This is a genomic window from Mesorhizobium jarvisii (genome assembly GCF_003601985.1).
GTDB lineage: Bacteria > Pseudomonadota > Alphaproteobacteria > Rhizobiales > Rhizobiaceae > Mesorhizobium > Mesorhizobium jarvisii.
The window spans coordinates 1-57,671 of the sequence record NZ_QZXA01000010.1 but is presented as its reverse complement, the minus strand read 5'-3'; the positions used below and the strand labels follow the sequence as shown (position 1 = coordinate 57,671).

49 protein-coding genes and 1 pseudogene (1 of these 50 running past the window's edge) are annotated in these 57,671 nt (G+C 63.3%); 20 read left to right on the top strand and 30 right to left on the bottom strand.

What is annotated here, in order from left to right; genetic code table 11:
• On the top strand, window positions 1-16 hold the final stretch of the coding sequence (locus D3242_RS24310) for a flagellar biosynthetic protein FliO (protein ID WP_064985664.1). It extends 725 nt beyond the left edge of the window; only the last 16 of its 741 coding nucleotides appear in the window; its start codon lies off the left edge, out of view; its stop codon occupies window positions 14-16.
• A 151-nt stretch (window positions 17-167) separates the two neighbouring features.
• Here the strand turns inward: D3242_RS24310 and dksA are convergent, their stop codons facing one another.
• Complete coding sequence (gene dksA, locus D3242_RS24305; RefSeq protein ID WP_010909647.1) at window positions 168-584, bottom strand: RNA polymerase-binding protein DksA; 417 nt, start codon at window positions 582-584, stop codon at window positions 168-170.
• A 245-nt stretch (window positions 585-829) separates the two neighbouring features.
• Here dksA and D3242_RS24300 point away from each other — a divergent pair, with 245 nt between their 5' ends.
• From D3242_RS24300 to D3242_RS24285, 4 genes are all read left to right on the top strand, one after another.
• Complete coding sequence (locus D3242_RS24300) at window positions 830-1,333, top strand: SixA phosphatase family protein (RefSeq protein ID WP_064985666.1); 504 nt, start codon at window positions 830-832, stop codon at window positions 1,331-1,333.
• Between the two features lie 163 nt (window positions 1,334-1,496).
• The gene (locus D3242_RS24295; RefSeq protein WP_064985668.1) at window positions 1,497-2,972 is read left to right on the top strand and encodes a YcjX family GTP-binding protein; all 1,476 of its coding nucleotides are present in this window, start codon (window positions 1,497-1,499) and stop codon (window positions 2,970-2,972) included.
• Complete coding sequence (locus D3242_RS24290; protein WP_019858325.1) at window positions 2,969-4,054, top strand: YcjF family protein; 1,086 nt, start codon at window positions 2,969-2,971, stop codon at window positions 4,052-4,054. The genes D3242_RS24295 and D3242_RS24290 overlap by 4 nt, the downstream gene beginning before the upstream one ends.
• Window positions 4,055-4,177: 123 nt before the next feature.
• Entirely contained in the window at window positions 4,178-4,729 is a 552-nt protein-coding gene (locus D3242_RS24285; protein ID WP_038646972.1) for a hypothetical protein, read from the top strand.
• A 90-nt stretch (window positions 4,730-4,819) separates the two neighbouring features.
• On the opposite strand, the gene D3242_RS24280 is transcribed toward D3242_RS24285, so the two are convergent.
• The 3 genes from D3242_RS24280 to D3242_RS24270 form a co-directional block, all read right to left on the bottom strand.
• Window positions 4,820-5,086, bottom strand: coding sequence for a hypothetical protein (locus D3242_RS24280; protein ID WP_019858327.1), 267 nt, complete (start codon window positions 5,084-5,086; stop codon window positions 4,820-4,822).
• Window positions 5,087-5,265: 179 nt separating this feature from the next.
• Complete coding sequence (locus tag D3242_RS24275) at window positions 5,266-6,474, bottom strand: MFS transporter (RefSeq protein WP_064985670.1); 1,209 nt, start codon at window positions 6,472-6,474, stop codon at window positions 5,266-5,268.
• A 59-nt stretch (window positions 6,475-6,533) separates the two neighbouring features.
• A complete protein-coding gene (locus D3242_RS24270) occupies window positions 6,534-7,520 on the bottom strand; it encodes an AraC family transcriptional regulator (protein WP_038646976.1) in 987 nt (328 codons plus the stop codon).
• Window positions 7,521-7,691: 171 nt separating this feature from the next.
• Here D3242_RS24270 and D3242_RS24265 point away from each other — a divergent pair, with 171 nt between their 5' ends.
• Entirely contained in the window at window positions 7,692-9,527 is a 1,836-nt protein-coding gene (locus D3242_RS24265; RefSeq protein WP_064985672.1) for a monovalent cation:proton antiporter-2 (CPA2) family protein, read from the top strand.
• A 15-nt stretch (window positions 9,528-9,542) separates the two neighbouring features.
• Window positions 9,543-10,088, top strand: a complete 546-nt coding sequence (locus D3242_RS24260) for a DUF924 family protein (protein WP_064985674.1) — start codon at window positions 9,543-9,545, stop codon at window positions 10,086-10,088.
• A gap of 3 nt (window positions 10,089-10,091) precedes the next feature.
• Here the strand turns inward: D3242_RS24260 and folK are convergent, their stop codons facing one another.
• From folK to folP, 3 genes are read right to left on the bottom strand one after another with little or no spacing between them, the layout of a single operon-like run.
• Window positions 10,092-10,604: a 2-amino-4-hydroxy-6-hydroxymethyldihydropteridine diphosphokinase gene (folK, locus tag D3242_RS24255; protein WP_064985675.1), complete on the bottom strand. Its 513-nt coding sequence runs from the start codon at window positions 10,602-10,604 to the stop codon at window positions 10,092-10,094.
• Entirely contained in the window at window positions 10,588-10,947 is a 360-nt protein-coding gene (folB, locus tag D3242_RS24250; RefSeq protein ID WP_027044656.1) for a dihydroneopterin aldolase, read from the bottom strand. The genes folK and folB overlap by 17 nt, the downstream gene beginning before the upstream one ends.
• A 3-nt stretch (window positions 10,948-10,950) precedes the next feature.
• The gene (gene folP, locus D3242_RS24245; protein ID WP_064985677.1) at window positions 10,951-11,802 is read right to left on the bottom strand and encodes a dihydropteroate synthase; all 852 of its coding nucleotides are present in this window, start codon (window positions 11,800-11,802) and stop codon (window positions 10,951-10,953) included.
• 99 nt (window positions 11,803-11,901) lie between these two features.
• On the opposite strand from folP, the gene D3242_RS24240 reads away from it, so the two are divergent.
• Together D3242_RS24240 and D3242_RS24235 are read left to right on the top strand one after the other, a co-directional pair.
• Window positions 11,902-12,525, top strand: coding sequence for a DUF922 domain-containing Zn-dependent protease (locus D3242_RS24240; RefSeq protein WP_038646984.1), 624 nt, complete (start codon window positions 11,902-11,904; stop codon window positions 12,523-12,525).
• 230 nt (window positions 12,526-12,755) lie between these two features.
• The gene (locus D3242_RS24235; protein WP_027046872.1) at window positions 12,756-14,237 is read left to right on the top strand and encodes an MDR family MFS transporter; all 1,482 of its coding nucleotides are present in this window, start codon (window positions 12,756-12,758) and stop codon (window positions 14,235-14,237) included.
• Between the two features lie 9 nt (window positions 14,238-14,246).
• Here the strand turns inward: D3242_RS24235 and D3242_RS24230 are convergent, their stop codons facing one another.
• From D3242_RS24230 to D3242_RS24220, 3 genes are all read right to left on the bottom strand, one after another.
• Complete coding sequence (locus tag D3242_RS24230; RefSeq protein WP_019858339.1) at window positions 14,247-15,278, bottom strand: NAD(P)/FAD-dependent oxidoreductase; 1,032 nt, start codon at window positions 15,276-15,278, stop codon at window positions 14,247-14,249.
• A gap of 81 nt (window positions 15,279-15,359) precedes the next feature.
• Window positions 15,360-15,680, bottom strand: coding sequence for a 2Fe-2S iron-sulfur cluster-binding protein (locus D3242_RS24225; RefSeq protein WP_064985679.1), 321 nt, complete (start codon window positions 15,678-15,680; stop codon window positions 15,360-15,362).
• Between the two features lie 99 nt (window positions 15,681-15,779).
• A complete protein-coding gene (locus D3242_RS24220) occupies window positions 15,780-16,148 on the bottom strand; it encodes an Hpt domain-containing protein (protein ID WP_027046873.1) in 369 nt (122 codons plus the stop codon).
• 274 nt (window positions 16,149-16,422) lie between these two features.
• Here D3242_RS24220 and D3242_RS24215 point away from each other — a divergent pair, with 274 nt between their 5' ends.
• Window positions 16,423-22,836 (top strand): kinesin, encoded by a 6,414-nt coding sequence (locus tag D3242_RS24215; RefSeq protein ID WP_064985681.1) that lies wholly within the window; start codon window positions 16,423-16,425, stop codon window positions 22,834-22,836.
• A gap of 101 nt (window positions 22,837-22,937) precedes the next feature.
• Window positions 22,938-23,553 (top strand): annotated as a pseudogene (locus D3242_RS24210) (3'-5' exonuclease family protein).
• Window positions 23,554-23,578: 25 nt separating this feature from the next.
• On the opposite strand, the gene D3242_RS24205 reads toward D3242_RS24210, so the two are convergent.
• From D3242_RS24205 to D3242_RS24190, 4 genes are read right to left on the bottom strand one after another with little or no spacing between them, the layout of a single operon-like run.
• Window positions 23,579-24,229 carry an ABC-type transport auxiliary lipoprotein family protein gene (locus D3242_RS24205; RefSeq protein ID WP_051112898.1) on the bottom strand — a complete coding sequence of 217 codons (651 nt, stop codon included), beginning with the start codon at window positions 24,227-24,229 and terminating at the stop codon, window positions 23,579-23,581.
• A gap of 37 nt (window positions 24,230-24,266) precedes the next feature.
• Entirely contained in the window at window positions 24,267-25,640 is a 1,374-nt protein-coding gene (locus D3242_RS24200) for an MlaD family protein (protein ID WP_064985683.1), read from the bottom strand.
• A 14-nt stretch (window positions 25,641-25,654) separates the two neighbouring features.
• Window positions 25,655-26,464: an ABC transporter ATP-binding protein gene (locus D3242_RS24195; protein ID WP_019858346.1), complete on the bottom strand. Its 810-nt coding sequence runs from the start codon at window positions 26,462-26,464 to the stop codon at window positions 25,655-25,657.
• 4 nt (window positions 26,465-26,468) lie between these two features.
• Window positions 26,469-27,656 carry an ABC transporter permease gene (locus tag D3242_RS24190; protein ID WP_064985684.1) on the bottom strand — a complete coding sequence of 396 codons (1,188 nt, stop codon included), beginning with the start codon at window positions 27,654-27,656 and terminating at the stop codon, window positions 26,469-26,471.
• Between the two features lie 77 nt (window positions 27,657-27,733).
• On the opposite strand from D3242_RS24190, the gene dgcA reads away from it, so the two are divergent.
• Window positions 27,734-28,717: an N-acetyl-D-Glu racemase DgcA gene (gene dgcA, locus D3242_RS24185; protein WP_064985686.1), complete on the top strand. Its 984-nt coding sequence runs from the start codon at window positions 27,734-27,736 to the stop codon at window positions 28,715-28,717.
• Here dgcA and D3242_RS24180 read toward each other — a convergent pair.
• Together D3242_RS24180 and D3242_RS24175 are read right to left on the bottom strand one after the other, a co-directional pair.
• On the bottom strand, window positions 28,637-29,902 hold the full coding sequence (locus D3242_RS24180; protein WP_064985688.1) for an MFS transporter: 1,266 nt from the start codon (window positions 29,900-29,902) through the stop codon (window positions 28,637-28,639). The genes dgcA and D3242_RS24180 overlap by 81 nt on opposite strands.
• Before the next feature lie 125 nt (window positions 29,903-30,027).
• The gene (locus D3242_RS24175; protein ID WP_064985689.1) at window positions 30,028-30,810 is read right to left on the bottom strand and encodes a UDP-2,3-diacylglucosamine diphosphatase; all 783 of its coding nucleotides are present in this window, start codon (window positions 30,808-30,810) and stop codon (window positions 30,028-30,030) included.
• A 152-nt stretch (window positions 30,811-30,962) separates the two neighbouring features.
• Between D3242_RS24175 and D3242_RS24170 the strand changes: the two genes are divergently transcribed.
• The 4 genes from D3242_RS24170 (at window position 30,963) to D3242_RS24155 (ending at window position 36,393) form a co-directional block, all read left to right on the top strand.
• Window positions 30,963-31,742, top strand: coding sequence for an SDR family oxidoreductase (locus tag D3242_RS24170; RefSeq protein ID WP_064985692.1), 780 nt, complete (start codon window positions 30,963-30,965; stop codon window positions 31,740-31,742).
• Window positions 31,743-31,918: 176 nt separating this feature from the next.
• Window positions 31,919-34,243 (top strand): NADP-dependent malic enzyme, encoded by a 2,325-nt coding sequence (locus tag D3242_RS24165; protein ID WP_038646993.1) that lies wholly within the window; start codon window positions 31,919-31,921, stop codon window positions 34,241-34,243.
• A gap of 194 nt (window positions 34,244-34,437) precedes the next feature.
• Entirely contained in the window at window positions 34,438-35,118 is a 681-nt protein-coding gene (locus D3242_RS24160) for an outer membrane protein (RefSeq protein WP_019858353.1), read from the top strand.
• A 72-nt stretch (window positions 35,119-35,190) separates the two neighbouring features.
• Window positions 35,191-36,393 carry a DUF2865 domain-containing protein gene (locus D3242_RS24155; RefSeq protein WP_064985693.1) on the top strand — a complete coding sequence of 401 codons (1,203 nt, stop codon included), beginning with the start codon at window positions 35,191-35,193 and terminating at the stop codon, window positions 36,391-36,393.
• Here D3242_RS24155 and D3242_RS24150 read toward each other — a convergent pair.
• From D3242_RS24150 to D3242_RS24125, 6 genes are all read right to left on the bottom strand, one after another.
• Window positions 36,311-37,684 carry a glutamate--tRNA ligase gene (locus D3242_RS24150; protein ID WP_064985695.1) on the bottom strand — a complete coding sequence of 458 codons (1,374 nt, stop codon included), beginning with the start codon at window positions 37,682-37,684 and terminating at the stop codon, window positions 36,311-36,313. The two genes, D3242_RS24155 and D3242_RS24150, sit on opposite strands and share 83 nt — an antisense overlap.
• 146 nt (window positions 37,685-37,830) lie before the next feature.
• The gene (locus D3242_RS24145; protein ID WP_027046876.1) at window positions 37,831-39,012 is read right to left on the bottom strand and encodes a hypothetical protein; all 1,182 of its coding nucleotides are present in this window, start codon (window positions 39,010-39,012) and stop codon (window positions 37,831-37,833) included.
• Between the two features lie 234 nt (window positions 39,013-39,246).
• Window positions 39,247-41,052 carry an ABC transporter ATP-binding protein gene (locus tag D3242_RS24140; RefSeq protein ID WP_064985751.1) on the bottom strand — a complete coding sequence of 602 codons (1,806 nt, stop codon included), beginning with the start codon at window positions 41,050-41,052 and terminating at the stop codon, window positions 39,247-39,249.
• Between the two features lie 393 nt (window positions 41,053-41,445).
• Window positions 41,446-41,856, bottom strand: a complete 411-nt coding sequence (locus tag D3242_RS24135; RefSeq protein ID WP_064985697.1) for a GNAT family N-acetyltransferase — start codon at window positions 41,854-41,856, stop codon at window positions 41,446-41,448.
• Between the two features lie 45 nt (window positions 41,857-41,901).
• On the bottom strand, window positions 41,902-43,578 hold the full coding sequence (locus D3242_RS24130) for an NAD+ synthase (protein ID WP_019858362.1): 1,677 nt from the start codon (window positions 43,576-43,578) through the stop codon (window positions 41,902-41,904).
• A 97-nt stretch (window positions 43,579-43,675) separates the two neighbouring features.
• Window positions 43,676-44,392, bottom strand: a complete 717-nt coding sequence (locus D3242_RS24125) for a DNA-3-methyladenine glycosylase I (protein ID WP_064985699.1) — start codon at window positions 44,390-44,392, stop codon at window positions 43,676-43,678.
• A gap of 86 nt (window positions 44,393-44,478) precedes the next feature.
• Between D3242_RS24125 and D3242_RS24120 the strand changes: the two genes are divergently transcribed.
• Together D3242_RS24120 and D3242_RS24115 are read left to right on the top strand one after the other, a co-directional pair.
• Window positions 44,479-45,042: a DUF1003 domain-containing protein gene (locus D3242_RS24120; protein ID WP_064985701.1), complete on the top strand. Its 564-nt coding sequence runs from the start codon at window positions 44,479-44,481 to the stop codon at window positions 45,040-45,042.
• On the top strand, window positions 45,039-45,626 hold the full coding sequence (locus D3242_RS24115; protein WP_038647009.1) for a DedA family protein: 588 nt from the start codon (window positions 45,039-45,041) through the stop codon (window positions 45,624-45,626). Before D3242_RS24120 ends, D3242_RS24115 begins: the two co-directional genes overlap by 4 nt.
• Window positions 45,627-45,649: 23 nt before the next feature.
• On the opposite strand, the gene D3242_RS24110 is transcribed toward D3242_RS24115, so the two are convergent.
• Together D3242_RS24110 and D3242_RS24105 are read right to left on the bottom strand one after the other, a co-directional pair.
• Complete coding sequence (locus D3242_RS24110) at window positions 45,650-46,009, bottom strand: diacylglycerol kinase (RefSeq protein ID WP_019858368.1); 360 nt, start codon at window positions 46,007-46,009, stop codon at window positions 45,650-45,652.
• A 78-nt stretch (window positions 46,010-46,087) separates the two neighbouring features.
• Window positions 46,088-46,504 carry a GFA family protein gene (locus D3242_RS24105; RefSeq protein ID WP_064985753.1) on the bottom strand — a complete coding sequence of 139 codons (417 nt, stop codon included), beginning with the start codon at window positions 46,502-46,504 and terminating at the stop codon, window positions 46,088-46,090.
• Between the two features lie 414 nt (window positions 46,505-46,918).
• Between D3242_RS24105 and D3242_RS24100 the strand changes: the two genes are divergently transcribed.
• Window positions 46,919-47,989 carry a diguanylate cyclase gene (locus tag D3242_RS24100; RefSeq protein ID WP_038647013.1) on the top strand — a complete coding sequence of 357 codons (1,071 nt, stop codon included), beginning with the start codon at window positions 46,919-46,921 and terminating at the stop codon, window positions 47,987-47,989.
• A gap of 83 nt (window positions 47,990-48,072) precedes the next feature.
• Here D3242_RS24100 and D3242_RS24095 read toward each other — a convergent pair whose 3' ends face one another.
• The 4 genes from D3242_RS24095 to D3242_RS24080 all read right to left on the bottom strand — a co-directional run bounded on the left by D3242_RS24095 (window position 48,073) and on the right by D3242_RS24080 (window position 54,203).
• Entirely contained in the window at window positions 48,073-48,642 is a 570-nt protein-coding gene (locus tag D3242_RS24095) for a DUF4337 domain-containing protein (RefSeq protein ID WP_223217725.1), read from the bottom strand.
• 193 nt (window positions 48,643-48,835) lie between these two features.
• Window positions 48,836-50,209: a class II 3-deoxy-7-phosphoheptulonate synthase gene (locus tag D3242_RS24090; protein ID WP_064985703.1), complete on the bottom strand. Its 1,374-nt coding sequence runs from the start codon at window positions 50,207-50,209 to the stop codon at window positions 48,836-48,838.
• 135 nt (window positions 50,210-50,344) lie between these two features.
• Window positions 50,345-53,842, bottom strand: a complete 3,498-nt coding sequence (gene mfd / locus D3242_RS24085; protein ID WP_064985704.1) for a transcription-repair coupling factor — start codon at window positions 53,840-53,842, stop codon at window positions 50,345-50,347.
• A 73-nt stretch (window positions 53,843-53,915) separates the two neighbouring features.
• Window positions 53,916-54,203: a succinate dehydrogenase assembly factor 2 gene (locus D3242_RS24080; RefSeq protein ID WP_019858376.1), complete on the bottom strand. Its 288-nt coding sequence runs from the start codon at window positions 54,201-54,203 to the stop codon at window positions 53,916-53,918.
• A gap of 92 nt (window positions 54,204-54,295) precedes the next feature.
• Here D3242_RS24080 and recG point away from each other — a divergent pair, with 92 nt between their 5' ends.
• Window positions 54,296-56,404: an ATP-dependent DNA helicase RecG gene (recG, locus tag D3242_RS24075; RefSeq protein WP_064985706.1), complete on the top strand. Its 2,109-nt coding sequence runs from the start codon at window positions 54,296-54,298 to the stop codon at window positions 56,402-56,404.
• Here the strand turns inward: recG and D3242_RS24070 are convergent.
• Both D3242_RS24070 and D3242_RS24065 read right to left on the bottom strand, forming a co-directional pair.
• Window positions 56,356-57,108: a DUF502 domain-containing protein gene (locus tag D3242_RS24070; protein WP_019858378.1), complete on the bottom strand. Its 753-nt coding sequence runs from the start codon at window positions 57,106-57,108 to the stop codon at window positions 56,356-56,358. The two genes, recG and D3242_RS24070, sit on opposite strands and share 49 nt — an antisense overlap.
• 90 nt (window positions 57,109-57,198) lie before the next feature.
• A partial coding sequence (locus tag D3242_RS24065) for an SIS domain-containing protein (protein WP_120145482.1) occupies window positions 57,199-57,671 on the bottom strand: 473 nt, incomplete at its 5' end.

The window sequence follows — 57,671 nt, the reverse complement described above, 5'->3', positions numbered from 1 at the left end:
AAGCCAGAAGAAATGATTGCCGCCTGAGGCGCCCCGCCGGCCGGGTTTTGCTTTCGCTTGCTGCAACGGATTTGTGATACAGCCAACAAAAATGGCCGGAAAACCCGGCCATTTTTGACAATGACTTCACTTGTAACTGCCTTGAGATGCAGTCCAGAAGCAATGCGTCAGTCGTCGCGATAGACTTTTTCGCGGCGCTCATGCCGTTCCTGCGCTTCGATCGACAAGGTGGCTATCGGACGGGCGTCGAGCCGTTTCAGCGCGATCGGCTCGCCGGTTTCCTCGCAATAGCCGTAAGTGCCCTCGTCGATGCGCTGCAGCGCCGAATCGATCTTCGCGATGAGTTTGCGCTGACGGTCGCGAGCCCTGAGCTCTATGGCGCGGTCTGTTTCGGAAGAGGCGCGGTCGGCCAGGTCGGGGTGGTTGGCGTTTTCCTGCTGCAGGATTTCGAGAGTTTCGCGCGCTTCGCGCAATATGTCATTTTTCCAGGTGACGAGCTTCAGGCGGAAGTAGGATTTCTGCCGCTCGTTCATGAACGGCTCGTCTTCGGAGGGTACGTAATCGGCGGTAACGATGTCGTTCATTCGACTCACCCAAACTGCCCCAAATTTGGCGCTTATATATTCGCCGCCCGACGCCTGCACAAGCGCAATCAGTCACCGACTCACGCAATTGTTAAAGTTCCCCCGCGGCACCCATTGGAGCGAGATGTCGCTGATTCGATGGAGAAAGTGCCGCTGATTCTTTGCGCGGAAGAACAAGGGGCCATTGTGCGCGGCGCCCTTCTTGTGGCTAATCGTACCGCGGCTTCGGCATCATCGGAGGTTGGGTGAGCAGGCTCTATCTGTTGCGGCACGCCAAGGCTGGCTGGGCGCTGCCCGGCATGCGCGATTTCGATCGACCGCTTGACGCATCCGGCCGCGCCGATGCCGAGACGATGGGCGCAGCCATGCGCTCGCGTGGCTATGTCCCCGACCTGACATTGTGCTCCAACGCCCGGCGCGCCAAGGAAACGCTCGAAGGGCTGGCCGGCCAGACCGATACCGGCAAGGTCTTGTTTTTCGACACACTCTATAGCGAAGATGCGGCCGGCTATCTCCGCCTCATCCGGGAGCATGGCGGGCCAGGTTCGCTGCTGGTCATCGGTCACAACCCGATGACGGAGGATCTCGCCATGGCGGTCTCGGGCGATGGCGACGAGACGGCGCGGGCGATGCTCAACCATGGTTTCCCGACCTCGGGCCTGGCTGTCGTGCGTTTCCTGGACAATCTGACGAAAGCAGGCCAGGACACGGGCTATCTCGAAGCGTTCCTGACACCGGCCGATCTCTAACTCCCTGTTTTGGCGCAATTTCCAAGGGAAAGCGCTATGCGCTCTTCCCGGGAAAACCGCTCCACACTTTTCCTGGAATTGCTTCGGCATCGATTTCCGGCGCCATTTCAAAGCCGGGTTCCAGCGCCTATATCGGACGGACCCAAGCCTGAGAGATCACATTTTGGCATCATCGCTGACCACCTTCACCGACGAGGCAAAAATTGCCCTCGATACGCTGTCGGGACGCGCCACCGGGCTTTTTTCTCCGTCGCTGCGGCTGGGTGTTACCGGCCTTTCACGCGCCGGCAAGACGGTGTTCATTTCCGCGCTGGTGCACAATCTGATCCACGGCGGACGCCTGCCGCTGTTCGAGGCACAGAAATCCGGGCGTATCGCCCGCGCCTTCCTCGAAGAGCAGCCTGACGACGCCGTGCCGCGCTTCCAGTACGAGGATCATATCGCCGCATTGGTCAACGACCGCGCCTGGCCCGATTCCACGCGCGCCATTTCGGAACTGCGGCTGACCATCGAATATGAATCGGCCTCCGGCTGGAACCGCATGTTCTCTTCAGGCAAACTGTCGGTCGACATCGTCGATTATCCCGGCGAATGGCTGCTCGACCTGCCGCTGCTCGGCAAATCCTTCGCCGATTTTTCACACGAGGCCATGGAGATGGCCACTTTGCCGGTGCGCGAGGATCTTTCGCGGGCCTGGCGGGCGATCTCGGCGGAAATCGACCCGAATGGCGACGCCGATGAGATGACGGCACGCCGCCTCGCCGAAAGCTTCGCGGCCTATCTCAAGGCCTGCAAGCTCGACGAGCGCGCGCTTTCGACCTTGCCGCCCGGCCGTTTCCTGATGCCTGGCGACCTCGAAGGCTCGCCCGCACTGACCTTCGCGCCGCTGGCTGGCCTCGACAGGCGTCCGCGCCCGGGATCGCTGCACGCCATGATGGAAAGGCGCTACGAGGCTTACAAGACGCATGTCGTCAAACCGTTCTTCCGCGAACACATCACCCGCCTCGATCGCCAGATCGTCCTGATCGACGCCATGCAGGCGCTGAACGCCGGCCCCGGCGCCATGGCCGACCTCGAGCGTGCGGTGACCGAGATCCTGAGCTGTTTTCGCCCCGGCCGGGGTAGCTTCCTCACCGACCTGTTTTCGCGGCGCATCGATCGCATCCTGGTCGCCGCGACCAAGGCCGATCACCTGCACCATGAAAGCCATGACCGGTTGCAGGCGATCGTGCGGCGGCTGGCGGACCGTGCCGTGGCACGAGCGAACTTCACCGGCGCCGACGTCGACGTCGTCGCCATGGCGGCGGTGCGCGCGACCCGCGAAGGCACGGTCAAGCAAGGCCGTGAGACGTTGCCTGTCATCATCGGCACGCCGATCGCCGGCGAGAAGATCAACAGTGAAACGTTCGACGGAAAGACCGAAACTGCCATATTTCCCGGTGACTTACCGGAGAAGATTGATGCGGTATTCGACGTCTCCGGACCCGATCACAGGCAGGATTCCACGGACCCGGCAATCCGCTTTGTCCGGTTCCGCCCACCAAAACTCGAACGCACGGCCGAAGGCGTCACGCTGTCTCTGCCGCATATCAGACTCGACCGTGCCTTGCAGTTCCTGATCGGAGACCATCTGGCATGACCGCGCCCCGCAAACCGGCGGCCTTCCGCATCGAACCGGAAGCCGCGCCAACACAAGAGGCGTCAAAGACGCGGCAGGCCGAGCCCCCGCGCAAACCCCGCGGGCTGAAGACGGATGTCGCGCTGGTCATACCGGCGGAAGTCGACGTCTTCGACGAACCGGACATCGTGGCCGCGGAACCGCCGCCGGCGGTCGCCCCCAGGAAACGCTCGTTGTTTGGCAGCATCTTCTTCGGCGCCATCGGCGTGCTGGTTTCGCTGGCTGTCGGCCTGTGGACCGACCAGCTGGTTCGCGATCTCTTCGCCCGCGCCGAATGGCTGGGTTGGCTGGCCGCCGGCATGGCGGCGATCGCCGTATTGGCACTCGTGGTGATCCTGATTCGGGAATTCCTGGCGATCGCCCGCCTTGCCGAAGTCGAAAAACTGCAAAAACGCGCGCTCGACGCCATCGCGCGCGACGACCCCAAGGCGGCACGGTCGGTGGTCGACGAGCTTTCGGCTTTCGTCGCGGCCAAGCCCGAGACCGCGGCCGGCCGGCGTGCGCTCGCCGAACTGCGCGGCGAAATCATCGACGGCGGCAATCTGGTGCGCCTGGCCGAAGCGGAAATCCTCGGCCCCCTCGACGCCAGGGCAAAGGTGATGATTCTCGAAGCCGCCAAACGCGTCTCGCTGGTGACGGCGGTCAGCCCGCGCGCGCTCGTCGATGTCGCCTATGTCGTGTTCGAGGCCGGACGCCTCATTCGCCGTCTGTCCGAACTCTATGGCGGACGCCCGGGAACGCTGGGGTTCTTCCGCCTGGCGCGCAGCGTGCTTGCGCATCTGGCGGTCACCGGCTCGATCGCCGTCGGCGACAGTTTCGTCCAGCAGATCGTCGGCCACGGCCTGGCGGCACGGCTTTCGGCCAAGCTTGGCGAGGGCGTCGTCAACGGCATGATGACGGCGCGCATCGGCATCGCGGCGATGGAAACCGCGCGTCCCCTGCCCTTCAGCGCCGCGAAGCGTCCGGGACTGGGCGATTTCCTCTCGGCATTGACATCGTTTGCCGCGAAGAAAGACACCGAAACCACAGGCTCCGGCAAATAGCGTCCTCTTCTTCCTGACGATGAGCGGATTGCCGTTTCGAAGGCCCGCAGTGACGAAGCATTAACCAATCTTCTTCATGGTCGAACCGGTTCCAAACAGCCTCTTTGTTGCCGGGTGTCGTCGATGAAAAGCGTAATTCTGTCCAGCGTCCTGCCCCTGGCCGTTGCGATCACAGCAGTCGTCGGTCTCGCCTCGGAGGCTTCCGCCGCAGAGCCGGACAAGCAGTTCTTCCAGTCGGCCGAAGGCAAATGGGTCGGCCCGGGCGAAATCGTCGCCGGCAAGTACAAGGGCACGAAATTCAACTGCAGCTTCACCGGCTCCACGCCGGACGGCAAGATGGGCATGACTCTGGACGGCGGCTGCCGCGTCGGCATGTTCACCCAGCCGATGTCGGCCAAGATCGAGCGCAAGGGCCGCGATTACAAGGGCTCCTTCATGGGGGGCGCTGACGGTGCGGGCCTGGACATCATCGGCGGCAACGTTGTCGATGCCCGCAAGGTGGTCTTCACCATCAACCGCAATCAGCTCCGCGGCGTCATGCAAGCCCGCATTCCCGACGACAATTCGATGACGGTGACGGTTGCCGTGCGTGTCCAGGACCAACTGGTGCCGGTCATCGGCATGAGCCTGAAGCGCGTCGACGCCGTCGAAGTCGGCTCCATCGCGCCGAATTGAGCGCATTGTCGCGCCTGCCCCTAGCACATCCCCAAAAGCAAAGAGGCGGCAGCCCATCGCCACCGCCCCCTCGAACCAGCAAAAAGGCGCTTAGCCCTTGATGGCGGCCGTCACCTCGTCATACGCCTTGCAGGCGTCGGCGAGTGTCGTGGTGCCCTGGTACTTGGTTGTTACCGCCTGGACCTTGGCGGTCAGGTCAGCCGCCTTGGACGGATCCTTGGTGATCGCCTCCTGCAGTGCGGCGGCCATGTCCTGCGCCTTCTTGGTCGCGATCTCGGCCGTGCATTCCGGCGCCTTCGAGCAGGCCGAACCGGCAAGCACCGCCAGGCCGACGGCAACAAGCAAAAACTTCTTCATGTCAGTCATCTCCTCAAAAGGGCGCGACTTGATCGTCGCTCACCCTCCAATGGCCGAAGCCGAGCGTCCTTAGCCTTCGATTGTGGCAACAAGCAACGCGCGCATTGCGTAAACTTGTGTAACGCGTCTGCAATATTGGCCGGGTCGGATTCGGGCTGCTGTGTCAGCGGCGGCAAAGTTCAGTTACGCGGCTGTAGCAGCGCCAAGACGGCTGTCGATGCAGCAAGGATAGCAGTCACAGTCAAAGGCGCCGTAGGGCCGTAGGTGTCCACAACATAGCCGCCGACAACCGCGCCGACGGTGATGGCGACCTGAAAAGAGGCGACCATCAGGCTGCCCGCTGCTTCCAGCGCGTCCGGCGCGGCGCGAGACAAATTTGTCGGCAACACCACCGGCGCCATGCCGAAGGCGAAGCCCCACAGTGTCACGAAGCCAAAGGCAACGCCAATGTGCACGCCCCAAAGCACTAATGACAGCGCCGCAAACGCCATCAATGCGGCGGTAACCACGAGAGCCACGTGGATATTGGCGTCGGCCATGCGGCCACCGGCAATATTGCCGATCACTGCGGCGATGCCAAATCCGAGCAACGCCAGGGCAATTGGCCCGGTGGCAAGGAGCGTCACATGTTCGAGAAAGGGACGCACATAGACCGAGCCGGCAAAATGCCCCGTCATCAGCAAAAGGATGGCAAGCATACCAAGTTGAATGCCACGCCGCCGTGTCAGCCGAAGGACGTCCGCAAGACTATTGCTTGCCGTTGCAGGCAAAGACGGCAGGCTAAGCAACTGCAGTAGCATGGCCAGCAAGGCCAACCCTGCCGTCATGGCCATGGCGCTGCGCCAACCCAGCCAGTCGCTGATCAACGCGCCCATCGACGGTGCGGCAATGGTGGCGAGCGAGACGCCGAGGGTAACGATAGCCATGCCCCGACCTGTCGCACTGGCGCCAACCAGCCTGGCCACGACGGCGACCGAAAGCGCCCAGAAAGCGCTGAGAGCGATCCCCAGTCCGGCCCGACCCAGCAACAGCAGCCAGAAATTGGGCGCCAGCGCCGCAAGAATATTGGAAGCAACCGCTAGGGCCATAAGGCCGACCAGCACCGTCTTGCGGTTCAACCGGCCGATGAGGACATTGCTCAACATGGCCGTCACGGCGCCGACTGAAGCGGTGGCGGTGACGACCTGTCCGGCCGTTCCCTCGCTGATGCCGAGATCGCGCGCCATTGGCGTCAACAAACCTGCCGGCAGGAATTCGGCTGAGACCAGGGCAAAGCTGGTGGCGGCCAATGAAATGACTGCGAACCAGGTGGTTGCGCTCCACGCGGCCGGCGCATCGGCATCAACGCCTATCGCCGCGTCTTCAAGTTGTAATGTTGTGTCAGTCACGGAAAGATCTCCAAGGTTTGGAGATCTTCATAAACGAGTCTTTTCGGATTATATGTACCTCAAAATCCGAAATCCATGCCTATTCGTCCGGGAATTGTGCGACGCACAACGCCTGGCGAGACATTGGTGATGCGCTTGAAGGCGCGAGCGAAGGATGCCTCGGAATCATAGCCCAAGCGAGTAGCAACCTCGGCCACCGACAAACCGTTTTGCCCCAACAACTCGCGGGCAAGCTGCATGCGCAAACGGGCGAGATAGCGTGCAGCACCCTCTCCCAATACAGCGCTGAAGCGCTCGGCGAAAATCGAGCGCGATTGGCCTGCCAGGCTGGCGAGGCTTTCGAGCGTCCAGTTATGGCCGGGGTCTCTGTGCATGGCTGCCAGGGCGCGGCCAATATGGGGGTCGCGGATGGCAGCGAGCCAACCGGTGGTCGAAGCTCCCGTGCAATTGACCCAGCAGCGAATGAGCCGGGCTGTCAGCAAGTCCGCCATGCGCGACAAGATGGTGGCGCTGCCCATCTGCGGTTGCGCGGCCTCCACGGTCATGGCCGCCAGCAGAGGACCAACGACCGGATCATTGCCGGCCACGTCGCAACCCTTGATGATGGGCGGCATCAGCGTGATCAATGGATTTAACGCACAGGCGCCCAAGGCCATTGAGCCGCAGAAAAGGGTGCTTGTCGCGCCCGTGCCTTCCCGTACGACTTCGCAGACGTTGCTCCCCAACTTGGTCACCCGGCAATCATCGAGCGAGCCGCCTGCAACGTCCGGCGCGCTGGCCAGCCGATGGGCGATGCCTTGCGGCAGCAGCACCAGATCGCCATCGCGCAACTCCTGCCATCCCTGCGCTTCGGTGTGGATCCAGCATGGACCCTGACCGACAAAGTGAAAACGAAGCAGCGATTGTTGCGGGAATTCTATGCTCCAGGGATGTTGGAGCTCGCAGCGGCCATAATTGACGCCACTCAAGCGAAAGTCTTGTAGGATTTCGCTGAGCGCATCCATCGGGATATCTGGCGGAGACGGCCGGGACGAATGGTCAATCATCCTACCGATATATATACCATTCGTCCGGCAGGCAAGCGGAGACCGTAGTTCCACCAGGGGAAACGCTTCGACGGCACCCTACCCGTCCTGGCAGGCTCCCCGCCCTTGCCTCCCGCTCCAACTGCATGCAAGGAGTGCTGTCGGACATAGGGAGACTTAGGGACAAGAGGCATGGCAGCGGAAACATCAGGCAGCGATCTCATTCAGGTGGTGGCGCTGCTTGCCGCTGGGGTTGTCGCCGTCCCCATCTTCAAGCGCATGGGCCTCGGCTCCATCCTAGGCTATCTGGCCGCCGGCGTGGTGATCGGCCCGTTTGGTCTTCGCATCTTTTCCGAATCGGGCGCCATCCTCCACGTCGCCGAACTCGGCGTCGTCATGTTCCTGTTCATCATCGGGCTGGAAATGCAGCCGTCGCGGCTTTGGGGCCTGCGGCGCGAAATCTTCGGGCTCGGTGCGCTCCAGGTCGGGGTCTGCGCGGTCCTGTTGACCGGCGTGGGAATGGCCGGCGGTTTTCCGGTCTCGCAATCCTTCGTCGCCGGGGCTGGTTTCGTGCTGACCTCTACGGCGATCGTCATGCAACTTCTCGAGGAACGCGGCGAAATCGCCTCGCCGAAAGGTCAGCGCATCGTCTCCATCCTGCTGCTGGAAGATCTGGCCATCGTGCCGCTGCTGGCCCTGATCGCGTTCCTGGCGCCGGGCGGCGCCGACACCAGCCTGTCGGAAAGGCTGACCGAGGTCGGCATCGGCCTTGCCGCGATCGTCGGACTGGTGCTGGCGGGGCGCTATCTGCTCAACCCGTTCTTCCGCATCCTGGCGGATGCCCGTGCCCGTGAGGTGATGACGGCCGCGGCACTGCTCGTGGTGCTTGGATCGGCGCTCGCCATGCAGCTCAGCGGCCTGTCGATGGCGATGGGCGCCTTCCTGGCCGGCGTGCTTCTGTCCGAATCGACCTTCCGCCATCAACTGGAAGCAGACATCGAGCCGTTCCGCGGCATCCTGCTCGGCCTGTTCTTCCTTGCGGTCGGCATGTCGCTCGACCTGCATGTGGTCGCCGCGAACTGGAAGCTGATCGCGGTCTATGTCGTCGCCTACATGGTCATGAAGGCGCTTGGCATCTACATCGTCGCCCGCATCCTCAAGACCGGCCATCGTGAAGCGTTGGAACGCGCGGTCTTCATGGCGCAAGGCGGCGAATTCGCCTTCGTCCTCTACTCCGCCGCCGCTGCCGTCGGCATCATCGACAACCAGGCCAACGCGACGCTGACGGCGATCGTCATCATCTCCATGGTGCTGACACCGCTGGCGATCATCGCCTTGCGCTATGTCACCCCGCGCGACGAGCAGTCGCTCGACGGCGTCGATGTCGCCGACGGACTGACCGGCAGCGTGCTGATCATCGGTTTCGGCCGCTTCGGCCAGATCGCCAGCCAGCCGCTGCTGCTGCGCGGCATCGATGTGTCGATCATCGACAACGATGTCGAGATGATCCAGGCGGCGGCGGATTTCGGCTTCAAGGTCTATTATGGCGACGGCACCCGGCTGGATATCCTGCACGCGGCCGGCGCCGGCCGGGCGCGCGCCGTGCTGATCTGCGTCGACAAGGCCGATGCGGCCGTTCGCATCGCCCAGTTGATCAAGGCCGAATTTCCGCTGCTCACCGTGCTTGCCCGGGCTTTCGACCGCGGCACCGCGCTGCAGCTCATTCGCGCCGGCGTCGACTATCAGCTGCGCGAGACCTTCGAATCGGCACTGGTTTTCGGCGGCTCGGCCTTGGAATCGCTTGGCGTTGATCCCGAAGACGTGGCGGAAACGATCGAGGACGTCAGGCGTCGTGACACCGACCGTTTCGAAACCCAGCTCGCCGAAGGCATTCGCGCCGGCCAGCGCTTCCTGCGGGGCAATATCGGCACGCCGATTCCGACACCGCTCTCCACGCCGCGCCGCCCCGGTCAGGCCCTCAACGAGGAGACGGCCGGCGTTCTGCACAAATCCGAAACAGCCGATTGAACCAAGGAATCATGCATGGAATTGGACAGCAGAGCCCTGTCGGTCACCAAATTCTGGCGCGACGCCGGCGAGGATGCATGGTTTGAGAAGAGCGACGCTTTCGATGCCGATTTCCGCGATCGCTTTCTTGATTTGCACTACGCCGCCGCGCGGCGTGAATGCGACGCCTGGTCGGACCATGCCGAAGGTTCGTTGGCGCTGATGATCCTGCTCGACCAGTTTCCGCGCAATTGCTTTCGCGGCACCGGCCACATGTATGCCACCGACCCGCTGGCGAAGCATTTTGCTCAAAAAGCGGTCGCTGCCGGGCATGACCTCGCGCTGGAACCGGAAGTCCGCGTGTTCCTGTATTTGCCGTTCGAACATGCCGAAAACCTTGCCGACCAGGACATTTCGGTCGAGCTGCACACCGCCAGGGCCGAGTTCAACCTGAAATACGCACTGGAGCATCGCGACATCATCAAGCGCTTCGGGCGGTTTCCGCATCGCAACAGGATGCTTGGCCGCGAGACGACACCACAGGAGCAGGCGTTTCTCGACGAAGGCGGATTTTCCGGCTGATCGTTACGTCAGCCACCAATCCCGGCCGGACGGCAATCGCTCGATTCCGGCGGCGTCGACGGCGCCGAGCCGTTCCGATACGCTTCGCCCGCCGACGGCAAGATCCGGCGCGATTTCGGCCAGCGGCGCCAGCACGAAGGCGCGCTCCAGCATGCGTGGGTGCGGCACTTCCAGACCGGTCTCATGGATGACGCGGTCACCGAACACCAGAATGTCGATATCGATCAGGCGCGGCCCCCAGCGCTCCTCGCGCACCCGCTTCAGTTTCCGCTCGGCGTCGAGGCAGAGGTCAAGCAGCGCCCGCGGCGAGAGCCGGGTCGACAGTTCGGCAGCGGCGTTGAGGAAATCCGGCTGATCGAGCTTGCCCCAGGGCGGCGTGCGGTAGAGCGACGAAACGGCGGTGACGCGCGTTTCCGCATCGGCGTCGAGAATGCGCAGCGCCGCCGCCATCGAGGCCGCCGGATCGCCCAGATTGCCGCCGAGGCTGAGGTAGACGGTGTTACTCGGGCCAGACAACGGTCACCTCGACATAATCGAGCACGCCAGGCACCGGCGCGTTCGGCTTGCGCACGGTGATTTCGGCCCTTTTGATCTGCGGAAACCGCTCCGTCAGCGCCTTTGCCACTTCCATGGCCAGGGCCTCGATCAGGAAACGCCGTTCGCCGGTGATGATCTTCTCGATCACCGTGAAGGCAATGCCGTAGTTGACGGTTTCCTCGATGGCGTCGTCGACAAGCGCGCGCCCGGGTTCGACCGACAGCACCGCGTCGACATAGAAACGCTGGCCGAGCGCCTCCTCCTCGTCGAGCACGCCATGCCGGGCAAAGAAGGCGCAGTTCTTCAGGCGGATGACATACATGGCTCAGCGTCCCGATCGGTCGTTTTCAAGCGCCAGCATAGCATCCGCCATAGCCAGCGCGTCCACGTTGATTGCGACATCATGGACGCGAAACAGATGCGCGCCCTTGAGCCTGAGAATGACGCTGGTCGCCGCCGTTCCGGCAGCCCGGTCTGCCGCATCGCGGCCGGTAACGGTGCCGATGAAGCGTTTTCGCGAGGTGCCTGCCATCAGCGGAAAGCCTAGCGCATGGAGCTCGGAAAACCGCGCCATCAGCTCGAGATTTTCCTGCGCCGTCTCCTTGGCGAAGCCGAAACCGGGATCGAGCACGATGCGATCATCGGCAATGCCGTTGCGGCGGGCGACCTCCAGCGATCTCTCCAGGAACGCAAACTGGTCTGCGATCACGTCGGGCAGCTTCTCGCGATCCCGCCCGGTATGCATGATGATGAGCCCGGCTCCGGTTTCGGCGGCGACCCGCGCGATGTCGGGCTCGCGCTGGAGGCCCCAGACATCGTTGACGATATGCGCGCCGGCAGCCACGGCCAGCCGCGCGGTTTCGGCGCGATAGGTGTCGACCGAAATCAGCACGTCACCGGAGCGCGCCAACGCCTCGATCACCGGCAGGATACGTGCCTGTTCCTCGCTGGCCGAGATCGCGGCGGCGCCCGGCCGGGTCGATTCTCCACCGACATCGATGATCCGTGCCCCTTCCCCGATCATGCGGCGCGCCTGGGCCAGCGCCGCTTCGGGCGCATCGAACAGTCCGCCGTCGGAAAAGCTGTCGGGGGTGACGTTGAGGACGCCGACGACCACGGCCTTGCCGCCAAGGTCGAGATGACGTCCATGCGCCAGCTGCCATCGCCTCGCCGTCATTGCTCATCAACCATGGGCTCATCAACGATGTGTGATCCGCAAAGGATCAATTCCGTTGCGCCGGCAACGGCCGTAAAGCAAGGTGGGTAAAGAGGCAATATGATGAAACGATCCCTGCTTTGCGCGCTGCTGCTTGCCATGACCGCTGTTCCGGCGGGCGCGGCCAATCTCGTCAAGACATACAGCTACTTTTCCATTGGCGGCAGCACGCTCGAAGACATCGAGAAGCAGCTCTCCAAACACGGGCCGCAGGTCAAAAGCACGGGCTCGCGCCACCCCGGCGCCACCCAGATGGCCTTCACCACCCGTATCAGCTACGCCACGCAGGCTGGCTCCTGCCGGATCGCCGACGCCGCCGTGACGGTCAAGGTCAAGGTGATCCTTCCGGAATGGCGCCGCCCGCGCAAGGCGGATCCCGACGTGAAGCTGTTCTGGGACACGCTGTCGGCCGACATCAAGCGCCATGAAGAACGCCATGTCGAGATCGCCAAGAACTATGGCCGCGAGCTGGAAAACGCGCTGAAGGCGACCTACCCGCGGACGGATTGCGATACGGCCAAGGCCAAGGCGGCCGAGATCACCGCCGCCATTCTCGCCAGGCACGACCGCGCCCAGGTGCAGTTCGATCGCGTCGAGAGCGTCAATTTCGAAAGCCGTATCCTGCGGCTCATGCGCTACCGCATCCAGCGCATCGAGAACGGTCGGCTGCCGCCGCCGGCCTGAATTTCATCGGCGCGCGCGATGGCGCCGACGCAAGCCAACCGGGCCGAAGCGTAGTGCCAGCGTCGAAAAATTTTCGAACGGCAGTCGAAATCGGCCTAAACGGAACGACATATCACGGGTTGGCAAGGCGCAACCCTCAAGGCACGAGCACCACGACCGATCGCGCGGCGAACGCATCAAGCAAGCCCAATCGTCGACCCGGATCGCGCGCAAAGCATATGGATAATACTATGGACCAGGCTGTCGACAAGCAGACCATGGCGGCCGACGCCACGCCGCTGACCGAAAGCGAGAAGAACGCCATCATCGGCGGCGTTCTTCTGTCCATGCTGTTAGCGGCGCTCGACCAGACCATTATCGCACCCGCCATGCCGACCATCGCGCGAGCACTCGGCCACGCCGAGTATCTCCCCTGGATGGTCACTGGCTATCTCCTGACCGCCACCGCCGTGGCACCGCTCTACGGCAAGATTTCCGACGTCTATGGCCGCCGCCCTACCGTTTACGCAGCGATCCTCATCTTCCTCGCCGGATCGCTGGTCAGCGCCATGGCCCCCAACATGTTCGTGCTGGTGATAGGGCGCGCGATCCAGGGTGCGGGCGGCGGCGGCCTGTTTGCGCTGGCGCAAACCGTGATCGGCGACCTCGTGCCGCCGCGCGAACGCGCACGCTACGCGGCCTGGGTCTCTGGCACCTGGGCCGTCGCCAGCATTGCAGGGCCACTGCTGGGCGGCACCTTTGCCGAGCATCTGCACTGGTCGCTGATCTTCTGGATCAACATTCCGCTTGGGCTGGTGGCCATGGCCATCATCAACAAGCCACTGAAGAAGCTGCCGATCGCGGCCAAACATCACCGTATCGACGGGTTGGGCGCCGTGCTTCTGGTTATCGCCACGGCACTTCTGCTTCTGGCGCTCAACTGGGGCGGCAGCACCTATCCCTGGTTTTCGGGCGAAATTCTCGGCCTGGTGACCGGGTCGGCCGTGTTCTGGGCCCTGTTCGCACTGAGGCTGCTGAGGGCCGCCGAACCGTTGATCTCGCTTGAAGTGTTGGGCAACCCGATCGTGCTCGCCGGTGCGCTGTCGATGTTCCTGCTGCAGGCCGCCAATATCGGCGCTTCGGTCTACCTGCCGGTCTATCTACAAACCGTGATCGGGCTCTCCGTCAGTGAATCGGGACTGGCCATGCTCGGCCTTTTGCTCGGCACGGTCGCCGGTGCCGCCTCCAGCGGCCGTCTGATCCCCCGCTTCGTGCACTACAAGCGTATCGCCATGATCGGCATCGCTTTGGCCATTGTCAGCATCGGCGTGCTTAGTGCCATTGCCGGACACGCCTCGCTGCTCGAGGTCGAGATCCTGACCACCCTGATCGGCCTGGGCAGCGGAACGACATTCCCCGTCGCGACCGTCTCTGTCCAGAACGCCGTCGATCGAACCCATCTCGGGGTCGCGACCGGCGTGCTGACCTTCTTGCGCACACTGGGTGGCGCGCTGGGCGTCGCCCTGCTCGGTGCGGTGGCGCTGGGCTATGGCCTGCCGCTCTCCGCCGAGGGCTCGCAGACACATATCCAGCTGACGTCAGCCTTGCCGTTCGTGATGATCTTCATCACCGCCGGCATCACCCTGGGGCTGGCGCTTGTCGCAATGATGCTGATGCCGGAAAAGGCGCTGCGCGGACGCGACGAGGCTGTCGCGCCCGTCATCGCGGAATAGAAGCGCTCTTTACTCCACCACGCCGAGCTTCTTCTGCAGGCTGGTCGACGAGGTTGTGTACTGGAACACGATCCGCTCACCCGGGCTGACGATGCGCTTGGCGGCCTGCGCCATAAGCGCCACCTCATGAAAACCTGACAGGATCAGCTTCAGCTTGCCCGGATACCAGTTGATGTCGCCGACGGCAAAAATGCCGGGCACCGAGGTCTGGAACTTCTCGGTGTCGACCGGGATCAGGTTCTCGTGGAGATTGAGCCCCCATTCCGCGATCGGCCCGAGCTTCATGGTCAGGCCGAAGAAGGGCAGCATGCGGGTGCATGGCACTTCGATATCACCTTCCGGACCACCCTTGATGGTGGCCGATGACAGCTGGCCGTCGGCGCCGGTCAGGCCGGTCACCTGCCCGACCCTGAATGCCAGCTGCTTCATCTCCTGCATGGCATACATTTTGTTGACGCTGTCGGGCGCCGCGCGGAATTCAGGGCGCCGATGAACGAGCGTCACGCTCTTGGCCACCGGCTGCAGGTTGAGCGTCCAGTCGAGCGCCGAATCGCCGCCACCGACGATGACAAGGTCGTGGCCGCGAAAATCCTCGATCCGGCGCACCGAATAGAAGACGCTCTTGCCCTCATAGGGCTCGATGCCCGGGATCGGCGGGCGTTTCGGCTGGAACGAGCCGCCGCCGGCGGCGATCACCACCACCTTTGCCTCGAACACCTCGTTCTCGTCCGTGATGACGCGAAAGCCGCCGTCCTCCAGTTTCTCGAGGCTGGAGACCATGCGGTTGTAGGTGAAGTCAGGCTTGAACGGATGGATCTGCTCGAGCAGCTTGTCGACCAGCCCTTGCGCCGAAATCGAAGGCCAGCCGGGAATGTCGTAGATCGGCTTTTCCGGATAGAGTTCCGCGCATTGGCCGCCGGGTTTGTCGAGGATATCGATCAGGTGGCATTTCATGTCGAACAGGCCGAGCTCGAACACGGCGAACAGGCCAACAGGCCCTGCCCCGACAATGAGAACGTCTGTGCTGATGATCCCGGTCATGCGCCCTGCCTCGTTGCTGGATGGCGTGAGACTGCATGACCACCGGCCCGCTGCCAAGCGGCAGTGGGAAAAATCCGCTTTTCAGCCCTGGCGCTCGGGTACCCGCACCACCAGGCCGTCGAGCGCGTCGCGCACCTTGATCTGGCAGGACAGCCGCGAGTTCGGCTGGACGTTGTAGGCGAAGTCCAGCATGTCCTCTTCCATCGCTTCCGGCTCGCCCACTTCCGCCGTCCAGGCCTCGTCGACATAGACATGGCAGGTGGCGCAGGCGCAGGCGCCGCCGCACTCCGCCTCGATCCCCGGCACGGCGTTGCGGATGGCGTTTTCCATGACCGTCGAGCCGTTTTCGGCGTCCACGTCGAATTGTGTGCCGTCATGGGCGATGAAGGTCAGCTTGGTCATTTGTCACCTGAAGGGAGTTTCCGCCGAGATAATCACTCCGGCAGACAAGTCAACTGCCGTGCGAAAGCGCCTCTCGGTGACGTTTTTCCACAAACCGGGTCAGCGATTGATGGCGGCGATGAAATCACGCACTTCGTCGATCAGTTTGCCGAGCCGCTTGAGGGCCTGGCCGTCTTCCGGCTGCCGCTCGATCTCAGTGGCACAATCGGCGATCGCAAAGGCGCCGACGCCGCGAGCAGACCCTTTCAACCCATGCGCCAGCAGAAGCCGGTCCTTGAGATCGGCATCGACTATTTTGTCGCGTACCGACAGCGCCTGCTGTACAAACAGCGCCAGCACCTCTTGCTCGAGGGCGCGGTCGCCCATCGTTTGCCGGGCAAGGTGTGCCAAATCGACCGGTCGGGACTGTCTGGTTCCCGAGACGTCGCCTCCGGGCATTGAAAAGGCAATGCCGCTTTCGCCACGCATGAACTCGAACTCCGTTTTCTTCGGCCGCCTGAAAAACTAGGCGAATCCAATGGACAACGGGTTAATGGATGGCCCGGAAAAATGTTGCGAAAACGGCGCCCGGATCACGGTTGCGTTAACCTTATATTTAAAGTTTTACGTATCCCGCGGAATGCATGTTTTCTTTATCCCTCTGTGTCATTACGATACGAAGGTCCATTTTCAGCCTCCTGCGCGGGGGTACGACAAAAGACAATTATAAGCCCCGCGGCAGCTAGTACAGGGTAGCGAAGGCATGGCAAAGAAACCAACGACGACGACGAGAAATCTCGACAGCGACGTGGCCAGGGAACTGGAAAAAGCGCTCGATCTCGACCTCAGCGGCGATATCGGCAGCGGCGATCTCGATATCGCGGCTTCGATGGAAGATCTGGAAGCGCAGATATCCCAGGCCGCCGACGAGCTGGCACGCGAGGGACGCAACCAGAAGCCGGCAGCCGCCGCCAATCAGGCTCCCATTGCCAATCAGCCCGCGAATCCCGCGCCGAAGGCCAAGCCGGCCGAACTGCGCCCCGTTGAGACACGCAATGGCAATGGCAATGGCACCCAGTCCACGACGGGCTTCGCGCCGGCCAATGATGATCGTCAGAAGGATTACAAGACCCTCCTGCACGGCCTCAACAGGCGCGCCTCCAACACCGTCTACTGGATTGTTGCCTTTGTCTCGCTCGCCTGGATCGCCGGCGCCGGCGGGCTCGCCAACCTGCTGTTCGGACCGAGCATCTGGAGGATCCGCACACTCGACCAGTTCCTTGCCCGTCCCGAGCTGATTGGCCTCGCCGTCGCGGCGATCGTGCCGATCATCCTGTTCTGGGCTTTCGCAGCCATGATTCGCCGCGCCCAGGACATGCGCATTGCCGCCCAGTCGATGACGGAAGTGGCCTTCCGCCTGACCGAGCCGGAAAACATGGCGCAGGATCGCGTCATGATGATCGGCCAGGCCGTTCGCCGCGAGGTGGCGGCAATGGGCGAAGGCATCGAACGCACGCTTGCCCGCGCCGTGGAGCTGGAAACGCTGGTCCACAGCGAAGTCAACCAGATCGAGCGCTCCTATTCGGAAAACGAAACCCGCATCCGTTCGCTCGTCGACGGGCTTGGCAGCGAGCGCGAGGCAGTCGTCACCCATGCCGAGCGCGTCCGTGCCTCGATCGCCGGTGCGCATGAAACGCTCAGGGATGAAATCGGCTCCGCCAGCGACATCATACGCGACTCGATCCTCAATGCGTCGACCAAGCTGTCGATGACGATCACCAATTCCGGCGACACGCTCATCGACCGCATCAATGAAAGTTCGATGTCGATCTTCGATTCGGTGGAAGGCCGGCTCGACACCATCACCGACAAGCTTTCGACCTCCGGCGAGGCCTTCGCCAGCCTGCTCGACACGCGCATCGCCAAGCTGACGGATACGACGGACGGCCTGACCCGGTCGCTGACCGATCTGCTCGACGATCGCACCACCGGCATGGTTTCGCTGCTCGGCGGCGCCGCGCGCACCCTTAATTCGGAATTCGAAGCCAGTCTCAACGGCATCGAACGTACGCTGGCCGAACGCGGCCAGGCCCTGATCAGCGAATTCCAGACCCGCGCCGAAGCGCTCGACACCGGCACGCAGAAGCTCAACGCCGCGCTCGAGGCCCGCGCCCGGCAGATCAACGAGACGCTGGTCGAGCGCGCCCGCGAAATCGCCCACACCTTCGCCGAGAGCAAGGATACGCTGGCCGCGATGATCGATCAGGGCAAGACCCAGATCGGCGCCGACATGGCTGACATCGTCACCTCGACGTCGAGCATGCTGGAGGCTCGCGCCAGCGATTTTGCCGGTCGCATGGAAGCGGCGCGTCATGTCGTCTCGCGTTCCTTCGATAGCGACATCCAGCGGCTCGCCGACGCCCGTGTCGGCATTGAGGAAGCCGTCGAAAACCACAGCCGCAAGCTGTCCGAAAGCCGCGACCGCATGGCGGCCGCCATGCAGGCGGACCTGGAGAAATTCGCCGAAAGCCGCGACGGCATCGATGCCGCGGTGACCAACCAGGTGCAGAAGCTGGCCGAAGGCCGCAGCCTGATCGCGCGCGCCCTCGAAGAGGATCTGCGCAAGGTCAACGAATCGCGCGCCGCCATCGACGCGTCGCTCGGCAGCCACCTCGAAAGGCTGGAAGAAGGCCGCAACCGGCTTTCGCTAGCTCTCAACGAAGACTCCGGAAAACTCGTGCAAGCGCGCACGATCATTGATGAAATGGTCGCCGGTCATGTTGGAAAACTCGCCGAGGGCCGCAACATTCTGTCGCGCGCCCTGGAAGCCGACCTCGGCAAACTGTCCGACAGCCGCGCCAGCATTGACGGGCTGGTTGCCGGTCAGGTCGAGAAGATCGCCGAAGGCCGTGCGGTGCTCGCCAAGGCCTTGGAAAACGATATTGCCGGCATTAAGAGCCTGATCGAGGTGCATTCGGCAAAGCTCGTGGAAGACCGTAGCCAACTCGGCCGTTCGCTCGAGGACGATCTATCTGGCATCAGGGGCTTGCTTGACGATCACTCGGTCAAGCTCGCCAACGACCGCAGCCTGCTGTCGCAGACGCTGGAAGCCGACCTTGCCAAGCTGGCCGAAAGCCGCTCGAGCATTGACGGCCTCGTCGCCGGTCAGGTCGAGAAGCTGGCCGAGGGCCGCGACATTCTCAAGCGCGCGCTGGAATCGGACCTCAGCACCATCAAGGGTGTCATATCGAGCCAGTCGGAAAGGCTGGCGGAGGATCGCGGACAGCTTTCGCGGGTCCTCGAAGCCGACTTGCAGAATGTGAACAGCGTCATCGCCGACCACATGAACAGGCTCGTTCAGGATCGTTCGACCTTGTCGAAGGCTCTCGAGGACGACCTCGCGAAGCTGGCCGACAGCCGCTCCAGCATCGACGGGCTGGTCGCAGGTCAGGTCGAGAAGCTTGCCGAAGGCCGCGACATTCTCAAGCGCGCCCTCGAAGCCGACCTCAACACCATCAAGAACACCGTTGCCGACCAGTCGCAGAAGCTGGTCGACGACCGCGCCCAGTTCGCCAGGGCGCTCGAAGCCGATCTCGAAAGTGTCAACAACCTCGTCAACAGCCATTCCGAGCGGCTCGTCCAGGATCGTTCGACCCTGTCGAAGGCGCTGGAAGTCGACCTTGATAGCGTCAACACCCTCGTCAACAGCCATGCCGAGCGGCTCGTCCAGGACCGTTCGACGCTGTCGAAGGCGCTGGAAGCCGACCTCGAGAGCGTCAGCGGCCTGGTCAGCAGCCATGCCGACAGGCTTGTCCAGGAACGCTCGACCCTGTCCAGGGCGCTCGAGGACGATCTTGCCAAGCTGGCCGAGAGCCGTTCGAGCATCGACGGCCTGGTCGCCGGCCAGGTCGAGAAACTGGCCGAAGGCCGCGACGTTCTCAGGCGCGCCCTCGAAGCCGATCTCGCCAAGCTCGCCGAAAGCCGCTCCAGCATCGACGGGCTGGTGGCCGGCCAGGTTGAGAAGCTCGCCGAAGGCCGCGACATTCTCAAGCGCGCCCTCGAGGCCGACCTGCAGAGGCTGAGCGAAAGCCGCGGCGATATCGACGGCGTCATCGCCGGCCATGTCGGCAGGCTGGCCGAAGGCCGCGACATGCTGAGCCGCGCGCTGGAAGACGATCTCGGCAAGCTCGCCGAGACCCGCAAGGACGTCGACCGCTCGCTGTCCGGTCATATCGACCAGATCGCCGCCAGAAGCACCGACATTTCGGCCGCGATCGCCGCCGATGTGGAGAAGATCGAGCAGGCGTTCAGCCGTCAGACCGGCATCATCGAGGAACGCGCCGGAACCATGGAGCGCGCGCTCTCGACCGGCGTCGACAATGTCCGCAGCGTGCTCGAAAAGAGCGCGGTCTTCGTCGCCGGCGCCCTGCGCGAAAAGGTCCTGGAAGTCACCAGCGCGCTGCATGAGCAGGCCGGTGCAGCCTTCAGCGACGCCGACCGCAAGATCGCCGAGCGCGCCGAACAGACGTCCGCCGCCCTTTTGGCGCGGGCCGAAGACATCGCCCGTACCTTCGAGGAAGCCGACCGTCGCCTCCACGCCCGTGCGGAAGATACGTCCAACGCCTTGCTCGCTCGCGCCGACGACACCTCCAGCTCGCTGCTGGCCCGTGCCCACGAAACCGCCGATCAGCTGGCCGCCCGCGCCGGCGAGATCGCCGGCACCTTCGAGTTGGCGGACCAGAAGCTCGCCGCCCGCGCCCAGGAAACGGCCGACCAGCTGGCTGCCCGGGCCCAGGATACCGCGGATCATCTGGCGGCCCGCGCAAGCGAGATTGCCGGCACCTTCGACGCAGCCGACCAGAAACTGGTCGCCCGCGCCGTCGAGACGGCACAATCGCTGGCCGCCCGCGCCGGTGACATCCTGCGCAACTTCGAAAGCGCCGACCAGCGGCTCGGCATGCGCATCGGCGAATCCGCCGAGGCTCTCGCCGCCCGTGCAACCGACCTTGGCCGCATTTTCGATGCCGCCGATCAGCAACTGGTCTCGCGCATCGCCGAGGGCTCGGATGCTCTGTCCAGCCGTGCGTCCGAGATCGGCCGCATCTTCGACGAGGCCGACCAGCGCCTGGTCTCGCGCATCGCCGACAGCTCTTCGACGATCGGCGAGCATGCGCAGACCATCGTCGGGGCTTTCGCCAGCACCGAGCAGAAGGTCGCCGATCGTGCGCGCCAGACCGGCCAGGAACTGGCCGTGCACGCCCGCGAAATCGAGCAGGCACTTGCCGGCGCCGACGAGCGTCTTGCGTCGACCGCGGCGGCCGCGGCCGCCCGTGTCGAGGAGCAGATAGCCAGCGTCGAGAACCGCCTCGCCCACACCACCGAAACGATAGGCCAGAGGCTCAACGAGCAGGTGTCGAGCGCCGAGGCACAGCTCGTTTCGCGCGCCAATGTGATCGCCGAGACCTTCACTGCTGTTGGCCAGCATATCGGCCAGAGCACCAACGACGCCGCCAAGACGATCGGCGCCAACACCCGCGAACTCAACACCATGCTCGCGGCGCGGTCGGCCGAAATGTCGAAGATCCTCGACGAAACCGCGCGGCCTTTGGTCGAGCGCTTCGCCCAGGGCGGCTCGGAACTGCAAAAAAGCATGGAAGAGGTCACCGAACGCGCGACCGAGAAGCTGCGCAGCGAAAATGCTGCCCTGGTCAACGCGCTCGCCAACCGCACCGCCGAGACCTTGTCGGCGGTTGAAGGCGCCCGCTCGTCGCTGTCGGACAGCGTTGCCGATCTCATCGGCCGCATGACTAATTCCAGTTCGCAGCTCGGCCAGCTGATCGAGCAGGCCGCGGTCAATCTCGGCCAGGTCGACGAACGCCTGACCGGCAGCACGCAGAGCTTCGCGGCGACAACCGAAAAAGCGGCGCAGACCTTTGCCAGCTCGGCGCGCCTGGTCGACTCGAACACCACAAGGCTGACGGAACTGTCGTCGTCGACCTTGCGCGAAGTGGCCTCGATCGCCACCAAGTTCGATGAGCACAGCCGCCTGCTGGCCAGCGCCTCGGACCTGTTGAGTTCGGCCCAGAGCAACCTCGAGCACACGCTGGAAAGGCAGTCGTCGCTCGAAGACCTCGCCGTCGGCCTGGTCAAGAAGTCGGAAGACCTCGAAAGGGTCATGCGCTCCTTCGAAAACCTCGTCGGCCAGACGCTGCAGAACGCCGAAGGCAAGACGATGGAGTCGGCCGACAAGATCCGCAACGCCATCACCGACGTGGTCGATTCGGCAACCAAGCGCTTCGCCGATGCTACCGATGAGATGCGGCGCACCGCGAGCTCGATCAAGAGCGAACTCGACCTCACCCGCGCCGAGCTCAAGAAAGGCGTTATCGAGATGCCGGAAGAGGCAAAGGAATCGACCTCTGCCATCCGCCGCGCCGTTTCCGAGCAGATCAACGCCCTGAAGGAGCTTTCGGACATCGTTGCGAAGTCCGGTCGCGGCGGCGGCGACAGCCCGGAGCCACGCAATCTGCGTCCAGCGCCGCAAGCGCCGGCGGCACGCCCTGCCGAACCGCCGCGTCGCGCGCCGGCACCGCAGCCGGAGCTTCGCACGCCCCAGGCGCCGTTGGGCGGTGCAGCACTGCGCGGCACGCTCGATCTCGAGCGTCCGGCAGAGCCGCGCCAGCGTCCTGATGCCGGCGCCCGCACGCCGCAGGGCGGCTGGGTGCGCGACCTGCTGACCGCGGCATCGAACGAGGCGGATCTCAGGCCGGCAGCACCGCCTTCGGCGCCTGCCGAAGCACCGCGCGCGGCCCCTGCCCAGCGCTCGCCGCTGCATGTCGTGGAATCGCTGAACTCGCTGTCCGTCGACATCGCACGGGCCATCGACCACGATGCTTCGATCGAGTTGTGGAACCGCTATCGGCGCGGCGAACGGGACGTGTTCACGCGCCGGCTCTACACGCTGAAGGGCCAGCAGACGTTCGACGAAATCCGCCGCAAGTATCAGGGCGAGGCTGAATTCCGCGCCGCCGTCGATCGTTACTGCGACGACTTCGAAAAACTGCTCAAGGATGTCTCGCGCAACGACCGCGACAACATCATGGCGCAGACCTACCTGACCTCGGACACCGGCAAGGTCTACACCATGCTGGCCCACGCCAGCGGGCGCCTGCACTAACCACGAATTGAACAGGCGGGGCCATGGTCCCGCCTGGCCCTGGCTCCGTCGCGCGCTGAACCATTCACACCTGTCTGACCCTCGCCAAAAGGGTACCAACCGTGAAGACGGCCATCATATTCGACTGCGAGTTTCTCTGCCTTGAGGGGTCACAACGTCGGTTTCGGTGCGCGGCCCACGATCCCGACCCGGTCATCGCGCAGATTGGCGCGGTCAGGCTCGGTCTCGAAGATGACTTTCCGCTGCTCGGCACGCACAAGGCCTATATCAGACCGATCGACCGGTTTGGCCGGAGATACGAACTCGATCCGTTCTTCACCAGACTGACCGGCATCACCGAGAAAAACATCGAGACCGAAGGGGTTGCGCTTGGAGAAGCACTTGCCGGGGTCGATCGCTTTTCCGATGGCGCGCGGTTCTGGTCCTGGGGCAAGGACGAACTGAACATGATGGCCATCAGCTGCTATGTCGCGGGCATTCGGCCGTCCATCCCCGCCACCCGGTTTCGACAACGCCGTCAAGCTGCTGATCGCGGCCGGGATGCCGATCGAGGATCTAGCGCACACGCCGAGCAACAAGCTCGCGGACTATTACGGCGTCGAACACCCGCCATTGCAGGGACATGACGCGCTCGACGACGCGCTGTCCGTAACCTACACGCTGCAGCATCTGATGAAGACCGGGAAGCTGCGGCCGGAAGCCTTCGACCGCTTGTAGCTTGAAGCGTCTGGCGGGATTGCGCTCAGATCACCGAATCCGTCCAGCGAACGATCTGCTTGGCGGCATCGCCGAAGGCACTGTCGAGCGCACTGATATAGGCGGGATTGCCGCTGCCCGAAACGGGCGCGGACGCGGTGAAGCTCTTGGAAGCGCGCACCTCGCCGTTGCGATCGTTGAGCAGGCGCACGAACAGGTCGACCTCGGCATGTTCGCCACCGTCCACACTCACTTCGAAGGAACGGATCTCGACGATCACCTGGTAATCGATCGCCAGGCCCTCGCCCGGCTTGCCGACGCCGGCAAAGCTGCCGGAACGCTGGAAGGTCTCCGCTAGCCGCGCCTGCACGATTAGCGGCAGCCGGTCGGCCCATTGCGCGCCCTTCAGATACTGGATCGAGTGGTCGGAGGGCTTGATGACGATGTTCTGGCTGTCCAGCGCCTTGAGCGCCGAGGGCTGGGCGATCAGGATTTGCTTGCGGCTATGGCCATGGGCGTCAACCGACGGCGCCGAAAGCTCGAATGTGTCGAGCGGCGCAGGCTTGCCGCCCAGTACCGCACAGCCGGCAAGCGATAGCGCAAGCAGCGCCGCAGCCGGTGTCAATCCACCTGTTCTCACCCACACCGACTTCACGCGCGATCCCCGTTGTCCCCGGATCGTAAGATCAACCCGCATCCGCAACTCATGTTCTTGGGGCGAGGAGGCGCCGAAGTCAACGCCGCGCCCTGCCGTCGAATTGCCGAACCTCGCCGTCGCCACCCGAAAGAATGCGCTGCGGATTGCGGCTGAGATCCGTGACTGCTTCCTCGATGCGCGTGATCGAGCGGCGGCTGTCCTGCACCAGCGCCTCGACATTCGACAGGCCTTGGCCCGAGAAGCGCGCCAGATTGTCGGTGATGACGCCAAGTCGCGCATTCAGCGTATCGGCAACCTGCTTGAACGACTTCAGCGTATCCCTGGCGTCGGCCATCACGCCGTCCGCCTGCCCCGAGCCGAGCAAGGTATCGACCCTGGCGAGGATGCCGTCGACGCGTACCGAGGCGTCGTTGAGCCGCTGCGCCAATTGCTTGGCATCCTTGATCGTCTGGTCGATGTCATCGGCGCGGTTGGCGAACTTGTCGGTCACCACGGCAATGTCGGCAGCGGCCTTGTTGGCGTTTTCGCTGGCCTTCTGGATGTTGGCCAAAGCCTCACGCACCTGCGCCGGGTCGACACCCTCGAGCACGCCGTCGACCTTGGCCAGCGTGCCTTGCGTCTGCTTGGCGAAATCATTGACGGACCCGACCGCCGTGTCGACATTCTTGATCACGCCGTCGAGCTGTTGCGATGTCTGCTTGAGGTTCGCGGTCAACGTATCGACATTGGCGACGATGCTCTTGATCTTGTCCCTATCGACGGCATTGAGCAGGCCTTCCGCCGCCTTCAGCGTGCCGTCGAGCTTGCCGGACACGCCCTTCAGTTCGTCGGACAGCGCGCTGACGCTGGACAGGAACTTGTCGATGCCGTCGGAATTCCTGGCCAGCGCATCGGAGAATGTCTGCGCATTCTGCACGGTCTGCGTCAGCGGCCCCCGAACATCCCTGGTGAAGCCCTCGAGTTCGCTCAGCACCTTGTCGGCGCGGGTGAAGATGTTCTGCGCCGTCTGCAGCAGATTGGTCACGGCGGAAGGGTTGGCGACGATCTCGGCGACCTTGCCTTCCTTCTCGGCCTGGTCGAGGAGTTTCACTTCCTTGGGGTCGGCGCCCTTGAGCTCGATATTGGCCTGCCCGGTGAGGCCGGCAAGCCCGATATCGGCCTGCGTCGACTTGGTGATCGGCGTCAGCCGGTCGATCTCGGTGTCGGCGATGGCGACAGTCGGATTGTCGACGTCGATATAGACGCGCTTGACGTCACCGACCTTGACGCCGTTGAACAACACGAAGCTGCCGCGGCCAAGACCGGAAGCCGAACCAGGGATGCGCACGCGCAGCAGCGTCGTCTCGCCTCTGTCGCCGATCGCCGCCGTCCAGTAAACGAAGCCGAACGCCGCCAGGATCGCAACCAGCGTAAAAATGCCGACAATGACGTAGTTGGCTCTGGTTTCCATTATTTCACTTATGGCTATGCACGTGCGGCAAGATCAAGTTGGCGGGCGCGTTTTCCGCGGAAATAGGATTTTACCCACGGTTCCTCGCTCTTCAGCATGTCGTCGATGGTGCCCTCGACCAATACTTTCTTCTTACCGAGCACCGCCACGTGGTCACAAGCGGTAAACAGCGTATCGAGGTCGTGCGTGACCATATAGACGGTCAGATCCATGGTGTCGCGCAGCTTGACGACAAGTTCGTCGAACTCGGCAGCACTGATGGGATCGAGGCCGGACGTAGGCTCGTCGAGAAAGACGATATCCGGATCGAGCGCCAGGGCGCGCGCAAGTGCTGCGCGCTTGATCATGCCGCCGGAGAGTTCGGAAGGGAATTTCTGCGCCGCGTCCGGCGGCAGCCCGACCAGCTCGATCTTGAGCAGCGCCAGCTCGTCCATCAGCTTCCTTGGCAGGTCGAGATATTCGCGCATCGGCACCTGCACGTTCTCCTGCACGGTCAGTGCCGAAAACAGCGCGCCATGCTGGAACAGCACGCCAAGGCGCATGTCGATGCGCAGGCGCTCGATATCGCTTGCCTTGTCGACGTCGACACCAAACAGCTTGATCGTTCCCGACTGCTTGCGCATCAGCCCGAGAATGGTCCGCAAAAGGACGGACTTGCCGGCGCCCGAAGCGCCGACGAACCCCAGGATCTCGCCGCGCTTGATGTCGAGCGAAAGCTTGTCGAGGATCAGTTTGTCGTCGATGGCAACGGTGACGTCGCGCACCGAAAGGACGATCTCGTTCTCGTCCTTTTCCTCCACCTTGATGCCATTGCCCTTCGCCATGGTGTCAGAACTCGATGGCTGCGTAGAACATGGCGAAAAGCCCATCGAGGATGATGACGACGAAGATCGACTTCACCACGGAGGCGGTCACGTGCTGGCCGAGCGATTCGGCGCTACCGCCGACCTTCATGCCTTCGACCGAGGCGATCGTGCCGATGATCATGGCCATGAACGGCGCCTTGATCAGCCCAGCGAAAATCGTGCTGAGATCGATGGCGACACGCAAGCGGTCGATGAACGCGGCGGGTGGGATATCGGAGTAGAGCCACGCCGCGACGATGCCGCCTCCGAGTGCGGCAAAATTGGCGATGATCGTCAGGCACGGCAAGGCGATCACCAGCGCAACCAGCCGCGGAAAGACCAGGACCCCTATCGGATTGAGACCGATGACCTTCAGCGCGTCGACCTCCTCGCGCATCTTCATCGAGCCGATCTCGGCGGTGATCGCGCTGCCGGAGCGGCCGGCGATCATGATTGCCGTCATCAGCACGCCGAGTTCGCGCAGGATCAGCACGCCGACGAGGTCGACGACGAAGATATCGGCGCCGAAATAGCTGAGCTGGTAGGCGCCTTGCTGGGCAACGATGGCGCCGACGATCGCCGACATCAGCACCACCACAGGAATGGCGCCGACGCCCATGCGGTCGATCTGGTTGAAGATCGCCGCCGGGTTGACGGCATGGCCACGGCCGAGCTTCATCTGCGCACCGCGGATGGTGGCGCCCAGAATATTCATCGAGGCGAAGAAATCGTCGCGCATCTCGTAGACGCGCCGGCCAACCGCCTCCAGCGCCCGAATGACGATGTTGGGCGGCCGCGCCGGGCCGGATTCGGGTTCGCGCCGCACAGCCTCGCCGACCGCGTCGAGCAGGATGGCGGCGATCTCGCTTTGGCCTTGCATCCGGACCTCGACGTTCTTCTTCTCGAAGGCGCTGACCAGCCGGTCGATCAGCCAGGCGCCGGCGGTATCGATCTTCTCGATTTTCGAAAGATCGAGCGCCAAGGTCTTGAAACCGTTTCGTTTCTCGATCTTGCGCATGTCGGCGTCGATCAGCGCCACCGTCCGTGTCGTCCAGATTCCGGAGAACGCGCAGCCGAGCACGCCACCCTCCTCGCCGACCGCGACGCGCGGTTGGTGGTCAGCCTCCGAGGCGGTGGTGCCGCTTGCGTCGCGCTTGCCGATGGTCAACATGGCGTCCTGTTTAGCCTGATGGGTCCGACCTTGTCGATTTGCCGACAACCCTTCTGGCACAGCCGGAGCAGAAAAATATGGCGCGTGTCATTTCGGTTGAGGCCGAGCGTTTTCCAATCGCCGGCACCTTCACCATTTCGCGCGGCTCCAAGACCGAGGCCGAGGTCATCACATGCACGATCAGCCAGGATGGTCATAGCGGGCGCGGCGAGTGCGTTCCCTACAAGCGCTATGGGGAAACCATGGACGGCGTACACGCCGCGATTGAGGCAATGCGCGAGCGGATCGCCGGCGGCATCGACCGGACCGCTTTGCTCGACGCAATGCCGGCGGGAGCCGCCCGCAACGCCGTCGACTGCGCGCTCTGGGACCTTGAAGCCAAGATCAGCGGCAAGCCGGTGGCAAACGCAATCTGGCCCGCACCGCTGCGTCCACTGGAAACCGCCTACACACTGTCGCTAGGCGAACCCGAAGCGATGGCGGCACAGGCCCGCGCCAATGCCGGCCGGCCTTTGCTAAAGGTCAAGATCGGCGGCGACAACGACATGGCCAGGATTCGTGCTGTGACGGAAGCAGCGCCTCAGAGCCGAATCATCCTCGATGCCAATGAGGGTTGGACCGACGACAACATCGTCGCAAACCTCGCCTTCGCGGCGGAGCGAGGCATTGCGCTGGTCGAACAGCCCCTGCCCGCTGGCCAGGACCAGATCCTGCGCCACATCGCCCATCCGCTGCCGATCTGCGCCGACGAAAGCGTGCATGAGGCGAAGAACCTGGAAACGCTGGTCGGTCTCTACGATGCCGTCAACATCAAGCTCGACAAGTCGGGCGGACTGACGGCGGCGCTCATGCTGCGCGACCGCGCCCGCGAGCTCAGTTTTGGCATCATGGTCGGCTGCATGGTCGGCACGTCGCTTGCCATGGCGCCGGCGGTGCTGCTCGCCCAGGACGCCGATTTCGTCGACCTCGACGGTCCGCTGCTACTTGCCCGCGACCGTGTTCCGGGTCTCGTCTACCAGGGATCGCTCGTCTCCCCTCCGGACCGGGCGCTTTGGGGCTGAGCGCGCGGCGAACCCGATCAGCACCAGGCCAACGATCGCGATCGGGATCATCACCAGGAAACCATCGACGCCGAGACGGTCATAGAGCGGGCCGGAAGCCAGCGTAACGGCTGCCATGAAGAAGCCGTTGAAGAAATAGGCGATGCCTTGCGCCGCACCCGTGCGCTCTTCGGAGACAGTCTCGGCGATCATTCTCTGCAGACCGATGAGCACCATTGCGACAGACACCGAGTGCAGTGACTGCACGGCGAAGAAGCCGGCGATGCCGAGCCCGAGCGGCCAGACCAGTGGAAAGATGATCCAGCGCACGATGGAGCCGATGCCGGCGATCACCATCACCCTGACGACCGACACGGAAGCGAAAATACGGTTGAAAAACAAGAACATGCAGACTTCGGACACCACGCCCCAGGCCCACAGCAGGCCGACCACGGAATCGCTGATGCCGATCGATTTCCAGTAGATGGAAACGAAACCGTAGAGGAAGGCGTGGCTGGCGGTGATGATGCCGACGCCAAAGGTGAAGTAGAGGAAATAGGCATTGAACAGGCTCGGCGCCGCGTGCTGGATTTCCGCGGCCGACAACGGCGAGGCCTTGCGCGGGCGCCCCATGCGCGGCGCCAGCAGCCCGGCGACGAGCGCCGCGCCAAGGGCAAGGAATATGATCACCGGAACGGCTTGGGGTCCGGTGGCCGCCAGGATGAAGCCGCCCGCGACATTGGCGCAGAGATAACAGATCGATCCCCATTTGCGCATGCTTGCATAGTTCGAGCCGAAGCGGCGCACGCCCGAAAGCGCCAGCGAATCGGCGATCGGCGAATGCGGCGTCCAGACAATGGTCAGCGCCAGCGACACCGCCAGCACCATCGCGTAGGTTGGCGTGAGGAAATAACCCGCCGACAGCAGCAGCGAGGCTGCCACCAGCGCGACATAGACATTGGCACGGTCCCTCGCCCGATCGGCGAGCGTCGTCAGCAGTGGAGTGGTCACCACGCGCAGGAACATTGGCGCGGCCAGGATGACGGCGATCTGTTCGGCGTGAAACCCCTTGGCCTGCAGCCACAGCGGGAAATAGGGCAAATGCGTGCCGAGCGATATGAACAATGTGCCGAAGATCAGGCTCATGCGCAGTTCGAAATGGCGCGGTTTGACGAGCTGTTCTGGCAAAAGCGGCGGCAGGGACATGAATCGATCCAATTACGCCGCGCTCTACCGGCTGACGACGTGGATCGATCCCTTAACATGGCGGAAAACCAGGGGAAACCGGCTGGACCAATCGATTGACGCTTAAAGTTGTCGCGGCCTTCGTGTCAGGCCGCCTGCCCGACCCGATCCTCGATGAGCATCGGGATGAAAGGTTCGTCAAACGACTCCGGCAGCACCTGCGCCCAGGTCAGGATTTCCATCCGGCCATCGAAGTGCTCGACGACGGCCGTGCAGCTTTCCACCCAGTCGCCGGTGTTGATGTAGCGCACGTCATCGAAATTCTCGATCGCGGCATGGTGGATATGGCCGCAAATAACCCCGTCGACATGCGAGCGGCGGGCTTCCTCGGTCAGCACGGTCTGGAACGAGCCGATGAAGTTGACCGCCTTCTTGACCTTGACCTTGGCCCAGGACGAAAACGACCAGTAAGGCAGGCCGAGCAATTGGCGCAGCCGCGTCACCACGCGGTTGACGATCATCGCCGCGTCATAGGCGTGATCGCCGAGATAGGCGAGCCAGCGCTGATTGTGGACGACGGTGTCGAACTGGTCGCCATGGATGACGAGCAGGCGCTTGCCGTCGGCCGTTTCATGGATGGCTCGGTCGGCGACGACGATGCCGCCGAAATGTACGCCCTGGAACTGGCGGGCGAACTCGTCGTGATTGCCGGCGATATAGGTGATGTTGGCGCCCTTGCGCGCCTTGCGCAGCAATTTCTGCACGACGTCATTGTGGCTTTGCGGCCAGTGCCAGCTGCGCCGCAGCCGCCAGCCATCGACGATATCGCCGACCAGATAGATGATGTCGGCGTCATGGTAGCGCAGGAAATCGATCAGGAACTCGGTCTTCGCCGCCTTCGAGCCGAGATGGACGTCGGAAATGAACATGCTTCGGAAAGTGCGGGGCTCTGGGCCTGACATCGCGATTTCACCCTTGCTTTCGCGCAGCCTATGCCCCGATTCATGCAACAACCGTATGACGGTTGCGATTGGTCCAGCCTAAGGACTAGCTTGCCGGCCAAATCACAGGAGAAATCGTCATGGATCTTGGTATCCGCGGAAAGAAGGCTATCGTCTGCGCTTCGAGCAAGGGTCTTGGAAAAGGCTGCGCCATGGCGCTGGCCGAGGCCGGTTGCGATATCGTCGTCAATGGGCGCAACGCCGAACTGGTGGCCAAGACCGCCGCGGAGCTGCGCGCGCGTTACGGCGTGACCGTGACGGAAGTCGTCGGCGACGTCTCGAAGCCGGAAGTGCAGAAGGCGCTGCTTGCCGCCTGTCCGGAGCCCGACATCCTCGTCAACAACAATGGCGGCCCGCCGCTGCGCGATTTCCGCGAACTCGATCGCGCCAAAATCCTCGAAGGCGTGACCCAGAACATGGTGACGCCGATCGAACTGGTGCAGGCCGTCCTCGATGGCATGGCGAAGCGCGGCTTCGGCCGCATCGTCAACATCACCTCGCTGTCGGTCTATGTCCCAATTCCCGGTCTCGACCTGTCGTCGGGCGCGCGCGCCGGCCTGACCTCCTTCCTTGCCGGCGTGGCGCGAACGGTGATCGACCGCAACGTCACCATCAACAGCCTCTTGCCCGGCAAGCTCGACACCGACCGGCTGCGCGGCCCGCATGAGGCCGGCACACCAGAGGATCCGGCGGCTGCCGCCGCGCGCAAGACCCGCATCAGCGCCGATGTCCCGGCCAAGCGGCTCGGAACGCCGGAGGAATTCGGCCAGATCTGCGCCTTTCTCTGCTCGGTCCATGCCGGCTATCTCACGGGCCAGAACATACCGGTCGATGGCGGCCTCTACGTCAGCGCCTTCTGACCTAGAGGTCAGCGAAGCGGCGCGACTCATCTGGCATGAAATGGCCGCAAGCATCTGATATATATTGATTGTCGACGCGCCGCCACTTAATGCTGCCGGCGCGTCAATTAGCGTCGCGAAAAATCTAGGCCGCATGCTAAAAGGACTCCCGACACAGGTTTCGAGGGAGCGGCCGCATGGAAGGCGAGAACAAGAAAACGGCACGTTCGGACCTCGACGAAGCCGCCCTCTACTTCCACAAGCATCCGACGCCGGGAAAGCTCGAGATCCAGGCAACCAAGCCGCTCGGCAACCAGCGCGATCTGGCGCTCGCCTATTCGCCCGGCGTGGCTGCGCCTTGTCTTGAGATCCGCGACAATCCGGCAACCGCTGCCGATTACACGGCGCGCGCGAACCTCGTCGGCGTCGTCTCCAACGGCTCGGCCGTGCTCGGCCTCGGCAATATCGGCCCGCTGGCCTCCAAGCCGGTCATGGAAGGCAAGGCGGTTCTGTTCAAGAAGTTCGCCGGCATCGACGTCTTCGACATCGAGATCGACGCCCCCGAGATCGAGCGCATGGTGGAGACCGTCGCCGCTCTCGAACCCACTTTCGGCGGCATCAATCTCGAGGACATCAAGGCGCCGGAGTGTTTCGAAGTCGAGGAACGGCTGAAAGCTCGCATGAGCATACCGGTGTTCCACGACGACCAGCATGGCACCGCCATCATCGTCGCTGCCGCCGTGCTCAACGGACTGGAATTCGCCGGCAAGACCATCTCGGACATCAAGGTCGTCACCTCCGGTGCGGGTGCGGCCGCCCTTGCCTGCCTGAACCTTCTGGTCTCGCTCGGCGTGCGCATCGAAAACATCTGGGTCACCGATCGTTTCGGCGTCGCCTACAAGGGCCGCACCGAAGAGATGGACCGCTGGAAAGACCCCTATGTGAAGGACACCGAGGCGCGCACGCTGGCCGACGTCATCCCGGGCGCCGATGTCTTCCTCGGCCTTTCGGCCGCCGGCGTGCTGAAGCCGGAACTGCTGCAGCACATGGCGCCAAAGCCTTTGATCCTGGCGCTGGCCAATCCCAATCCCGAGATCATGCCGGAAGTGGCGCGCGCGGCGCGTCCCGATGCGATGATCTGCACCGGCCGCTCCGATTTTCCCAATCAGGTCAACAATGTCCTATGCTTCCCCTACATCTTCCGGGGCGCGCTCGACTGCGGCGCCAGCGCCATCAACGAGGAGATGAAGATGGCTGCCGTGCGGGCCATCGCCGCTCTTGCCCGCGAAGAGCCTTCGGACGTCGCCGCACGCGCCTATTCGGGCGAGACGCCGATCTTCGGGCCCGATTTCCTGATCCCCTCGCCCTTCGACCCCAGGCTGATCCTGCGCATCGCGCCGGCCGTCGCCAAGGCGGCCTGCGACACCGGTGTGGCAACGCGGCCGATCACCGACTTCGCCGCCTATATCGACAAGCTCAATCGCTTCGTCTTCCGCTCCGGCCTGGTGATGAAGCCGGTGTTCTCGTCCGCCAAGGCATCGAGCGCCAAGCGCGTCATCTATGCCGATGGCGAGGACGAGCGCGTGCTGCGCGCCGCCCAGGTGGTGCTCGAGGAAGGCATCGCCGAGCCGATCCTGATCGGCCGTCCGCATGTCATCGAGGTCAGGCTGAAGCGCTACGGGCTGCGCATCAAGCCGGGCGTCGATTTCGGCCTGATCAACCCCGAGGACGATCCGCGCTACCGCCACTATGTCGACCTGCTGATCGAACTCGCCGGCCGGCGCGGCGTCACGACGGAGGCCGCGCGCACCATGGTGCGCACCGACAACACGGTGATCGCGGCACTCGCGCTGAAGCGCGGCGACGCCGACGCCATGGTCTGCGGCCTTGAAGGGCGCTTCGAGCGGCATCTGCGCAACGTGACGCTGATCATCGGGCCGCGCGCGGGCATCAAGGACTATGACCTGTCGACGCTTTCGATGCTCATCTCGCAGCGCGGCATCATCTTCCTCACCGACACCCACGTCTCCGTCGACCCGACGGCCGAGGAGATCGCCGAGATGACCGTGCTGGCGGCCGAGGAAATCCAGCGCTTCGGCATCGAGCCGAAGGCGGCCCTTCTGTCGCATTCGGATTTCGGTTCGCGCGATTCACCCAGCGCGCTCAAGATGCGTCAGGCGGCGGCAATCCTGGCGCGCATCGCGCCGGAGTTGCAGTGCGACGGCGAAATGCATGCCGATTCCGCGCTGTCCGAGCATCTACGCCAGCGCGTCTATCCGCATTCGCGGCTGAAGGGCGAGGCCAATCTGCTGGTGTTCCCCAACCTCGATTCGGCCAACATCACGCTGACGGCGCTGCGCGCCATGATGGATGCGTTGCATGTCGGCCCGATCCTGCTCGGCACCGACATGCCGGCCCACATACTGACGCCCTCGGTCACGTCGCGCGGTGTGGTCAACATGACTGCGCTGGCGGTGGTCGAGGCCGCGCACAAGGCACAGGCCGTCGCCAATCTGGACTAGGCCGAAGCCGGCTTCAGCTGGCTCGGCCTGGTCTTCCGGGCAGCATCCTCACATGCCGGCGACAAGTTGTTGCAAATGGTGGTGTTGCCGATAGGCAACTTGCGATTGTGGAAATTCGGCCTTGGCTGGAAGCAGATTTCGCAGGAAAGGCCGACCTGATATGGTTGCACATCTGATCTGACGGCGAGGACGTCATGAAAGGCTTCTTGCTCGCATCCGCATTGCTGTCGTTGATCGGCGGACAAGCTCTGGCCGCGGACGCCATCGGTTCCGAGCCCGCGACCGTCCATGACTGGTCCGGCGTCTATGTCGGCGGGCAGATCGGCTACGGGTTCGGCAGGACCGACGCGGTTTTCAGTTCGCCCAACACGCCAACGTTTCAGGCAAGCCAGGACTACGACATCGACGGATTCCTGGGTGGTGTTCAAGTCGGCTATAACTACCAGATCAATTCCATGGTTCTCGGCGTCGAAGCCGACATTGCCGGCGCGGACATCAAGGGACACTCGGGCGAAATCAATGTCGGCGTCCGCGGCGATACATACGATACCAAGGTGGACTGGTTTGGAACGCTGCGCGCCAGCGCCGGATATGCGTTCGACAACAGCTTGATCTATGGAACCGGCGGCCTTGCTTACGGAAGCGTTGAAAACCGATACCTTGACGGGCCTTTCAATAGCTTTTCGGAAAAGGGCACCAAAACTGGATGGACTCTTGGCGCAGGGTTGGAACAGGCATTTACCGATCATTGGTCGGCGAATGTCGAGTATCTTTATGTCGATCTGCGCGACCAGACCATCGACTACGGCGGCAGCAACACCGAGTTCGATAACAAGTTCAGCACGGTCAAGATCGGCATGAACTACAAGTTCTGACAAGCAGCCGAAATAGACGATTAACCGCGAACGGGGTAGCTTGGCGGGCACAGGCTAGCGGGATTGAGACGGATGACAAGCGGAGGGTCGAAGCGGGCGCATGCTGCCATGCTGCTTGGCCTCCTGCTGTCCGGCGCCACCATCACGGAGTCACAGGCCGCCTCGCGGGTCTGCCGTCAATTGGAGGCCGATCTTGCCGCGGCTTCGCGTGGCGGCGGCGGTGGTCCGGCCATGATCCGCAAATACGATGCCGCGATCGACCGGCAGCGCGAACAGATCTCCAAGGCACGCGACCAGGCGGACAATGCAGGTTGCGGGTTTTCGCTGTTTTCCCGCAACATCAATCGATGCGCCGGGCTCAACGCCACCATCGACCGCATGAACGCCAATCTCGACAGTCTCCAGGCCAAGCGTGCGCAACTCGCCGGTGGCGGCGGCTCGCGTCGCGACCGTGGCCGCATCCTGGCTGCGCTCGACGCCAATGGCTGCCGCGACGACACGGTTGCGCCGCGCCGCCCGCCGCTGCAGGAAGCCGACCGCGAAGACGGCAACGCCAACCTGTTCGACCAGCTTTTCGGCGGCGACAACCAGCCGAGCGACACGCCTGACCAGCCGGACGATCCCGGCGAGGAACGCAATGTCCACCGCGTCCTGAACCTGCCCGGCGTTCCAGACGCTCCGGGCACCGGCGGCGAGTTCCACACCACCTGCGTGCGCACCTGCGACGGCTATTTCTTCCCGATGTCGAATGCCGCCTCGGTCGGCGATTTCGAGCGCGACCAGAAGAATTGCCAATCGAGCTGCCCCGGCACCGAGATGCAGGTCTTCTATTCGCGCGGCATGGACGACGATTCAGCCTCGATGACGTCATCGGTCACCGGCAGGCCCTACAGCGATCTGCCGACCGCCTATCTCTACAAGCAGTCCAACATATCGCGGCCGCCGGCCTGCGGCTGCAATGCCGCGCAGAATTTCCAGATCATTGGCGGCAACCCGCCGGCCCCGCATCAGTCGCTGCCGGAAACGGAAGCGGCACCGTTGGTTCCCATGCCGGCCTCCAAGCCCGATCCGGGCATCGACCCGGAAACCCTGGCCAACAGGGACGGCGGGCTCGACCGCGGCGCCATCAAGCGGCTTTCCGCCAAGCCGGTGACGTCGCCGGTATCCGCCTTGCCGCCGGAGCAGCGCAAGGTCAGGGTCGTCGGGCCAACGTTCCTTCCCGACCCATCAGCGGCAATAAATCTGCAAGCTCCGGCCCCGAAGGCAGTCCAGTAAGGGCAAGCCTCAGCGGCATGAACAGCCCCTTGCCCTTGCGCCCTGTCGCTTCCCTGATCTTGCCGGTCCAGTCCTTCCAGACCGCTCCGTTCCAGGGCTCTTCGGGCAGGACTTCGAAGGCCTGTCCGAGGAAGTCACGATCGTCGTCCGAGAATTCCGGTCTGTCCTGCGGCCCCTCGCGCAGGATTCGCCACCAGCCCACCGCATCGGCCAGCCGGTCGAGATTGCCGCGCACCGCCAGCCAGAACGGCTCGGCCTGTTCGCCGGAGATGCCAAGCACCATCAGCCTGTCGCGCGCCCCGTCGAACGGCATATGGTGCATCAGCGCGCGGTTGAGCACGAACAGTTCGTCCGGATCGAACTTGGCCGATGATTTCGAGGTCGCGGCCGGATCGAAACGGCCGGCGAGTTCGGCGAGGTCATGCGCGGCCGCGACATTCTCCGAGGTGCCGACCAGAACGGCGAGCGACGCGACGGCCATAGGCTCGATGCCATCCTCGCGCAGGCTTTCGATGGAGAGTGCCCCGGTGCGCTTAGACAGCCCCTCGCCCGAGACGGTGGTCAAGAGATTGTGGTGGCCGAAGACAGGCGGCTCGGCGTCCAGCGCCTTGAACAGGGCAATCTGCACGCCGGTGTTGGTGACATGGTCGTCGCCGCGGATGACGTGGCTGACACCCATCTCGATGTCGTCGACGACGGACGGCAACGTGTAGAGATAGGTGCCGTCCTCGCGCACCAGCACTGGATCCGAGAGCGAAGCCAGATCGACCGTTTCCTGGCCACGCACCAGATCGTTCCAATGAACCTCGGTGCGTTCGGGCTGCAGCGGGTCGCTGGTAAAATTGGGCAGCAGGAAGCGCCAGTGCGGCCGGCGCCCGTCGGCCTGGTATTCGGCCACCTGCTCCTGCGTCAGCGCCAGGGCCTCGCGGCCATAGACCGGCGGCAGGCCGCGCGTGCGGCGCACCTTGCGCCGAAGATCGAGTTCTTCCGGTGTTTCGTAGCAGGCATAGAGAACGCCCGCTGCCTTCAGCCGCTCGACCGCCGCGTCATAGACCTCGAAGCGCCGCGACTGATATTCGGTAGCATCGGGAAAAACGCCCAGCCAATGCAGGTCGTAGAGGATGGCGTCGGCGAATTCCTGCTTCGAACGGCCAATGTCGGTGTCGTCGAAGCGCTGGATGAAGCGGCCCTTGTTGTTCAGGGCAAACAGCCAATTGAACAGAGCGGTGCGCGCATTGCCGATATGGATGCGGCCGGTCGGTGACGGGGCGAAACGAACGGTAACTGTCATGAGCGGGGCGTACCGGATGCCTTTGTGATTGACAAGATGCGCCCCCGCGCTGGTCGGCACACATAGAACATGATGCGCGCGATGAAAAGACTAGGCCATGCGAGGCGCATGGCCCTTATCCGATCAGAACAGCTGGTTGAAAGCGATCAGCGGCCGAAGTCGTCGGAACTGAGGCGGGTCCAGCGGTCGCCCATCAACCCACCGATAAAGATGTCGCCGGAGCGGACCGCTTGCGCGACCTCGGGGATGCGCGAGCGCACCATCGTCCCCCCGGCATAGCGGAAGAAGACATTCTTGTAGCTGAAGAGTTGCGGCATGAACCTGCTCTGCGTCTGCCCGATGATGCCTGCGCAGCCCATATTCCACGCGTCCTCCATCACGCCATCCAGCGTCGCACCCCAGTGAGGTCCAGAAGACTGGAGTTGCAACAGGTTCGCGATGCCGCCGGCCTGCCCGTAGAAAGCGTAGCAACCGAGCATTTTACCAGTCTCGTCGTAGGTCCCACCAAAATGAAGGGGGCCGTCGGCCCGTTTCTCGGCCGCCAGCGCGAGCAGCCGTGGCAGTTCGCCATCCTGCCAGCGCGGCCGAAGCGCGTAATCTGAGATAATGGCCGGCAGCCGCTCCGCAAACTGCGCGGCATCCATCGGCTCGCGATGGACCCGGTGTGACGAGGAATGCTGGACAGGCGGCTCGAACCTTTTTCTCGTAAAAGCGTCGAATGCTCGGGCGCAGGGATCGAGCACGAAGCGCGGCAGACCCGGCCATTTACCGCGCGCCACGGCGGAGGCCACCGCGGCCGGGCGGAAAATGCGGGTCCATCCCAGGCAATGCGCCGGCAGCAACTGATATTTCATCGGGCGCGCGAAGGCCAGGGATACCCGGTTGGCCGAATCGGTGAGGTGCAGATCGAATTCGCCTTGATGCACGGCACGCAGCAATTGCGGCCCGGCCGAACCGTGATCGGTGCCGGTGTCAGCCATGAGCGGACCAATGATTGCGGCATTCAATGTCGCGCCGTTGAGCTCGTAGCGGGCCTTCAGGACACCGAGGAAGCCACCCAGATCTCCCTGCGGGTTGATCTGGACAAGAGCGTTGCTCGCGCCTGGCTGCCCGGCAGGGTCGAGGTAGATCTTGCTCATATACTCGGCCACCTCAGCGATCGCACGATCGAGGAGGTGACGTCGCCGACGGCGAAACTTCGTCAGGAAGAGTGCGGCGACCCGCTCGAGATCTTCGGCGGCGAGTGGCCGAACCGAGCCATGGTGAATTGCCAGCACCGGCGGCGCAGCTGCTTTTTCCGCACCAGTATCTTCGGAAGCAAGATGCATAAGTGAAGCCGAAATCCCGCGCTGACCAATCTGATCCCAGGATACGGACTTACGCTACCTGGATTGCTTTTGCGTAAATATATGACAACCAGTGGTAGAAATGGCGTGTCGTTCCCCGGCATCGTAAAAAACGTCTAAACCGCGGGAATGCCGCAAGAGCATGCTGCGCAGGTCACTCCGGCTGACAGCGCCTGATGGAGATGGCCTCCGGCCGATGCCGGAGGCCATCTCGGGTCAAACGACCAGTCCCTTGGTCAGTTCGAGCGCCTGACGCTCGAACAGGCGGCGGTAGATGCCGCCTTTCAGCCGGATCAACTCGTCATGCGAGCCTTCTTCGACAATGTTGCCGCGATCGAAGACCAGCAGCCTGTCGAGCGCCCGCACCGTCGACAGCCGGTGGGCGATGACCAGCGTGGTGCGCCCGACCATCAGCCGCTCCATCGCCTGCTGGATCAGCACCTCCGATTCCGAATCGAGGCTCGACGTCGCCTCGTCCAGGATCAGGATGCGCGCATCGGCCAGGAAGGCGCGCGCGATCGCCACGCGCTGCCGCTCGCCGCCCGACAATTTCACGCCGCGCTCGCCGACCAGCGTGCCATATCCCTTCGGCAGGCTGGTGATGAAGTCATGCGCGCTCGCCAGCTTCGCGGCATGCTCGATCTCCTCCTGGGTCGCGTTCGGCCTGGCATAGGCGATGTTTTCGGCCAGCGAGCGATGGAACAGGATCGGCTCCTGCTGGACGATCGCGATCTGCCCGCGCAGCGACGCCTGCGCCACCTGCGAGATGTCCTGGCCGTCGATCAGGATCTTGCCCGCATTGACGTCATAGAGCCGCTGGATCAGCTTGACGAAGGTCGTCTTGCCCGAACCGGAGTGACCGACGAGCCCGACGCGTTCACCCGGCGCGATATCAACCGAAAAGTCGCGATAGAGCGGCGACCGGTGATTGCCGTAGTGAAAAGTGACCTTGTCGAAGCTGATCGACCCTTGCGTGATCCGGATCGGCCTGGCGCCGGGCCGGTCTTCGATGCCGAGCGGTTCGGACTGGAAATCGACCAGTTCCTCCATGTCGTTGATCGAACGCTGCAAATTGCGGATATGCGTGCCGATATCCCTGAGATAGCCCTGCAGCACGAAGAACGAGGTCAGCACGAAGGCGACGTCGCCGGCGCTCGCCTGCCCCCACGACCACAAGAGCAGCGACAGGCCGATCACAGCGGCGCGCATGACCAGCAGCAGCGCCCCTTGCGTGGTGCCGTTGACGGTGCCGCGCACCCAGGTGCGCCGCGTGCGCGCCCGCCATTTGGCGACAACCCTGGCGAGGCGGCGCTCTTCGCGCTCCTCGGCGCCAAAGCCCTTGACCACGGCGTTGCAGCTGACAGCGTCGGCAAGCGAACCGCCGAGGCGCGTGTCCCAGGTGTTGGCGAGCCTGGCCGCCGGCGCGACATATCCAAGCGACAGCATCGCCGTCACCATGATGAACAGCACCGAGCCGGCGGCGACGACCACACCCATCAGCGGCCAGAACCAGCCAAGCAGCAGCGTCGAGCCGACGAGCATGACCACCGACGGCAGCAGCGCGATCAGGATGGTGTCGTTGAGCAGGTCGAGCGCCCACATGCCGCGCGTCACCTTGCGCACGGTCGAGCCGGCAAACGAGTTGGCGTGCCAGTCGGTGGAAAAGCGCTGGACGCGATGGAAGGCATCGGCGGCGATGTCGGCCATCATCTTCAGCGTCAGTTCGACGATGCCCATGAACGCCAGGTTCCGCAGCACGACGCCCGTCAAGGCAAGCGCCATCAACATCGAAAACGCCGTCATCGCGGCATTCCAGGCAATGGCGTCCGCGCCGGCGCTGCTGGCGACGGCGTCGACCAGCCGGCCGGAATAGAGCGGCGTCAGGACGTCTGCCAGCGTCGACAGCAGGAAACCACCCATGATCAGCGAAAGCCGCCAGGGCTGGCGCCGCCAATGGGTAAGCGTGAAACCAAGAACGCTGCGAAAGGCGCTCGCGCGCAAATCGATCTTGAAACGAGCCATGATGTCATTCGGGCGCAAACGAGCCCGATCCCAGTAAGGTCGAAAATTGAAGAAGCCGCGCAAGGGGCGAATGATTGCCCAGAAGCGGAGTGGCATATTTTGGCGTTACGCCCGTAGTCGGGCGGCGACCGGCATCGGCAAAAGCCTGTGCTCAAACCGGCTCCAATGCGAAGGACGGACCTTCGCGGGGCGCCGGATGAGACCTAGGCTTCGCGGCCTCGCATTACCATCTTAAATACTGCCATTCGGACCTCCCGCAAGTGAATCGCGGAGTGGTCCTTATAGAGACGCTCTGATGCATCGCCAAGACGGGCTCTGCCCAAAAGCATATCTGGTCCAACCACTGCGATTATTTTGCAACAACGGTGGCAGAAGCCGTTCGCCGCGCGCCGATCACTGGGGCATGCGGTCCAAGCGCATGTATCGACCGTCGGTCGATGCCTTGAAGCCCAGCTTTTCGTAGACCCCATGCGCATCACCGGTCGACAGGCTCCAGTGCGAGACGTTACCGAGCTCGGGATGATCGATGAGTGCCTGCACCAGCCGCTGGCCGATGCCCTGCCCGCGATTCTGCGGCCAGACGATGATGTCGGCGAGATAGGCGAACACCGTGCGGTCGGTGATTGCCCTGCCGAAACCGACCTGCTTGCCATCGATGTAGCCGGCCGCGCAGAACGAATTGGCGAAGGCCTGGCGATGAAACTCATCGCTGCGTCCAGCCCCCCAATAGCTCGCCATCAACAGGTCGGAGGTCGCACGGAAATCGATCCGCGCGAGGTCAAAGCTGATCTCACAGTCCGGCATGTTGCATCCTCGCGGTACCGTCTATTTCGCCCCACGGACGAACGCTTACCCACGATCCCTGAAACGGTTGGTGATGGGATAGCGGCGGTCGCGCCCGAAATTCTTCCGGGTGATCTTCACACCCGGTGCCGCCTGCCGGCGCTTGTATTCGGCGATGTAGAGCAGGTGTTCGATGCGCGTCACCGTCGCCCGGTCATGGCCGCGCGCGACGATATCGTCGACGCCCATCTCATTCTCGACCAGGCATTCGAGAATGTCGTCCAGCACCGGATAGGGCGGCAGTGAATCCTGGTCGGTCTGGTTCTCGCGCAACTCCGCCGACGGCGCCTTGTCGATGATATTCTTCGGGATGACCTCGCCCGATGGCCCGAGCGCGCCCGGCGGCACATGGCTGTTGCGCCAGCGCGACAGCGCGTAGACCTGCATCTTGTAGAGGTCCTTGATTGGATTGAAGCCGCCGTTCATGTCGCCATAGAGCGTGGCATAGCCGACCGACATCTCGCTCTTGTTGCCTGTCGTGACCACCATCGAGCCGAACTTGTTGGAAATCGCCATCAGGATGGTGCCGCGCGCGCGGCTCTGCAGGTTTTCCTCGGTGATGCCTTCCTTGGTGCCCTCGAAGAGCTGCGTCAGCGCATGCAGGAAACCTTCGACCGGCTCGAAGATCGGCACGATGTCATAGCGGCAGCCGAGCGCGCGGGCGCAATCCTCGGCGTCCTTGAGCGAATCCTTCGAGGTGTAGCGGTAGGGCATCATCACCGCGCGCAGCCGCTCTTCCCCGAGCGCGTCGACGGCAAGGGCCGCGCAGATCGCCGAATCGATGCCGCCGGACAGGCCGAGCACCACATTCTTGAAGCCGTTCTTGTTGACGTAGTCGCGCAGGCCCAGCATGCAGGCGCGATAGTCGGCCTCCTCCCGCTCGGGGATCTTCGACATCGGCCCTTCCGAGCAGACCCAGCCGTCCTCCCCGCGCTTCCACGTGATGACGTCGACCGCTTCCTCGAACTGGCTCATCTGGAAAGCCAATGTCTTGTCGGCGCCGATGGCAAACGACGCGCCGTCGAAGATCAGCTCATCCTGGCCGCCAAGCTGATTGGCATAGGTGATCGGCAGCCCGCATTCGATGACCTGACGGATGACCACCTGGTGGCGGACATCGATCTTGGCGCGATAGTAAGGCGAGCCGTTCGGCACCAGCAGGATTTCCGCCCCGCTTTCCGCCAGCGATTCGCAGATGCCGACATCGCCCCAGATGTCCTCGCAAATCGGAATGCCGATGCGCACGCCACGGAAATTGACCGGTCCCTGGATCTCGGGTCCAACCTGGAACACGCGCTTCTCGTCGAACTCGCCATAATTCGGCAGGTCGAGCTTGTAGCGTTCGGCGATGATCTTGCCGGCGTCGGCGACGATGATCGAATTGTGCGTGCCGCTCTTACGCTTCAGCGGCGTGCCGATGATGACGCCGGGGCCGCCATCCGACGTATCGGCGGCAAACTCCTGCGCCGCCTTTTCGCAGGCCTTCAGGAAGGCCGGCTTCAGCACCAGATCCTCCGGGGGATAACCGGCAAGGAAAAGCTCTGTGTAGAGCACGAGATCGGCGCCCTGGCGCGCGGCATCCGCCCTCGCCTCGCGGGCCTTGGCGAGGTTGCCGGCGACATCGCCCACGGTCGGGTTGAGCTGGGCGATCGCGATGCGCAGTATGTCGGGCTTCTTGGTCATGCCTGCTGACTTAGCGCGGCAAAATTCGCCTCGCAATGGCGTTCGCTTGGACCAACCCCGGACCGATTGACGTGGTCAATCGTGTCGAGACCGTCGATCAGTCGTCGCCCATATATTCGCGCAACGACTGCGGAGAATGATTCTCGCCGATCGACATCGCCAGGATGCGCGAAATGTGCCGGCGCGGCAGGCCTGTGTCCGCCACCCATTGATTGATCTGGGCCTGGATCTTGTCGAGATCCTTCTTCGAGGTCGGGCTTTCGGCGATGTCGAGGCCGGCGTCACGAAGCGCTGCCGCCATATCGGCCGAGATGACGAAGGCGTCCCAGCCCAGCCAGCGAAGGAAATACTGGCCTGTATTGCCGCCCAGTCGGCTGCCATGCTTGCCGAGATAGGCCATCAGTCCGATCTGGTCGTCGGCAGGCCAATTGGCGAGGAACTCGCCGAAGCCGCCATGCTCCTTCGACACGCGCTCGACGAAGGCAGCGTTGTCGCGGACGGATTTGATTTTCTGCGGGTTGCGCACGATGCGCTGATCGGAAGCGAGATCGTGCCAGAAATCGTCAGGCTGGAACAACAGCCGCTTCGGCTCGAAGCGCAGAAACGCCTCTTCGAAACCGGGCCATTTCTGCTCGATGACGCGCCAGACGAAACCGGCGGCAAAGATCCGCTCGGCCATGGTCGAGAGAATGCGATCGTCCGGGATATCGGCGACCGCGGCATTGTCGGGCACTGGCCCGAGCAGCGTTGCAAGCTCCGCTTCGCCGCCCTTGCGTTTTGCCGCGCGCAGGCGAATTTTCTGGAAATCGGCCATGGGTCCCTCGCTGTTGGCTTGAATGTAACACTTCCCGCGAGAGGCGGCAGCCTCTACGTCTATCTCCACCGACGACGGAGACGGCCATGTACAAGACAATCGACGACCTGGCGAACCGCTGGCTCAAGCGACGGCCGGACGGCCTCAGCAAGTTGGAGAGCCGGGTGCTGCAATCGACGCTCGAGCGCACCACGATCTCCAGGGACACCAACAAGGCGGTCGCTTTTCACCAGACCTTTGGCGACCGCCTTGCCGATACGATCGCCCGCATCGGCGGCTCCTGGTCCTTCATCATGGGCTTCATCGCTTTCCTGATTGTCTGGACAGTTGGCAATGTCTGGCTTCTGACGCGCGATGCCTTCGACCCCTACCCGTTCATCTTCCTCAATCTGGTGCTGTCGATGGTCGCCGCCTTGCAGGCGCCGGTGATCATGATGGCGCAGAACCGCCAGACCGAACGCGACCGCATCGACGCCGCCCACGATTACGAGGTCAATCTGAAGGCCGAGATCGAGATCATGGCGCTGCACGAGAAACTCGATGAACTGCGCCACAGCCAGATCATCGGCATGCGCGACGAGATCGTGCGGCTGGCGGAAGCGGTCAAGCGCATCGACGAGAGGCTGGCGCGGCAGCAGTCGGCCTCATGACCGAAGCGATCCATCATTTCATCGAACAATATGGACTGCTTGCCGTCTTTCTCGGCTGCGTCGCCGAAGGGGAAAGTGCTGCCATCCTCGGCGGTTTCTTCGCCCACCAGAATGTTTTCGTGCTGTGGCATGCCATTGTCGCGGCAGCGCTCGGCGCCTTCGCCGGCGACACCTGCTTCTTCATCCTGGGCAGAAGTTTCGCCGACAACCGCCATGTCGTCAGGTTGCGCAGGCGGCCGGGCTTCCGCCGCGCCTACCGTCTGCTCAACACCCATCCCAACATCTTCGTGCTGTCGAATCGCTATGTCTACGGCATGCGCCTGGTCGGTGGCATCGCGGCCGGCCTGTCGACCATAGCAGCACCCCGCTTCGTCATTCTCAACGCCATCTCATCGACGATCTGGGCGGTGCTGTTCAGTACGATCGGCTATGTCTTCGGGCTCGGCGCCGAGCATTTCGTTGGCCAGGCGCTGATGCGCCACGAGCGGCTGTTCATCGGGCTCGGCATTGGCCTCACCGTGGCCGTGCTGGCCTGGCTTGTCGCCCGCCACATCGCCAAGCGGGAACGTCGCCGGGAGCAGTGATGCCGCCGGCCTCACTCGGAAGGTCAGATCGGAAAGCCGGTGAGCCGCTCGATGAGCGCAATGCCCCAGACGCCGGCGACGATGACCACCGAGATCAGCACCGCCAGCGAGCCGCAATCCTTGGCCAGTTGGATGTCGACATTGAACTCCCGGCTGAAGGCATCGCAGGCCGCCTCGATGCCGGTGTTCAGCACCTCGACCATGATCAGCAACAGCACCGCCCCGATCAGCAGGGCATAACCGCGCCAGGAGACCGAAACGAACCACGCCGCCGGCAGGGCGAGCACCAGCAGCATCAGTTCCTGCTGGAAAGCCTTCTCGCTGGCGGCCAGCTTGCGAAACGCCCGCACCGAATTGAAAAAAGCGTCGATCAGCCGCTGCATGCCCAAACCTCATTCCGAGTTATCGGCACGAGATAAAGCAACGGCCCGATCAAGGGAATAAGGCGTATCGTCCAAAATTCATTCAGCGACCGCTATCGAAGGCGTCGACTTTTCAAACTGCGGCAGCCCGTCGTCGATCGAATAATAGTCGCCCTTGTCACCAACGAAGATATGACAGTCGCCCTTGAGACCTGTCGGCTTGTCGAACGCTCCCGCCATGACCGAAATATAGTCTTGAGCCCTTGGCTTCCAGAAAAGCACGGACCCGCATGTCCTGCAGAAGCCGCGCCCGGCGAAAGCGGACGCTTCATACCATGTGATGCTTTCCGTGCCTTCGATAACGATGTCGGCGTCGGCGACGTTGGTCGCGGCATAGAAATGCCCGCTTTGCTTCCGGCATTGCGAGCAATGACAGTAGACGACGCCGCGCAATGCTCCCCTTGTCCGGAAGCGGACCGCGCCGCACAGGCATGATCCCTGGTGACTGTCACTCATTTCGGCACTCCCTGGAGAAACCTCGCCCAACATCGTTGCCAGGATTCCAGCTTTGCGGTGGTTGCGCGCAAGCAAATGCGACATCGATTGGCATGACGGATTCGAAATTCAGTTTCATTTCCATCAGCACAACGCCCGGATTTCGAAGTCAAAGCCTTCAAAACTGGGCTCTGTCCCGCGATGGTGGTACAAAATTTATGCTTCTACAGCCACAGGTAGCGAAAAACCTGTGGAAGTCGTGCGGATTAAGGAAACTTTAGCGCCACCGCATCTATGGTCACGCCAAGCGAAGATGGCGGGTGGGGACGCGTCTCTTCGCAAGATGTTCTGGACGATCAGGTCGCGCTCCCCAGGTCGGCGATCATGGAACCCGCAAATTCCGCGCCGGGATCCGAGGGGAAGAGTGGATCAGACATGCAGCCGGCAGCCGCCACAACCGAACGAAGCACCGACATCGCAGCCACGGTTGTTGCCACCATGCGCCAGCTTGGCGTCCTCGGCCTGCCGCGCAATTACGAAATCTTCTACGAGGCATTGAGCGGCACCAACCGCGAACTCAGTCTCGCCGTCGTGTCGCTGAGCAGCCGGCCGACGCAGGACGAGCTGGATCAGATCGGACGCGCCTTCTTTGCCCAGAACCACGGCCCCGGCATCGTCGAGCATGCGCGGGACGTCATCGCCCGGGAACTCGAGGAGGTCGCGGCGCTTTTGCGGAGCGAACGCAGCCACATCGAAAAATACGGCAGGATCCTCGACGAGACATCGAATGGCCTGAGTGGCCGCAGCCTGCTCTCGCAGGATCTTCTGCAAAAAATCGCCAACGCCATGGCCGTTGCCACCAATTCGACGATCGATCACGGCAAGCAGATCGCTTCGACGCTTAGCGACAAGACGGCCGAACTCGAAAGCGTCAAGTCGAAGCTCGAGGAATACAAGCGGCTGGCCGATACGGATCCGTTGACCCAAATCTGGAACCGCCGCGCCTTCGACAAGGAAATCACCCGGATCTACACCAGCAACAAGGGCATCCTGTTCAACGCCTTGATCCTTGCCGACATCGATCGGTTCAAGGACATCAATGACCGCTACGGCCATCCTGTCGGCGACAAGATCATCCAGATCATCGCCGAGATTTTCCAGACCAGCATTCGCGGCGACATGTTCGTCGCCCGCACCGGCGGCGAGGAGTTTGCGCTGATCGTCGAGGGTGCCAGCGAAGACGCCACCTACGAGATCGCCGAGCGCATTCGCGCCCTGATCGAGCAGACGCCGTTCACCAGCAGCCAGACCGGCATGAATTACGGCACGGTGACCGTCTCGATGGGCATCTGCATGGCATCCGAGGCCGAAGGCCCGGAGGACCTCTACACCAAGGCCGACCGGGCGCTCTACCGTTCGAAAGTGAGCGGCCGCAACCGCGTCACCAAACATTCGACGATGGCCGGCCGCGCCGGCAAGAGCTGGCTGCTCTACAAGAAGGACTGACGCCAGTCGCCGTCGACAGGCAATGCGGGCCTCTTTCCCATTGGATGGCGATGCCCGGCCGGCTCAATCAGACATAGACGAATTCAGAGATAGGCGAAGCCGGCCGCGATCACACCCAGGGCGCCCAGCGCCAGCGAGCCGATCCACGGCCAGCGCTTGCCACGGGTGATGATGGAGAGCGTCGCGACGGCGATCGAGATGTGCAGCAGCGTCACCGCCAGCGTCAGGACATGATGACGGCGTTCGCGCACGTCGCTATCGCGCAGCTTTTCGTCGACCTGCTTTTCAAATTCGGTCGCCTTGGCCTGGATCTCCGCACCATCGGCTTCATTGCGCTTCGCGGCGGCCTGAAATTGGTCGGTTCCTGGGCCACCCGTCGCCGCCGCGATCTCATAGCTGTTCTTCTTGATGCTCTTTGCCTGGAAGAAACTCCACTGATCGCTGGCCTTGTTCTGGAGATAGGCCGCCTCGCTCTTGTCGTTTATCGCCTCCGCGGTTTCGAGCGACTCGAAGCTGCCGACCGTCGCGGCGAGAACCGCCAACACCGCTATTGTGACGGAGACCGTGGTCAGAAAGGGATTGCCCTCATGCGCGGCATGTTCGGCATGCTCGGCGTTCTCGAGGTGCTCCTGGGTAGCGTCTTCCATTGCCATTCGTCGAATCCTGGCCAGCGATGATTGGGTCGACGGCGAACCTTAACCTCAATCTTGTTTTGCACAGGTCGCGTCAGCATAAATTTTCGTAAGGTTTGACGCGACGACCGCCTGGACAACATCGTCCCGGAACAAGAAAAGGCGCCGGATTTCTCAGGCGCCTTCGCATGTTGGTCGTTTGGGATCGGCAGGATCAGCCGTTGACGGCCTGCTTGTGCTGCACCGGATGGCTTTTCTTCAGGAGATCCGACACCAGGAAGGCCAGCTCGATCGCCTGATCGGCATTGAGGCGCGGGTCGCAATGCGTGTGGTAGCGGTCCTGCAATTCCTCGGCCGTGATGGCGCGCGCACCACCCGTGCATTCGGTGACGTTCTTGCCGGTCATCTCGACATGGATGCCGCCCGGATGCGTGCCTTCGGCGCGGTGCACCTCGAAGAAGGTCTGCACCTCCTTCAGGATGCGGTCGAACGGCCGCGTCTTGTAACCGGCGGCTTCGATCGTGTTGCCATGCATCGGGTCCGACGACCAGACCACGCTGCGGCCTTCCTTCTGCACCGCCCGCACCAGCCTCGGCAGATGGTCGGCGACCTTGTCGGAGCCGAAGCGGGCGATCAGCGTCAGCCGGCCGGGCTCGTTCTCGGGGTTGAGCAGGTCGATCAGCTCCAGCAAGCCGTCAGCGGTCAGCGACGGGCCGCATTTCAGGCCGAGCGGGTTCTTGATGCCGCGGCAATACTCGACATGGGCATGATCGGGCTGACGTGTGCGGTCGCCGATCCAGATCATGTGGCCTGACGTGGCATACCAGTCGCCGGAGGTCGAATCGACGCGGGTCAGTGCTTCCTCATAGCCAAGCAGCAGCGCTTCATGGCTGGTGTAGAAATCGGTCTCGCGCAGCGCGTAATTGGTCTCCGAGGTGATGCCGACGGCCTTCATGAAGTCCATCGTCTCGGTGATGCGGTTGGCGAGCGACTCGTACTTTTCGCCCTGCGGGCTGTCAGCGACGAAGCCGAGCATCCAGCGATGCACGTTCTCCAGGCTGGCATAACCGCCCTGGGCGAAGGCGCGCAGAAGGTTGAGCGTCGCCGCCGACTGGCGGTACGCCATTTCCTGGCGGGCAGGATCGGGAATACGGGACTTGGCGTCGAATTCGATGCCGTTGATGATGTCGCCGCGATAGCTCGGCAGCGTCACCTCGCCCTTGGTCTCATTGTCGGACGAACGCGGCTTGGCGAACTGGCCGGCAACGCGACCGACCTTCACCACGGGCTGTGCGCCGGCGAAGGTCAAGACGACCGACATCTGCAGGAAGACCCGGAAGAAGTCGCGGATGTTGTCGGCGCCGTGTTCGGCAAAGCTTTCGGCGCAATCGCCGCCCTGGAGCAGGAACGCCTCACCGGCAGCGACCGCCGCGAGTTGCTTCGTCAGCTTGCGCGCCTCACCGGCAAAGACCAGCGGCGGAAAGGTGGCGAGCTGAGCTTCGGTGTTCTTCAGCGCAGCAAGGTCCGGATAGGCAGGAACCTGCTTGATCGGCTTTGCTCTCCACGAATTCGGCGACCATTTCGTCATCGCTGCACCCAACACTCTTTCCGGCGAGCACCCTCGCCCGCCTTTTCCGCCCCTATATGGGTTGGCGGCTCCATACACGAAGCCGATTTCCTATTCTAGACCGGAATTTCAGCACTGGCGAATGGGTCGCGTGGGCTACACAGCCTTCTCAACTAGGCGCGCCAGTTGCGTCATGACCACCGCCGAGCCCGCCAGCCGCTTCTCGGCGGTCGGCCAATCGCGGGTGAAGACGACGCTGTGGTCGGGGCGGATCTTGGCCAGCGAACCCTGCTCGCCGATGAACTTGACCAGGCCGACCGGGTTGGAGAACTCGCGCTTGCGGAAATGAATGACAACGCCCTTCGGGCCCGCATCGAGCTTCTCGACATTGGCTTTGCGGCAGAGCGCCTTGATGAAGACGATCTTCAAGAGATGCTTCACCTCGTCCGGCAGCGGGCCGAAACGGTCGATCAGTTCGGCGCCGAAAGCGTCGATCTCCTCGGTGTTTTCGAGGTCGCCGAGGCGGCGGTAAAGCGCCAGCCTGAGCTGCAGGTCCGGCACATAGCTTTCCGGGATCATCACCGCCGTGCCGACGGCGATCTGCGGCGACCAGCCGCCATCCTGGACCTCGCCGGAATCCTTCACCTCGGCTACGGCCTCTTCCAGCATCTGCTGGTAGAGCTCGAAGCCGACCTCCTTGATATGGCCGGACTGCTCTTCGCCCAAGAGATTACCGGCGCCCCTTATATCGAGATCGTGGCTGGCGAGCTGGAAGCCGGCGCCCAGCGTGTCGAGCGACTGCAGCACTTTCAGCCGGCGCTCGGCCGTGTCAGTCAGTTTGCGGTTGGCCGGCAGCGTGAACAGCGCGTAGGCGCGCACCTTGGAGCGGCCGACGCGGCCGCGCAACTGATAGAGCTGCGAGAGGCCGAACATGTCGGCGCGATGGATGATCAGCGTGTTGGCGGTCGGGATGTCGAGGCCGGATTCGACGATGGTGGTCGACAGAAGCACATCGTATTGCCCATCATAGAAGGCGTTCATGATGTCGTCGAGTTCGCCTGGCGGCATCTGGCCGTGGGCCACAGCCACTTTCAGTTCTGGCACCGATTCTTTCAGGAAATCATGGATTTCCGAGAGATCGCTGATGCGCGGGACGACATAGAAGGAGTGTCCGCCACGATAACGCTCGCGAAGCAGCGTCTCGCGAATGACCAACGGATCGAAGGGCGAGATGAAGGTGCGCACCGCCATGCGGTCGACCGGCGGCGTGGCGATCAGCGACAGTTCGCGCACGCCCGTCAGCGCCAGTTGCAGCGTGCGCGGGATCGGCGTCGCCGACAGCGTCAGCACATGGACATCGGTCTTCAGATCCTTCAGCCGTTCCTTGTGCTTGACGCCAAAGTGCTGCTCCTCGTCGATGATCAGCAGGCCGAGATTCTTGAACGAGATCGAGGAGCCGAGCAGCGCATGGGTGCCGACAACGATGTCGACCTGGCCCTCGGCCAGAGCCTTCTTCGTCTCCGCCAGTTCCTTGGCACCGACCAGCCGCGAGGCCTGCGCGACGCGGACGGGAAGGCCCGAGAAGCGCTGGGAAAAGGTCTTGAAATGCTGGCGTGACAACAGCGTCGTCGGCACCACGACCGCGACCTGGAACCCTTCCATCGCCGCGATGAAGGCGGCGCGCAGTGCCACTTCGGTCTTGCCGAAGCCGACATCGCCGCAGATCAGCCGGTCCATCGGCTTGCCGGCGCCGAGGTCATCCCTGACCGAGTCGATGGCCGTCTGCTGGTCGTCGGTTTCCTCATAGGGGAAACGCGCGGCGAATTCGTCATAGAGACCTTCGGCCGGCACCAGCGCCGGCGCGGCGCGCATCTGCCGCTCGGCGGCGATACGGATCAGCTGCCCGGCCATGTCGAGCAGGCGCCGCTTCAGCTTGGCCTTGCGCGACTGCCAAGCGCCGCCACCCAGCTTGTCCAGCGTCGCCTCGGCGGAGTCGGAGCCATAACGCGACAGAAGCTCGATGTTTTCGACCGGCAGGAACAGCCGGTCATCGCCGGCATAGTGGATTTCCAGGCAGTCATGCGGCGCGCCGACCGCCTCGATGGTGCGCAGGCCGATGAAGCGGCCAATGCCATGGTCAGTGTGGACGACGATATCGCCGGCCGACAGCGCAGAGGCCTCCGCGATGAAGTCGGAGGCGCGCTTCTTGCGCTTGGAACGCCGGATCAGCCGGTCGCCCAAAATATCCTGTTCGGCGACGACGACCAGTTTTTCGGTCTCGAAGCCGGATTCAAGCGGCAGCACGGCCAATGCCGCCTGCCCCGGCTCGAGCTGTTCGGCTTGCGCCAGCGTCTCGACCTGCTTGAGATTGCCCAGATGATGCTCGGTGAGGATCTGGCCAAGCCGGTCGAGCGAACCCTCTGTCCAGCCGGCGATGACAATACGCCGACGTGCCGCGCGCTCGTCGGCGATATGCCTGACGACGACATCGAAGACGTTGATATTTGGATCGGCGCGCTCCTCGACGAAGCTGCGGCCATGGCGCGAGCCGGCGTGATAGACCTTTTTCGCGCCGGCATCGGGCGCGTCGAAGGGCGTGAAGTCGATCGCTTCGCGTGGACCGAGCGAGGCGATCAGGTTCTCCGGCGAGAGGTAGAGCAGATCCGGCGCCACCGGCTTGTAGGGCACGGCATCCTTCAGCGCAGCATCGGCCTGCTTTTTGCGCGCTTCATAGTGATCGAGGATCAGTGTGTGGCGCTCGGCCAGCGCCTCATGCGCCAGATGGTCGAAAACCACAGGCGTATCCGGCAGATAGTCGAACACCGTCTCCAGCCGCTCATAGAAGAACGGCAGCCAATGCTCCATGCCGGCGAACCGCCTGCCCTCACTGACTGCCGTGTAGAGCCCGTCGTCGCGCTGCGGCGCGCCAAAGGCTTCGATATAGGAGCGGCGGAAGCGGCTGATGGTTTCAGGCGTCAGCGCCACTTCGCTCATCGCCTGCAGCGCCATCGACTTGCGCTGGCCGGTGGTGCGCTGGGTGGCGGCATCGAAGACGCGGATCGATTCCAGCGTGTCGCCGAAGAAATCGAGCCTGAGCGCCTCGGTCCAGCCGGGCGCGAAAAGGTCGACAATGCCGCCGCGCACCGCGAACTCGCCGATGCCGCGAACTGTCGGCACCCGCTCGAAGCCGGACGTTTCCAGCCGCGCAATCAGCGCGTTCATGTCGATCTGGTTGCCAGGCCTGGCATGAAAGGTCTGTGCCTCGACCAGATCAGCCGGCGGAATGCGCTGCAGCAGCGCATTGGCGGTGGTGAGGATGACGGCGCGATGCGGCTTCTTCGCCAGCGCGATCATGGCCGTCAGCGCGTCGAGGCGCTTGGCGGCGGCATCCGAGCCGGGCGAGACGCGATCGTAGGGCAGACAGTCCCAGGCCGGCAGTTCCAGCACCGGCAGTCCGGGCGCGGCAAAGGCCAGTGCCTCGATGATAACAGGCAGGCGCTGGCCGTCGCGCGCCACGAACAGCACCGGCTTGTCGGGCGCGATCTCGAATGCGGCCTGCACCAGTGCAAACGCCTCGTATCCATCGGCGACACCATCGACGATGAACTGGCCGGCACGGCCTTTCGGCAGACCAATGGTGGGAATGAGGCTCATCAAATCACGGTCTTTGTTTGTCGCAATTCCTGTGGGGAAAACCGCTTCGCACTTTTCCTGGAATTGCTTTTGTTCAGAAAGTCATGGTCCGGCGGGACGCCAGGATCTTTTGCAGGACAGGACAATCGATATCCGCCGGGATCGGGCGTTCACCGGTGATCAGCGGCAGGAATTCGGTGTCGGAAATGTCGAGGAGCCTCTCATATTGTTCGATTTCCTCAGCCGTCAAGGCGCCGATCTCGGCGTCGGCGAAGGTGCCGAGAATGAGATCCATCTCGCGCATGCCGCGGTGCCACGAGCGGAACAACAGCTTGCGGCGGTGGGCGTCCAGCCCCTCGCTTGATCGTTTCGTTCCGGTCATTGTGGCGCATCCTCACTTGCTGCGGCGCATATAGCGTGGATAGAAGGGGCTGTCAGCCTTGCGCTGTGGCCGTCGCGACATAAGCTGACATCATGCGTCCTTCCATCCTCGATCCGCTGTTTGTTCCGATCACTTCGCTTGCCGGCGTCGGACCCAAGGTCGGCGCGCTGATCGAGAAGGTCGTCACGGCGGATCTTGGTGATCGAGCGGCCCGCGCGGGCGACCTTCTGTTTGTGCTGCCGCACACCGTCATCGACCGCCGCAGCCGGCCGGGCATCGCCGGTTCCGCGGAAGGCCAGATCGTGACCCTCGACGTGCGCATCGACCGTCACCAGCCGCCGCCGCGCGGCAACCGGTCGGTGCCTTACAGGGTCTTTGCCCATGACGATACCGGCGAGATCGGCCTGACCTTCTTTCATGCGCACGCCGCCTATCTCGAAAAGGCAATGCCCGTGGGCGAGCATGTCGTGGTCTCGGGCCGCATGGAATGGTTCAACGGCCGTCCGACCATGGTCCACCCCGACCATATCGCGCTGGCCAGCGAAGCAGAGAACCTGCCGCTGGTCGAACCGGTCTACCCGCTCACCGCAGGGCTCTCGGGCAAGGTGCTGCGCCGCGCGATCGGCCAGGCGCTGGCGCGCCTGCCCGAATTTCCGGAGTGGCAGGACGGCGCCTTCATGCGCCGGCACACCTTTCCCACCTTTGCCGACGCGCTTACCCGCATCCACAATCCGGCCGATCCCATCGACGTTTCCATCGACGGCGCGGCCTGGCGGCGTCTTGCCTATGACGAGTTGCTGGCGGGCCAGGTCTCGCTGGCGCTGGTGCGGGCAAAGATCCGCCGCCTGTCCGGCCGCCCCCTGGTCGGCGACGGCCGCATCGTCGAGAAACTGCGCGCAGCCCTTCCCTATTCGCTGACCGCAAGCCAGGAATTCGCGCTGGCCGAAATCAATGCCGACCTTGCCGACCCCGAGCGCATGCTGCGGCTGCTGCAGGGCGATGTCGGCTCAGGCAAGACGGTGGTCGCGCTGCTTGCCATGGCGCGCGCCGTCGAGGCCGGCGGCCAAGCGGCACTGATGGCACCGACCGAAATCCTGGCGCGCCAACATCTGGCGACGATCGCGCCGCTCGCCGCCAGAGTCGGGCTGCGCATCGCCATACTCACCGGCCGCGAAAAGGGCCGCGAACGCACCGAAACACTGGCCGGCCTGGCAAGCGGCGAGATCGACATCGTCGTCGGCACCCACGCGCTGTTCCAGGAGACGGTTACCTTCCACGATCTGGTGCTGGCCGTAATCGACGAGCAGCATCGTTTCGGCGTCCATCAGCGGCTTGCCATCACCGCCAAGGGCGATGCGCCCGACATGCTGGTGATGACGGCCACCCCGATCCCGCGCACGTTGGTGCTGACCGCCTTCGGCGACATGGATGTCTCCAAGCTGACGGAAAAGCCGGCCGGTCGCCAGCCGATCCGCACCGTCACGCTGCCGCTGGAACGGCTCGACGAACTGGTCGCCCGCATGCAGGATGCCGTCGCCGGCGGCCAGAAAATCTACTGGATCTGCCCGCTGGTCGAGGAGTCCGAAGAGATCAAGCTGATGTCGGCCGAGGATCGCTTTGCCTCGCTGAAACCGCTGTTCGGCGACCGCATCGGCCTTGTCCACGGCCGCATGAAGGGCGCCGAGAAAGACGAGGCGATGCGCGCCTTCAAGGAGGGCGAAACCCGCATCCTGATCGCCACCACGGTCATCGAGGTCGGCGTCGACGTGCCCGACGCTACCGTCATGGTCATCGAACATGCCGAGCGTTTCGGCCTTGCACAGCTGCACCAGCTACGCGGACGGGTCGGGCGCGGCGACAAGCCCTCCTCTTGCGTGCTGCTCTACAAGGATCCGCTCGGCGAGACCGCAAAACGCCGGCTGTCGGTGATGCGCGAGACCGAGGACGGCTTCTTGATCGCCGAGGAAGACCTGAAATTGCGCGGCGAAGGCGAGCTGTTGGGCACCCGCCAGTCCGGCACACCGGGGTTCCAGGTGGCGCGCATCGAGGCGCATGCCGATCTCCTGGAGGCAGCCCGCGACGATGCAAGGCTTATCCTGTCACGCGACCCGGAATTGCAATCCGGCCGCGGCGAGGCGCTGCGCCTGCTGCTCTATTTGTTCGGCCGCGACGAGGCCGTGCGGCTCCTGCGCGCCGGATGAGGCCCTAGTGGCGGATTGGCGACCGTTCCGTTGATCGGCTCGCCATTCAGCGTCACCATCTTGCTTTTCACCTCCGGCGCCACCAGCCCGGCCGAGACAATCAGCTTGGCGCCGTCCTCGATCGTCATGTCGAGCAGCACGATGTCCGACTTCAGCACATACATCAGGAACCCGGTCGTCGGGTTCGGCGTGCAGGGCATGAACACGGCAATCAGCGGGTCGCCTTCCTGGTCAAGTTTCTCGTTGATCTCGGTTTCCTTCTCGCTGGCGACGAAGACCAGCGACCACACGCCCTTGCGCGGATATTCGACCAGCCCGACCTGGCGGAACATGTCGCCCTTGTTCGACAGCACGGTCTCGAAGATCTGCTTCAGCGAGCCATAGATGCCGCGCACCAGCGGCATGCGGCCAAGCAGGCGCTCGCCGAAACCGACAATGGCGCGGCCGACGATGTTGGCGGTGAGGAAACCGATCAGCGTGATCAGGATCAGCGCGACGATTAGCCCGAACCCTGGAACAGGGAACGGCAGATAGGTGTCGGGACTGTAACGCGCCGGAATATAGGGCTTCACCCAGGAATCGACCCAGCCGATGAACGACCAGGCGATATAGGCGGTGATGGCCAGCGGCGCGCAGACGACGAAGCCCGTGAGGAAATAGTTCCTCAGCCGGGTCATGCCGGAGGTCTTGGGAGCATCGGACATGGTTCACCGGGCGCGGGTTGCAGCGCAACATTAGTGAACCGGGACGCCGTTTGGAACTGCGAAGTTTTTAAAGAGCGCCTGTTAAGGCCCCTACTCCACCGTCACGGATTTCGCCAGATTTCGGGGCTGGTCGACGTCGGTGCCCATGAACACGGCGGCGAAATAGGCCAGCATCTGGATCGGCAGCGCATAGATGATCGGCGAGATGATTTCGGGTACGTCGGGCAGGATGATGGTTTCCATCGTCTTGACGCTCACCTGCGCCGCCCCTTTGCTGTCGGTGATCAGGATGATCTTGCCGCCGCGCGCCGCCACTTCCTGCATGTTCGACACGGTCTTTTCGAAAATGCGGTCATGCGGCGCAATGACGATGACCGGCATGTTCTCGTCGATCAGCGCGATCGGCCCATGCTTCAATTCGCCCGCCGCATAGCCCTCGGCGTGGATGTAGGAGATTTCCTTGAGTTTTAGCGCGCCTTCCATGGCCAGCGGGAAATTGGTGTCGCGGCCGAGATAGAGCACGTCCTTGTAGCGTGACAGTTCGCGCGCGATCCGCTCGATCT

Bases quoted from the DNA above. Each gene is read 5' to 3' on its own strand.
- folP (WP_064985677.1), bottom strand. From the start codon at position 11,802: ATGACGGCGAGGCGATGGCAGCTGGCGCATGGACGTCATCTCGACCTT.
- D3242_RS24290 (WP_019858325.1), top strand. From the start codon at position 2,969: ATGACCGCGCCCCGCAAACCGGCGGCCTTCCGCATCGAACCGGAAGCC.
- D3242_RS24140 (WP_064985751.1), bottom strand. From the start codon at position 41,052: ATGGCTCGTTTCAAGATCGATTTGCGCGCGAGCGCCTTTCGCAGCGTT.
- D3242_RS24195 (WP_019858346.1), bottom strand. From the start codon at position 26,464: ATGGCGAAGGGCAATGGCATCAAGGTGGAGGAAAAGGACGAGAACGAG.
- D3242_RS24230 (WP_019858339.1), bottom strand. From the start codon at position 15,278: ATGACCGGGATCATCAGCACAGACGTTCTCATTGTCGGGGCAGGGCCT.
- D3242_RS24155 (WP_064985693.1), top strand. From the start codon at position 35,191: ATGACAAGCGGAGGGTCGAAGCGGGCGCATGCTGCCATGCTGCTTGGC.
- D3242_RS24080 (WP_019858376.1), bottom strand. From the start codon at position 54,203: ATGACCGGAACGAAACGATCAAGCGAGGGGCTGGACGCCCACCGCCGC.
- D3242_RS24120 (WP_064985701.1), top strand. From the start codon at position 44,479: ATGTACAAGACAATCGACGACCTGGCGAACCGCTGGCTCAAGCGACGG.
- folB (WP_027044656.1), bottom strand. From the start codon at position 10,947: ATGTATGTCATCCGCCTGAAGAACTGCGCCTTCTTTGCCCGGCATGGC.
- D3242_RS24235 (WP_027046872.1), top strand. From the start codon at position 12,756: ATGGACCAGGCTGTCGACAAGCAGACCATGGCGGCCGACGCCACGCCG.
- D3242_RS24150 (WP_064985695.1), bottom strand. From the start codon at position 37,684: ATGACAGTTACCGTTCGTTTCGCCCCGTCACCGACCGGCCGCATCCAT.
- D3242_RS24090 (WP_064985703.1), bottom strand. From the start codon at position 50,209: ATGACGAAATGGTCGCCGAATTCGTGGAGAGCAAAGCCGATCAAGCAG.
- mfd (WP_064985704.1), bottom strand. From the start codon at position 53,842: ATGAGCCTCATTCCCACCATTGGTCTGCCGAAAGGCCGTGCCGGCCAG.
- D3242_RS24165 (WP_038646993.1), top strand. From the start codon at position 31,919: ATGGAAGGCGAGAACAAGAAAACGGCACGTTCGGACCTCGACGAAGCC.
- D3242_RS24110 (WP_019858368.1), bottom strand. From the start codon at position 46,009: ATGCAGCGGCTGATCGACGCTTTTTTCAATTCGGTGCGGGCGTTTCGC.
- D3242_RS24200 (WP_064985683.1), bottom strand. From the start codon at position 25,640: ATGGAAACCAGAGCCAACTACGTCATTGTCGGCATTTTTACGCTGGTT.
- D3242_RS24115 (WP_038647009.1), top strand. From the start codon at position 45,039: ATGACCGAAGCGATCCATCATTTCATCGAACAATATGGACTGCTTGCC.
- D3242_RS24265 (WP_064985672.1), top strand. From the start codon at position 7,692: ATGGCAGCGGAAACATCAGGCAGCGATCTCATTCAGGTGGTGGCGCTG.
- D3242_RS24190 (WP_064985684.1), bottom strand. From the start codon at position 27,656: ATGTTGACCATCGGCAAGCGCGACGCAAGCGGCACCACCGCCTCGGAG.
- D3242_RS24095 (WP_223217725.1), bottom strand. From the start codon at position 48,642: ATGGCAATGGAAGACGCTACCCAGGAGCACCTCGAGAACGCCGAGCAT.
- D3242_RS24135 (WP_064985697.1), bottom strand. From the start codon at position 41,856: ATGCCGGACTGTGAGATCAGCTTTGACCTCGCGCGGATCGATTTCCGT.
- D3242_RS24160 (WP_019858353.1), top strand. From the start codon at position 34,438: ATGAAAGGCTTCTTGCTCGCATCCGCATTGCTGTCGTTGATCGGCGGA.
- dksA (WP_010909647.1), bottom strand. From the start codon at position 584: ATGAACGACATCGTTACCGCCGATTACGTACCCTCCGAAGACGAGCCG.
- recG (WP_064985706.1), top strand. From the start codon at position 54,296: ATGCGTCCTTCCATCCTCGATCCGCTGTTTGTTCCGATCACTTCGCTT.
- D3242_RS24180 (WP_064985688.1), bottom strand. From the start codon at position 29,902: ATGTCCCTGCCGCCGCTTTTGCCAGAACAGCTCGTCAAACCGCGCCAT.
- D3242_RS24270 (WP_038646976.1), bottom strand. From the start codon at position 7,520: ATGATTGACCATTCGTCCCGGCCGTCTCCGCCAGATATCCCGATGGAT.
- D3242_RS24070 (WP_019858378.1), bottom strand. From the start codon at position 57,108: ATGTCCGATGCTCCCAAGACCTCCGGCATGACCCGGCTGAGGAACTAT.
- D3242_RS24170 (WP_064985692.1), top strand. From the start codon at position 30,963: ATGGATCTTGGTATCCGCGGAAAGAAGGCTATCGTCTGCGCTTCGAGC.
- D3242_RS24220 (WP_027046873.1), bottom strand. From the start codon at position 16,148: ATGCGTGGCGAAAGCGGCATTGCCTTTTCAATGCCCGGAGGCGACGTC.
- D3242_RS24240 (WP_038646984.1), top strand. From the start codon at position 11,902: ATGATGAAACGATCCCTGCTTTGCGCGCTGCTGCTTGCCATGACCGCT.
- D3242_RS24285 (WP_038646972.1), top strand. From the start codon at position 4,178: ATGAAAAGCGTAATTCTGTCCAGCGTCCTGCCCCTGGCCGTTGCGATC.
- D3242_RS24225 (WP_064985679.1), bottom strand. From the start codon at position 15,680: ATGACCAAGCTGACCTTCATCGCCCATGACGGCACACAATTCGACGTG.
- D3242_RS24145 (WP_027046876.1), bottom strand. From the start codon at position 39,012: ATGCATCTTGCTTCCGAAGATACTGGTGCGGAAAAAGCAGCTGCGCCG.
- D3242_RS24205 (WP_051112898.1), bottom strand. From the start codon at position 24,229: ATGCGGGTTGATCTTACGATCCGGGGACAACGGGGATCGCGCGTGAAG.
- dgcA (WP_064985686.1), top strand. From the start codon at position 27,734: ATGGCGCGTGTCATTTCGGTTGAGGCCGAGCGTTTTCCAATCGCCGGC.
- D3242_RS24100 (WP_038647013.1), top strand. From the start codon at position 46,919: ATGCAGCCGGCAGCCGCCACAACCGAACGAAGCACCGACATCGCAGCC.
- D3242_RS24105 (WP_064985753.1), bottom strand. From the start codon at position 46,504: ATGAGTGACAGTCACCAGGGATCATGCCTGTGCGGCGCGGTCCGCTTC.
- D3242_RS24125 (WP_064985699.1), bottom strand. From the start codon at position 44,392: ATGGCCGATTTCCAGAAAATTCGCCTGCGCGCGGCAAAACGCAAGGGC.
- D3242_RS24215 (WP_064985681.1), top strand. From the start codon at position 16,423: ATGGCAAAGAAACCAACGACGACGACGAGAAATCTCGACAGCGACGTG.
- D3242_RS24175 (WP_064985689.1), bottom strand. From the start codon at position 30,810: ATGTTCATTTCCGACGTCCATCTCGGCTCGAAGGCGGCGAAGACCGAG.
- D3242_RS24280 (WP_019858327.1), bottom strand. From the start codon at position 5,086: ATGAAGAAGTTTTTGCTTGTTGCCGTCGGCCTGGCGGTGCTTGCCGGT.
- D3242_RS24130 (WP_019858362.1), bottom strand. From the start codon at position 43,578: ATGACCAAGAAGCCCGACATACTGCGCATCGCGATCGCCCAGCTCAAC.
- D3242_RS24260 (WP_064985674.1), top strand. From the start codon at position 9,543: ATGGAATTGGACAGCAGAGCCCTGTCGGTCACCAAATTCTGGCGCGAC.